Genomic DNA, 55698 nt, shown 5'->3' on the forward strand with positions numbered 1-55698 from the left:
GCGCAATCACGTGTCCAACGTCTTCGCCAAGTTGCAGGTCACCGACCGGGCGCAGGCCATCGTGCGCGCACGTGAGGCCGGTCTCGGCGAGTAGCGGGTCGACCGTCATGCGATTGAGGGGCTCTGGCCCCTCAATCGCATGACAGATCGGGACCTCAGGCCGGTACCGGCGGCAGCGCCGCGATCGCTGCCGCGATGTCCTCGTCGGCCAGCGAGTGGTCGGTGATCGAGCCGGACAGGTACGCGTCGTAGGCGGCCAGGTCCAGGTGGCCGTGTCCGCAGAGTGCCGTCAGGATCACCTTCGCCTCGCCGGATTCCTTGCAGCGCAACGCTTCCTCCACCGCCGCGGCGATCGCGTGGGTGGGCTCGGGCGCGGGCACGATCCCCTCGGTCCGGGCGAACTGCACCCCGGCCGCGAAGCACTCGCGCTGCGGCTTCGCGGTGGCCTCGATCATCTTCGACTCGACCAGGTGGCTGATCAGCGGGCTCATCCCGTGATAGCGCAGGCCCCCCGCATGGATCGGGTCGGGGATGAAGTCATGACCGAGCGTGTGCATCTTCATCAGCGGCGTCATGCCGGCGGTGTCACCGAAGTCGTACGCGTACACGCCGCGGGTGAGTGACGGGCAGGCGGCCGGCTCGACCGCGCGGATCACCGGCACCATCCGCCCGGCCAGCTTCTCGCGCAGGAACGGGAAGGCCAGCCCGCCGAAGTTGGAGCCGCCGCCCGTGCAGCCGACGATCACGTCCGGTGTCTCACCGACCTTCGCGAGCTGCAGCAGCGCTTCCTCGCCGATCACGGTCTGGTGCAGCAGCACGTGGTTCAGCACCGAGCCGAGCGCGTAGTTCGTGTCGGCGTGCTGCGCGGCGACCTCGACGGCCTCGCTGATCGCGATACCCAACGAGCCGGTGGAATCGGGGTGCTCGGCGAGAATCTTGCGGCCCGCTTCGGTGAGGTTGGACGGCGACGGGTGGATGACGCCGCCGAACGTCTCGATCATGATCTTGCGGTACGGCTTCTGGTCGTAGGACGCGCGTACCTGCCAGATCTCGCAGTCCAGGCCGAACTGCGCGCACGCGAACGCCAGCGCCGTGCCCCACTGCCCGGCGCCGGTCTCGGTGGTCAGCCGGCGGATGCCCGCCTTCTTGTTGTAGTACGCCTGCGGCACCGCGGTGTTCGGCTTGTGCGAACCGGCCGGCGAGACGCCCTCGTACTTGTAATAGATCCGCGCCGGGGTGTCGAGCGCACGCTCCAGCCGGTGCGCGCGGAACAGCGGCGAGGGCCGCCACAGCCGGTAGACGTCCAGCACCGCGCCCGGGATGTCCAGGTACCGCTCGGTGCTCACTTCCTGGCCGATCAGTTCCATCGGGAACAGCGGCGCCAGGTCGTCCGGCCCGATCGGCTGCAACGTGCCGGGATGCAGCACGGGCGGTGGTGGCGTCGGCAGGTCGGCGAGCAGGTTGTACCACTGGGTGGGCTGCTCGGACTCGTCCAGCAGGATCTTGGTCTTCTCGGCTGCCATGGCGCCACTATCTCGCTCCCGACGGTCCGTGACCAGGGGTTGCTAGCCTCGTGACCGGTTGTTCCCGTCACCCGCAGGAGGCCCCGGCATGCCCGCGATCGTTCTGGTCGGCGCCCAGTGGGGCGACGAAGGCAAGGGCAAGGCGACCGACCTGCTCGGCAGCCGCGTCGAGGCCGTGGTCAAGTTCAACGGCGGCAACAACGCCGGTCACACGATCGTGGTCAAGGGCGAGAAGTACGCGCTGCACCTGCTGCCGTCCGGGATCCTGACGCCGGGCTGCGCGCCGGTGATCGGCAACGGGGTGGTGATCGACCTCGGCGTGCTGTTCGAGGAACTCGACGGCCTGCAGGCGCGCGGCGTGGACACGTCCGCGCTGGTGGTCAGCGGGTCCGCGCACGTCATCCCGTCGTACAACCGCACGCTGGACAAGGTGACCGAGCGGTTCCTCGGCAGCGCGCGCATCGGCACGACAGGCCGCGGCATCGGGCCCACCTACGCGGACAAGATGGCGCGCATCGGCATCCGCGTGCAGGACCTGTTCGACGAGGACGTGCTACGCGCCAAGGTGAGCGGCGCGCTCAACCTGAAGAACCAGGTCCTGGTCAAGATCTACAACCGCAAGGCCGTCGACGTCGAGGCCGTGGTGAGTGAACTGCGCGGGTACGCCGAGCGATTGCGCCCGATGGTCGCGGACACCGCGCTGCTGCTGGACCGGATGCTGAGCGAGGGCAAGACCGTCGTGCTGGAGGCCGGCCAGGCGACCCTGCTGGACGTCGACCACGGCACCTACCCGTTCGTGACCTCGTCCAACGCCACCGCCGGCGGTGCCTGCACGGGCAGCGGCATCCCGCCGACCCGGATCAGCCGGGTGATCGCGGTCGTCAAGGCGTACACCACCCGCGTCGGTGAGGGACCGTTCCCGACCGAGTTGCTGGACGAGGCGGGCGAGCGGCTGCGCCAGGCCGGCGCCGAGTTCGGCACCACCACCGGCCGGCCGCGCCGCTGCGGCTGGTTCGACGCCCCGGTCGCCCGGTACGCGGCGCGCATCAACGGGGTCACCGACTTCGTGCTCACCAAGCTGGACGTGCTCACCGGGCTGGACGAGGTGCCGGTGTGCGTCGCCTATGAGATCGACGGGGTGCGCTGCGAGGAGCTGCCGACGAACCAGGCCGAGTTCGCGCGCGCCGTCCCGGTCTACGAGAGCCTGCCGGGCTGGACCGAGGACATCTCGGCGGCGCGCACGCTGGACGACCTGCCGCGCAACGCCCGTGACTACGTGGCCGCGCTGGAGAAGATGATCAACGCGCCGATCTCCGCGATCGGGGTGGGCCCGGGCCGGGACGAGACGATCGCGGTGCGCGACCTGGTCTGACCCGATCGTGCAACGTTCCGCGCCCTCGCGCCACAGTGGGTTGCACAATCGGCTCATGCGTGCTGTCGCCGTGGTCGCGGTACTGCTGCTCGCGGGCTGCACGTCAAGCGGCGGTGATCCCCGGGGGAGCGCGCCGGTCACCGCGCCGTCCGCCGGTCCGGTCACGACGACGAGGACGCCGCCGCCGACCTCATCTGCGGGCAGCGCGACGGGCAGCGCGACGGGCAGCGCGACGGGCGGGCCGACGGGAACCGCGACGCTGCCAGCGGACTGGCCCATGTACCACGGCGACCCGGCCCGCACCGGCGTGGCGGCGTCGATGCCCACCGCGTCCGGGCCCCTGCACCGGATCGCCACCCTCGAACTGGACGGCCAGGTCTACGCCTCGCCGATCGTGGTCGGTGGCACCACGATCGTGGCGACCGAGAACAACACCGTCTACGCGTTCGACGGGCACTACAGGCAGGTGTGGAAGCGGCACCTGGGCTCGCCGTCGCCGGCGTCCGAGCGGCCGTGCGGCAACATCGATCCGCTCGGCATAACGGGCACGCCGGTGTACGACGCGGGAACCGGGCGCATCTTCGTGGCGCCTGAGTTCTCCGGCAGCCCGCCGCGGCACGAACTCCTCGCGCTCGATGCCCGGACCGGCTCGATCACCTGGCGCCGTAGCCTCGACCTCCCCGGCGTGGATGCCAGCGCGATGCAGGAGCGCGGCGCCCTGGCGCTGACCGGCGGACGGGTCTGGGTGCCGTTCGGCGGGCTGGCCGGCGATTGTGGCGCGTACAAGGGTCGCGTGATCGGCTACCGCGTCGACGGCACCGGCGCGCCCGTTGCGTACACCGTGCCGACCGCGCGCGAAGCGGGCATCTGGACGCCGCCCGGGCCCGTCGTCGACGCGGCCGGGAACCTCTACGTCTCGGTCGGCAACGGCGAGTCCGGTGTGGGCGATCGCTACGACCACAGCGACTCGGTGCTCAAGCTCTCGCCGGACGCGCGGCTGATCGACTCGTTCTCGCCACGCTCGTGGGCGACTAACAACGAGGGCGACCTCGACCTCGGCTCGCAGGCGCCGGCCCTGGTCGGGCCGTGGGTGTTCATCGCCGGCAAGTCCGGCACCGCCTATGTGCTGCGCCGCGATCACCTCGGCGGGATCGGCGGCGAGGTGAGCAGCGCCGGCGTGTGCCGCTCCTTCGGCGGGACAGCGGTGGTCGGCGACGTCGTGTACGTGCCGTGCCTCGACGGCGTCCGGGCGGTGCGCGTCGACGGATCAGGGCGCATCCACGTGCTGTGGCACGCCGACGGCGCGATCTCGGGTTCGCCGGTCGTCGGCGGAGCAAGGGTTTGGGCGCTCGACCCGAACGGCGGCGTGCTGCACGCACTGGACCCGGCCACCGGACGCTCGCGCGCCGCCGTCCGGGTCGGCGCGACGAGCCGGTTCGCCACCCCCGCCATCAGTGGCAGTCACCTGATCGTGCCCACCCTGACCGGCATCACCGTCGTGTCCGCCGGTCAGTAGGCTCGGCGCTCGTGCGCGTCCTCGTCGTCGGCTCCGGTGCACGGGAGCACGCCCTGTGCCTGGCCCTCGCCGCCGACCCGGCGGTCACCGCGCTGGTGTGCGCGCCGGGCAACGCAGGTACCGCGGCCGTGGCCGAGCAGCGCGGCGTCGACCCGCTCGACGGCGCCGCAGTCGCGCGCCTTGCCGCCGACGTCGCCGCCGACCTGGTGGTGATCGGGCCGGAGGCGCCGCTCGTCGCCGGGGTGGCCGACGCGGTGCGGGCGGCCGGCATCGCCTGCTTCGGCCCGTCCGGCCAGGCCGCGCAACTGGAGGGCAGCAAGGCGTTCGCCAAGGCCGTGATGGCCGCCGCCGGCGTCCCCACCGCCGCCGCCCGGGTCTGCGCCGGCGAAGCGGACGCAACCGCCGCGCTCGAGGAGTTCGGCCCGCCCTACGTGGTCAAGGACGACGGGCTGGCTGCCGGCAAGGGTGTCGTCGTCACCGCCGATCGCGAGGCGGCGCTGGCGCATGCCCGCGCCTGCCGTGGCACCGTGGTGATCGAGGAGTTCCTGGACGGCCCGGAGGTCTCACTGTTCTGCCTGACCGACGGGACGAGCGTCGTCCCGTTGCTGCCCGCGCAGGACTTCAAGCGCATCGGCGACGGCGACACCGGGCCGAACACCGGCGGGATGGGCGCGTACGCACCGCTCGACTGGCTGCCTGCGGGGTTCACCGACAGCATCGTCGACACGGTCGCGACGCCCACCGTCGCCGAACTGCGCCGGCGCGGCACCCCGTTCACCGGGCTGCTCTACATCGGCCTGGCGATCACCGGGCGCGGCCCGCGCGTGGTCGAGTTCAACGCCCGGTTCGGCGATCCGGAGACGCAGGTCGTGCTCGCCCTGCTGGAGACGCCGCTCGCCGGGCTGCTGCACGCCACCGCCACCGGCACGCTGGCCGCGCACCCGCCGCTGCAGTGGAAGGACGGCGCCGCGGTGACCGTCGTCGTCGCCGCAGCCAACTACCCCGGCACCCCGCGTACCGGTGACGTGATCACCGGCGCCGATCAGCCCGGGGTGATCCACGCCGGCACCCGACGCCGGGACGACGGGGCGGTGCTGTCCGCCGGCGGCCGCGTGCTGTCCGCGACCGCGACGGGCGCGACCCTGGCCGAGGCGCGCGCGGCCGCGTACGCGCTCGTCGCGCGCATTGACCTGCCGGGCGGGCAGTACCGCACCGACATCGCCGCCCGCGCCGCCGGCTCGTAGCCGCCGGGACGCTTGCCAACGCGTCCGGCTGCGCTGAAGCTGAACGCATGCGCACGCGGGCGGGCGACGCCGAGCCGGGCGTCCGGTTCGTGCTGGTCAGCGAGGGTCCGGAGCCGGACGAGGACCTGATCGACCGGCCGGACGATCGCCTGCTGCGCACCCCGGCGCGGCGCCGCGCGGCAGTCGCGCTCGCGGTGCTGCTCGTCGGTGGCGGCCTGGTGGTGCGCGCGGCCACGTCGCACGAGCAGGTGCCGAAGGCGCAGCCGGCCGAGACGGTGCGCGTGCCGACCCGGCTGCCGCAACCGGACGTCGGCGGGCTGGAAACCCGATTCCCGATGGAGCCCGCCGCCGAGCCGGTCAACCCGCTCTGCCCGACCACCCCGGTCGACTGCCTGGTGAACAGCGAACTGCCCGCCGCGTTCCTGACCGCGGTGCGCGATCACCTGCAGGTGGCGCTTCCGCTCGTGCAGAACGAGGTCGTCATCGGCGCCGGCCAGCTCTGGTACCGGCAGTTGCGAGCGGCGGGTGCCGGCAAGACCACCATCGAGGTCCAGGTGTCGACCGCGTCCGGAGCGCTGACCTCGCTCGCCACCGTCGAGCACGGGCCGGCCGGCCAGATCGCCACGGTCGTGTACCCGACCGCCACCTCCGGGCTGCAGGTGACGGTGCGGATGACCGGGCCGGCGAGCTGGGCACCGCAGCTCACCACGATGGAGGCGCTCGCCGCCGACCCGCGCCTGGTCGAGCGGCCGGGCAGCGGCTGATCCGCTCGCCGATCGCACCGCGAAGGCGCACCCTGGACGCGTGGATCCCGACGAGCACGAGGAGTTGCTGGAACAGCGGCCGCGTCTCGTGCTGCTGCGCACCCGCGGCCGGCGGTGGACCGCGGCCGCGCTCGCCGCGCTCGCGGCAGGTGCCCTGCTCGTCGCGCACCTGACCGGCGAGGACGTGGCGCCACGGCCGGACGCGGCGTCGCTGTCGCCGCGCCCCGCGCCCACCATCGAGCACTCCCGCGCCGCCCAGTTCACCTACGACCCCACGGTGTGCTCGAACGCGCCGCTGTGCAACGTCAGCAGTGCGCTGCCCGCCGCGCTGCTGACCGCGATCCGCCAGCACGTGCCCGGCGCGCGGCCGGTGCGCTCGCACACGGTGGGCACGTTCTTGCAGGCGCCGTCGCGCAACGGGCTGTGGTACCGGCAGCTGGACCTCACCGCCGGGACCGTGCGGATCCAGATCATCGTGCAGCGCTCGGCGCCGCGTCCGGAGTCCGCGCCCACCGACACCCAGGTGCGCGGCGCCGAGAGCTCGATCGGCTTCACCCGGATCCTCACCGGCATCTTCGCCGTCTCGGTCGAGTTCATCGGGCCGGCCGGGTACGCGCCGCCGATGCCCGCCATCCGCGCCCTCGCCGCCGACCCCCGGCTGCTCGTCACCAGCTGAGACAATGGCCGGGTGAAGCCCGTCATCTCGAACGTCCTCGCCGGCCGGTACGCCTCGTCCGGCATGGCCACGATCTGGTCGCCGGCGCACAAGGTCGTGCTCGAGCGGCAGCTCTGGCTGGCGGTGCTGCGCGCGCAGGCCGAGCTCGGGGTCGCCGTGCCGGCCGGCGCGATCGAGGCGTACCAGGCGGTGGTCGATCGGGGGACGGCCGCGGTCGACCTCGACTCGATCGCAGCGCGCGAGCGGGTGACCCGGCATGACGTCAAGGCGCGGATCGAGGAGTTCAACGAACTGGCCGGGGCCGGCGAACAGATCCACAAGGGCATGACGAGCCGCGACCTCACCGAGAACGTCGAGCAGCTGCAGGTGCGCTCGTCGCTCGCGGTGGTCCGCACCAAGACGCTCGCCGTGCTGTCGCGCCTGGCCCGCCGCGCCGCCGAGTACGACACGCTGGTGCTGGCCGGCCGCTCGCACAACGTCGCCGCCCAGGCCACCACGCTGGGTAAGCGGTTCGCGTCGGCGGCCGACGAGTTGCTGATCGCGCTCGCCCGGCTGGACGAGCTGAGCGCGCGGTATCCGCTGCGTGGCGTCAAGGGCCCGGTCGGCACCGCGCAGGACATGCTGGACCTGCTCGCCGGAGACCCCGCGAAGCTCGCCCGGCTCGAGGCCGCGGTGGCCGAGCATCTGGGCTTCACGCGCACGCTGACCAGCGTCGGGCAGGTCTACCCGCGCTCGCTCGACTTCGACGTGCTGAGCGGGCTCGTCCAGCTTGCGGCCGCCCCGTCCTCGCTGGCCAAGACGATCCGGCTGATGGCGGGCAACGAGTTGGTGACCGAAGGCTTCGCGCCGGGCCAGGTCGGCTCGTCGGCGATGCCGCACAAGATGAACACCCGCAGCGCTGAGCGGATCAACGGCTTCATGGTGATCCTGCGCGGCTACGCGTCGATGGCCGGCGAACTGGCCGGTGACCAGTGGAACGAGGGCGACGTCTCGTGCTCGGTCGTGCGGCGGGTGGCGCTGCCGGACGCATTCTTCGCACTCGACGGCCTGCTGGAGACGACGCTGACCGTGCTGGACGAGTTCGGCGCGTTCCCGGCGGTGATCGAGCGCGAGCTGGACCGCTACCTGCCGTTCCTCGCGACGACCAAGGTCTTGATGGCCGCGGTGCGGCGCGGGGTAGGGCGCGAACACGCGCACGAGGCGATCAAGGAGAACGCGGTGGCCGTCGCCCTCGAGCTGCGCGAGAAGGGCACCGACCGTAACGAGCTGTTCGATCGGCTGGCCGCCGACTCCCGGCTCGGGCTGTCGGCGGCCGAGCTGCGCGGCCTGCTGGCCGAGCCGCTCTCATTCACCGGCGCGGCGCGCGAGCAGGTCGCGGCGGTGGTGGCGAGCGTCGAGGCGGCCGTGGCGAGCGAGCCGGGTGCCGCGCTGTACACGCCCGAGCCGATCCTGTAGTTATCGCGCCGTGCTGGTACGGCGGCGCGCTGCGGCGCACCATCGAGTGATGTTCGAGCCGCCGCGCGACGCCGGTGACGACGTCCTGGAGGTCGGGCCGCGGCGCCATTGGCCGCGCTGGGTGCCCGCGGTCGCCGCGTTCGCGGTGGCCGGGGCCGTCATGGCGCTGCTCGTCGGACGCGACGGCGGGCAGCACCGCGCGGCGCCGCGGCCCACGGATTCGGCCCGCGGGCAGCCGGTGACCCGGTCGATCGGCGGCGCCGCGAACGAGGCGCTCGCGGTGTCCGGGCACTACCTGTACCGGTTCTTCAGCGGCGCCCTGTACCGCTCGGACATCACCGATCCGCTGGACCCGGTGCCGGCCGGCGTCACGTCTGTCGGCGGGTTCGACCTGACCCTGCAGGGCGTCGAGTTCGGCCTGGTGCTGGACCCGGCACACCGCCAGCTCTTCGTGATCAGCCTGAACGCGGCGCCGGCCACCATCGTGCGCATCGACCTGGACACCATGGCCGAGGCCGGGCGGCTGGTCTGGCCCACCGCCGTCGCCGCCGCCGCCGTCCTCGACGGGCACCTGTTCCTCGCCGCCACCAACTCGGTCGTCGACATCCCGCCCGGTGGCACCGATTCGCGCCCGATCCCGGCGCTGCTGGGCCAGTACTCCGACCTGAGCGCCGACCTGGCACGGCACCGGCTGGTGCTCTTCGGTCGCGAGGGCAAGGCGATGCGAGTGGTGACCTACCGGCCGGCCGACGGGCGGTCCACTCGCGCCGCGGCCCCGTTCGCCAAGGGCTGGCTGGCCGTGGCCGGCGACGCGATCTGGGCGGGGGGCTATGCCAACTCCGGCGCCGTCCTCGCCCGGCTGGACCCGAGCACGCTCAAGCCGGTCGCGTTCAGCGCGCTCACCCCGCAGCTCGGCCCGGGGGCGATCCCGGTCGCCAGTGGCGGGCGGGACGTCTGGGTGCGCAGCGGATCGGGCGGTGACGGGCTGTGGTGCGTGGACGGGCGCACCGGCGACTCGCTGCAGTACTGGCAGTACGAGGGCGCGGTCGCGTCCGAGGTCGGCGCGGCGTACGTCGCGACGAGCAGCGGTCCGCTGCCGTTACGGCTGGGGTCCTGCGCCGGCTGATCCGCCCAGCACCGCCTGCGTTTGCGTCACCTGCGCGACGAGCCTGCCGTCGGCGTCGCGCAGCTCGGTGAGCACGGCGATCGTGCTGCGGCCGACGTGCATCGGCCGGGCCGTGGCAGTGACCGTGCCGGCGCGGACGCCGCGCAGGAACACCGTGTTCGAGCTCGTCGTCGACGTGCTCGCGCCCGACGGCAGGTTGAGGAACGCGCACACCGCGCCGATGCTGTCGGCGAAGGCCATCAGCGCGCCGCCGTGCAGCGCGCCGCCCGCCGTCGTCCGCTCCGGCGCCCAGTCCAGGGTGCCGATCACCTCGCCCGTGCCGGCCGAGCTGACCTGCACGCCGATCGCCTGCGCGAACGGCATCATCGCCACGTAGTCGGGCATCGCTCACCCTCCGGTCGGCCGGCGCCCGGCAATCCGGTCCGGGCGGCCGATGTTCCAGTAACCCTTCACGAAGATCGCCTCGTGGGCCAGGCCGCGTGCCTCCAGCAGCGCCCGCAGCGCCACCATGGAGCGGGTCTCGCCCAGCAGGTAGCCGTGCCCCGGCCCGTCCGGCAGGGTCAACGACTCGACCACCGGCAGCAGCTGGTCCGGCGTGCCCGGCGCCGCCGCACCGCGGTGCACCCAGTGGCTGTCCGCCGTGACCGGCAGTTCGTCGGCCGCGTCCTGCACCTCGAGCACCGCGAGCGCCGGCTCGGCTGCGGGCAGTGCCTCGCAGATGGCCGCGATGGCCGGCAGCGCCGACTCGTCGCCCACCAGCAGGTGCCAGGCGGCCGGGCGCAGCTCGAGCTTGCCACGCGGGCCCTGGAAGCTGACCGGATCGCCCGGCGCCGCGGTCCGGCCCCACTGCGAGCCCGGCCAGTCGCCGTGCAGCAACACGTCCAGGTCGAGCTCACCGGCCTCGGGGCGGGCCGCGCGGATCGTGTAGCGGCGCTTGACCCGCCGGCCGGACGCGTCCACCAGGTGCAGCTCGACATCCTGGGCCGGGCGCAGCTCCACGCCGAGCATCGCCTCGGACCGCACGGTGACCCGGCGCATCCGCGGCGTGAGGTCGCGACCCGCGAGCACCTGCCCGTGGTGGATCGGCGAGCGGCGGATCGGCGTGGTCACGAAAGGCGACCCTACCCACGCCGCGACCACCCGCCGCACGCCGTCGCGATGCCACCGAATAGCGTCGACGTCGGTACACGAGGAGTTCGAGCCCTTCGAGGAGTGCGATGTCCATCAAGTTGACCAAGGTTGCGTACACGACGTCCGCCGAGGCCCACGGCGGCCGCGCCGGGCACGTCAAGAGCGCCGACGGGATCATCGATCTCGACCTGGCCCAGCCCGGCACGTCCAGCGAGCCGAAGGCGAACCCGGAGACCCTGTTCGCGGCCGGCTACTCGGCCTGCTTCCAGGGCGCGCTGGCGAACCGGGCCAAGACGCAGGGCATCGACACCGCCGACTCCACCGTCACCGCCGAGGTCTCCTTCGGCCCGTCCGAGGACGGCGGCTTCGGCCTGGCGGTCGAGCTCAAGGTGAACATCCCGGGCGTCGACGCCGCCAAGGCCCGGGAGCTCGTCGAGCTGGCGCACGAGTTCTGCCCGTACTCGAAGGCGACCCGCGGCAACATCGACGTCACGCTGACGGTGGTCTGACCGCGGCGCAGCCATGAGCACCGCTTGCGCCACACCGTGGCGGCGTTCATCGACGGCAGGTCGGGCCGCACACACGTGGCGGAGCATGATGGGCGCGTGGCAATCAGCGTCTTCGACCTGTTCTCGATCGGCATCGGGCCGTCGTCGTCGCACACGGTCGGCCCGATGCGCGCCGCCCGGCGGTTCGCGGTAGGGCTCGCCGACGACGGCCTGCTGGCCGACACCGCGCGCGTACGGGTCGAGCTGTTCGGCTCATTGGGCGCGACCGGCTTCGGCCACGGCAGCGACCGCGCGGTGATCCTGGGCCTGACCGGCCAGATGCCGGAGACTGTCGACACGGCCACGGTCGCGGAGCAGGTGGCGGCGGTGCGCTCGTGCGGCCGGGTCGAGCTGCTCGGCAAGCACGCGGTGGCCCTGGCGGCCGATGACCTGGTGCTGCACCGCCGGCAGAGCCTGCCGTTCCACCCGAACGGGATGCGCTACTTCGCCTACGACGCCGGGGGTGCGCTGCTACGCGAGCGCACCTACTACTCCGTCGGCGGCGGCTTCGTCGTGGACGAGGACGCGGCCGGCGCGGACCGGATCAAGGCCGACGACACCGCGTTGCGGCACCCGTTCAGCACCGGCGCCGAGCTGCTCGAGCGGTGTCGCGAGACGGGGCTGCCGATCAGCGGCGTGATGCTGGCGAACGAGACATCGTGGCGACCGGAAGCCCATGTCCGGGCCGGCCTGCTCGACATCTGGACGGTGATGCAGCAGTGCGTCGCCAACGGCTGGACGAACGAGGGGACGCTGCCCGGCGGGCTGCACGTGCCACGGCGCGCCCCCGAGCTGTACCGCAGCCTGTGCGCCGAGCCGTACGCGACCGACCCGCTGCGCGTGATGGACTGGGTGAACCTGTTCGCGCTGGCGGTGAACGAGGAGAACGCGGCCGGGGGCCGGGTGGTGACCGCGCCGACGAACGGGGCGGCCGGCGTGCTGCCTGCGGTGTTGCACTACTACGTGCGGTTCGTGCCCGGGGCCTCGGACGACGGGGTGGTCCGGTTTCTGCTCACCGCGGGCGCGATCGGCGTGCTGTACAAGGAGAACGCGTCGATCTCCGGCGCCGAGGTCGGCTGTCAAGGCGAGGTCGGCTCGGCCTGCTCGATGGCCGCCGGCGCGCTGTGCGAGGTGCTCGGCGGCACGCCGGAGCAGGCGGAGAACGCTGCCGAGATCGGGATGGAGCACAACCTGGGGCTGACCTGCGATCCCGTCGGCGGGCTGGTGCAGGTGCCGTGCATCGAGCGCAACGCGATGGGCGCGGTGAAGGCGATCAACGCCGCCCGGATCGCGCTGCGCGGCACCGGCGAGCACATCGTCTCGCTGGACAAGGTGATCAAGACGATGCGCGAGACCGGCGCCGACATGAAGGTCAAGTACAAGGAGACGGCGCGCGGGGGGCTAGCCGTGAACGTCATCGAGTGCTGAGGGGGACCCATGGGCCGTCGTCGTGGACCCGCAGGCGTGTTCCAGAAGGTGACCGGCAGGCTGCGGATCAGGCGGCTGCTGCGGCAGAGGGTGCCCGCAGGCGCGCCCGTGCCGGGGGCCCGGCCACGTCGTCGAGACGGTGGCCCGGACGAGCCGGGCGGCGGTGCGGCGGGCGTCCGCGAGCCGCGTCGTCCGCTGCCGACGTCCGGTGCCGGCGCGGCTGCGGTACCACCGGAGTAGCCCGCCTTCCCCCACGCTGTAGCGACAACGCGCCCGCTCCCCCCACCGCGTTACCCGATCCGGGGCGCGATTCTGGTAACTGCAGGGGGGAAGCGGGCGCGGGCTGGATCAGGCTGCGACGGCCTCGAGCGGCGGCTCGGCCGGCAGTTCGTCCTTCTTCAGGTTGATCAGCACCAGCGAGGCGATCAGCGCGACGACCCCGAAGATCGCGCCCATCAGGAAGCCCTCGCCGGACGCGTGTGCCAGCAGGTGGTGCCCGAAGTCCTTGTACGGGCCGCCGAAGAAGTCGCCGGCGGGGCCACGCTGCGCCGGCGGCAGGCCGGCGACGAACTTCTTGATGTCTGCCTGCTGCAGGCCACCGCTACCCGCCTCCGCGATGCGATGCGCAACCGGCCCGCGCAGGGCCGCGGGCAGCGTCCCGATGGCGTCCTGCAGCGTGCCCTTGTGCGAGCTGCCGTAGTTGCGCGCCGCGGTGCCGAACACTGTGGTCATGATCGACAGGCCGAGCGCGCCGCCGACCTGCTGCCCGACGTTGAGCAGCGCCGAGGCCAGGCCCGCGTCGGTGTTGTTGACCTTGGAGACCGCGGTGGACGTCAGCGGCACGAACAGGCAGCCCATCGCGACGGCCAGCACCAGCATGCCGGGCAGCAGTTTGCCGGCGTAGCTGGAGTCGGCGTCCACGGTGGACAGCCACAGCAGCGAGATGGTGAGCAGGCCGGTGCCGGTGACCATCATCGGCTTCGGACCGGTGCGCAGCAGCAGCTTGGCCACGATCTGCGAGCTGATGCCGATGGTGAAGGCCACGGGCAGGAAGGCCACGCCGGTCTTCAGCGGCCCGTAGTCGCGCACCAGCTGGACGAAGAAGGTGATGAAGTAGAACATGCCGAACATCGCCGCGCCGACGACCAGCATCACCAGGTACGTGCCGGCGCGGTTGCGCTCCTCGAAGATGCGCATCGGCATCATCGGCTCGGCAGCCCCGAACGCCTCGTACAGGACGAAGCCGACGAGCAGCGCTGCCGCCAGCATGAACACGACGACGCTCTCGGTCTCGCCCCAGCCGCTGTGCGCGACGTGGATGAAGCCGTAGACCAGCGAGGTCATGCCGGCGATCGAGAGCAGGCCACCGATGATGTCGAACCGGCCGGACAGCCGTTCGGACTGGTGCAGGTAGGTGAAGGCACCGAGCATCAGCACGATGCCGATCGGGACGTTGACGAACAGCACCCAGCGCCAGCTGAAGTAGTTGGTGAGCACGCCGCCGAGCAGCAGCCCGAGGGCCGCACCGGCACCGGACACCGCGGCGTACACGCCGATGGCGCGGGTGCGCGCCTTGCCCTCCTCGAACTCGGTGGTGATCAGCGAGAGCGCGGTGGGCGAGGAGATCGCGCCGCCGAGGCCCTGGATCACGCGGCCGAACAGCAGCATCGCGAAGTTGGGGGCGATTCCGGCGAGGAAGCTGCCGAGGGTGAACATGCCCAGGCCGACGATGAACATCCGTCGCCTGCCGAGGATGTCGCCGGCCCGTCCGCCCAGCAGCAGCAGGCCGCCGAAGGCGAGCGTGTAGGCGTTCAGCGCCCAGGTCATGTCGGTCTGGCTCTTGTCGAAGTACTCGCCCATCGACGGGAGCGCGATGTTCACGATCGTGCCGTCGAGCACGACCATCATCTGCGCGCCGGCGATGATCAGCAGTACCAGCGCGGGATGCGCGTGGCGGCGTGCTCCGCGGGTGCCTTTGGTTAGACGCCCGGCGGTTGCTGTCTCGGTCACCGAGGTTTCCTACTTCCTTGATTGAAGACGGTTGCGTTCACTATCGGGTAAGGTTAGAGGAGGACAACTAAGAAACGCAAGCGTTCTTTAGAGTACGTCCTGCTGTCGAACATATTTAGGTGAAGGGTCTGACAACGGACATGACGGCGACACCGGCGGTGGTGCAGCGCAGGCGCGGCGCGGCGCTCGAGGACGCGATCCGGGCGGCCGCCTATGCCGAGCTCAGCGAGGTCGGCTATCTCGCCTTCTCCGTCGAGGCGGTGGCCGAGCGGGCCCGCACCGGCAAGGCGAGCATCTACCGGCGCTGGCCCACCAAGCAGGAGCTGGTGCTGGACTCGCTGTGCTCCGCGCTGCCCACCCCGAGCATGTGCGGCCTGGAGCTTGAGCTCACCGACGACGTCAGCACCGTCGACGCACTGCGTCAGGTGGCCAGGGCGATCGCGGGCATCATGAGCAGCCCGGCCGGAGATGCGATGCGCGCGGTGAAGTGCGAGGCGTTCAGCGACCCCGAGCTGGCCCGCACCGTGGACGAGCGGTTCCAGGCGCCACGGCGTGCTGCCCTGATCGCCTTGCTGCAGCGCGGTGTGGAGCGCGGCGAGGTCCGCCCGGAAGCGGCCACCGAGCTGGTGGCCGACGTGCTGCCCGCGATGCTCGCGCACCGGGTGATCCTGATGCGCGAGCAGGTCACCGAGCAGGACATCATGTCGATCATCGACGAGGTCGTGATCCCGCTGGTCTCGGTGCGCTGAGCGCCCACCGCCGCGCTGTGGAACGGGTCCCGGCGACCTTGTAGGCTGTGCGCCCGGTGGCCGTTGCAGTTCTGCTCGGCCGCAGGAGGCTTCGCCTAGTCTGGTCTATGGCGCCGCACTGCTAATGCGGTTTGGGTTAACCGCCCATCCCGGGTTCGAATCCCGGAGCCTCCGCGGGGATCGTCCCGTGGTCCGCGCGGTGGCGCGTACCCGGTAGACTGTCCCGTCGGTGCCGATAGTCGGTGACCACCAGCGCCCGTAGCTCAACGGATAGAGCACTTGACTACGGATCAAGAGGTTGCAGGTTCGAGTCCTGCCGGGCGCGCACAAGCATCCAGCTGGCTCGGCATCGTGCGGACCACCGATGATCAAAGTCGGGTTGTGGCTGCGGAACGACCACAACCCGACTTTGATCAAGGGCATGCCGAAGACCGGCGCCACACGATAGGAACAATTCGTTCGGCCGGCTCACGTTTCGGGCGCGGCGCTCGTCTACCTGGTGACACGGTCCACGCCGATCACCAGGAGTCAGCATGCCCATCGCCCTTGTCACCGGAGCCAACCGTGGCCTCGGGTTCGCCACCGCTCGCGCGCTCGCCCGGCACGGCATGTGCGTTCTGCTGGGTGGTCGCGACCCGATCCGGACCGAGGCCGCCGCGGCCGAACTGCGCACCGAGGGTCTGCAGGTCGGCGCGCTCCCGCTGGACGTCACGGACCCGGACAGCGTCGCGGCGGCGGCCGCCCACGCCACGGATCGCCACGGCCGGCTGGACGTGCTCGTCAACAACGCCGGTGTGCTGCCGGAGGCGACCGACACCCGCGACCACGCCTTCGCCGACGCGGCCATGTTCCGGCGCACGTACGAGACGAACGTGTTCGGCACCGTGGCCGTCACCGATGCGTTCCTGCCGTTGCTGCACCGCAGCGTGATGGGGCGCATCGTGAACGTGTCCTCGACGATGGGATCGCTGCAGGACCAGTGCGATCCGAAATCGCCGTATTACGGCATGATCCTGCCGGCGTACCAGAGCTCGAAGGCGGCCCTGAACGCCGTGACCGTCGCGCTCGCCAAGAAGCTCGCGGGTACGCCGATCACGGTCACGTCCGTGTGCCCGGGCTGGGTGCAGACCGATCTGGCGCCGGGGAACCGGGAGCGGGCCCCGCTGACGCCCGACGAGGCCGCGCGCATCGTCGTCACCGCCGCCACGCTGGCAGCGGACGCGCCCAGCGGAACGTTCATCGACAGCGCCGGCGTCGTGGCCTGGTAGGTCCCGGCTACTCCCCGGTGCTGCCGTCCACCGACTCGCGTAGCAGGTCGGCATGCCCGTTGTGCCGTGCGTACTCCTCGATCAGGTGCACCAGGATCCAGCGCAGGCTCGGCGACCGGCCGTCCGGCCAGCGGCGCTCGGCCAACCGGTCCAGCCCGCCGTCGGCCAGCGCTTCGCCCACCAGGGCCCGCGCTCGCTCGACGGTGTCGCGCCAGAGCGCGCGCAGCTGATCGGGGCTGTCCCGCGCCGCGGAGTGCCAATCCCAGTCACGGTCGGCGGCCCAGTCCACCGCGTCCCAGGGTGGTGCCGCCGCGTGCCCGTGCAGCCAGCGCGAGCACCAGTGGTCCTCGACGTACGCGAGATGCTTGAGCAGCCCGCCGAGCGTCATCGACGAGGCGCCCACCGTCGCCGCCAGCGCGGCGGCGTCGAGCCGTGAGCACTTCCAGTCGAGCGTCGCGCGTTGGTAGTCCAGGAAGCCCAGCAGGGTTCCGGTCTCGTCCGCGGCGAGTGGCGGTTCGGGACGCCCCTGCTCGTCGACGGTGGTCACGGTGGCCAACCTATCGCTGCGGAAAGGGTCCGACGGTCCAGTCGTGCAGGTTGACCTGGTCGTGCCGGCGGGCGAACTCGTCGATCTCCTCCTGGGTCGGCGTACGGCCGTCCGCGCGCGCCTGCAGCAGCCCGGTGAAGTAGTCCTCGCGCGGGATGCCCGGTGTGAACAGGATCAGGAACCGGGCGCCGACGTCCTGGGCCACGGACCGGAATCCGTGCACGCCGTGGCGCGGCACGTAGACCAGGTCGCCGGCGCTGGCCGTCGTCCACTCGTGGCCGTCCAGCACGGCGAGTTCGCCGTCGAGCACGTAGAACGTCTCGCTGAAGCCGGCGTGGTAGTGCGGGCCGGGTCCGCCGCCACCGGGTGCGAGGCGGTACTCGAACAGCCCGAAGTCGTTGCGGGTCTGTGCCGAGGTGGCGACGAACCGCGTGCTCGCGGACGGGTCGCCGCCTGCGAACGGTTGCTCGGCGCTGCGGACGACGGTGGCGCGCAGGCTCTCGAACAAGCTCATCGGCCCAGGCTCTCACCGGCGTCCGACACCCGTGCCGGCCGGCCCTGCTCGTCGGCCTCTGTGGCACGGGGCTGCTGCAACGGCTGCTCGACCGGGTCACGCCTGGTGACCTGCTACGCGCCTGACCGCCCGATCACGACGGTGGCATCGAGCGGTTCGTACCGGACGACGTCAGCGGTCAGGCCGGCGTCGCGCATCAGCGCGCGAGTATCGGACGACTGCCGCTCGCTGGTCTCGACCAACAGCGCCCCGCCGGGGGCCAGCCAGCCCGGCGCGCCGGCGATCACCCGGCGCTGCACGTCGAGCCCGTCCGCCCCGCCGTCGAGCGCCGCCCGTGGCTCGTGCAGCCGCGCCTCCGGTGGCAGCAGGCCGATCGTTCCGGTCGGGATGTACGGCGCGTTGACGACGAGCAGGTCGACCCGGCCGCGCAGCCCGCGCGGCAGCGGCGCGTACAGATCACCCAGGTAGGCGTGCCCGCCGGGCAGGTTCCGTTCGGCGCAGCGCACCGCCGCCGGCTCGATGTCCACGGCGTGCACCTGGACACCGGCAACCGCGGCCGCCACCGCCGACCCGATCGCGCCGGATCCGCAGCACAGGTCCAGCACCACCGCACCCGGAGCGGCCAGGGCGATCGCGCGCCGGGCCAGGAACTCGGTGCGCCGGCGCGGCACGAACACGCCCGCCTCGACCACCACGCGCCGGCCGAGGAACTCCGCCCAGCCCAGCAGGTGCTCCAGCGGCTCGCCGGCCACCCGCCGCGCCACCAGCGCCTCGACGCGGTCCGGTCCGGCCACCGCCAGCAGCCGTGCCTCGTCTTCGGCGAACACGCAGCCCGCGGCGCGCAACCTGGACACGAGCGCGTCCGGAACCGTCGTCATCGCAGCCCAAGCTACTGCCGGTGGCCACTAGATTCGACGCGGTGAGTACCCCCGAGCCCATCTGGACACCCGACACCTCGGTCGCGGCGGACAGCGCCGTCGAACGCTTCCGGGCCTTCGTGAACGACCGGCACCACCTCGCGCTCGCCGACTACCCCGAACTGCACCGCTGGTCGGTCGAGCAGCTGGAGCAGTTCTGGTCGGCTGTCTGGGACTTCTTCGGCGTGCGGTCGGATGCGCCGCCGACCGTCGCGATCGGCGAGATCACCATGCCGGGCGCGGACTGGTTCCCCGGCACGCGGCTCAACTACGTGGCACAGATCCTGCGGCATCCCCGCACGGCCGAACCCGCGATCATCGACATCGCCGAGGACGGCACCGAGTCGGCGGTGAGCTGGACCGAACTGCACCGACGGGTGGGCGCGCTCGCGGCGACGCTGCGCGAGTTAGGGGTCGGTGTCGGTGACCGCGTCGTCGGCTACCTGCCGAACACGTCGGCCGCGATCGTCGGCCTGCTCGCCACCGCCTCGCTCGGCGCGATCTGGTCCGTCTGCGGCCAGGACTACGCGGCCAAGGGTGCCGCCGACCGGTTCGCCCAGCTCGAACCGTCCGTGCTGTTCACCGCGGACGGCTACCAGCACAACGGCACCCGCCACGACCGGCGGGCCGAGGCGCGCGACCTCGTCGGCCGGCTGGCGACGCTAACCGCCGTGATCACGGTCGACAACCTCGGGCTCGGCCCGCTCGACGCGGGCGCGCTCCGCGTGCTCGACTATGTGGCCGCGACGTCCGGTGATGCCGCCGTCGAACCGGAACCGGTGCCGTTCGACCATCCACTGTGGGTGCTGTTCACGTCGGGGACGACAGGCGCACCGAAGGGCATCGTGCACGGGCACGGCGGCGTGCTGCTCGAGCACCTGGTCATGCTCGCGCTGCAGTGCGACCTGTCCGAGCGGGACGTCTTCTTCTGGTACACCACGACCAACTGGATGATGTGGAACATGGTCGTGTCCGGCCTGCTCGTGGGCGCGACGGTCGTCGCCTACGACGGCAGCCCGCTCGCGCCGGACGCCGACCGGCTGTGGCGCGTAGTCGAACGACATCGGGTGAGCGTGTTCGGCACCAGCCCGGGTCATCTGCTCGCCTGCGAGAAGGCCGGATTGCACCCGGCCGCCGAGCACGCGCTGTCCGCGCTGCGGCTGCTCGGCTGCACCGGGGCCGCGCTGCCGGTGTCGGCGTACCACTGGGTGCACGAGCAGGTCGGTGCGCGGGTGCAGCTCGGCTCCACGTCCGGCGGCACCGACCTGGTCGCCGGGTTCGTCGGCTCCGCGCCCACCGTGCCGGTGTGGCCGGGGGAGATCTCGGCGATCAACCTCGGGGTCGCACTCCAGGCGTGGGACGCCGACGGGCGCCCGGTGGTCGGAGAGGTCGGCGAACTCGTGGTCACCAAGCCGATCCCGTCGATGCCGCTGTACTTCTGGAACGACCCGGGCGGAGCGCGCTACCACGACGCGTACTTCGCCACCTACCCCGGCGTGTGGCGGCACGGCGACTGGATCACGGTCACCGAGCGCGGCAGCGTGATCGTGCACGGCCGCTCGGACGCGACGCTGAACCGCAACGGGGTGCGGCTCGGCAGCGCGGACATCTACGACGCGGTCGAGCAGATCCCGCAGATCGCCGAAGCGCTGGTGCTCGGCGTCGAGGAGGGCGACGGCGGCTACTGGATGCCGCTGTTCGTCGTGCTGGCGCCCGGCGCGGAACTGGACGACGCGCTGCGCGAGCGGATCAGGACCGCGATCCGCACCAATGCCTCGCCGCGGCACGTGCCGGACGAGGTGATCGCGGTGCGGGCGATCCCGCACACCCGCACCGGCAAGAAGATCGAGGTGCCGGTGAAGCGGCTGCTGCAAGGCGCGACCGCGGATCAGGCGCTCAGCCTGGCCGCCGTCGACGACCCGTCACTGATCGAGCTGTTCGCCGGGATCGGCCGCGCACACCGCGCACACCGCGCCCAGCCCGGCTGAGCCGACCGCTGAGCCGACCGGGACGCCGGCCGCGCGGTGGCGCGGTGGCGCAAGATGGAACCTTCGCGAGCGAGAGGGGACGTCGATGAACGGACCGGTGCCGGTCAGCCTGCCTGGTCTGCCGGAGCGCGTGGACATCTACGAGGTGGGTGCCCGCGACGGGTTGCAGAACGAGGCGACCAGCGTGCCGGCCACGGTCAAGGCAGAGTTCATCGAGCGGCTCGCCGACGCCGGTCTCACCACCATCGAGGCGACCAGCTTCGTGCACCCGAAGTGGGTGCCGCAGCTCGCCGACGCCGAGGAACTGCTCGGCTCGCTGCCGCGGCGCGACGGCGTTCGCTACCCGGTGCTGGTGCCGAACGAACGCGGCCTCGACCGGGCGCTCGCCATGGGGCTGCGTGAGATCGCGATCTTCGCCAGCGCGACCGAGACGTTCGCGCAGCGCAACCTCAACCGCACGCTGGAGAGCCAGTTCGAGATGTTCGAGCCGGTCATGCGCCGTGCGCTGGACGCCGGCATGACGGTGCGCGGCTACGTCTCGATGTGCTTCGGCGACCCGTGGGAGGGTGCCGTGCCGATCGAGCAGGTCGTACGGGTCGGCACCCGGCTGCTCGAGCTCGGCTGCGCGCAGCTGTCCCTGGGCGACACGATCGGGGTGGCGACCGCCGGGCAGGTGCGCGCGCTGCTGGGCGCGTTCACTGCGGCCGGGACGGACATCGGCAGCCTCGCCGTGCACTTTCACGACACCTACGGCCAGGCCCTGGCGAACACCCTGGCCGCGCTGCAGGCGGGCGTGACGACCGTCGATGCGTCCGCCGGCGGGCTCGGTGGCTGCCCGTACGCCAAGAACGCCACCGGCAACCTGGCGACCGAGAACCTGGTATGGATGCTGGACGGCCTGGGCGTGCAGACCGGGGTCGACCTGGGCCGGCTGGTCGAGACGAGCGTGTGGATGGCCGGGCACCTGGGCCGTCCCAGCCCGTCCGGCGTGGTGCGGGCGCTGACGTCCTGACGCCGTCGGTATCGCCGGGGGCTCGGGTTGGTCCTGGCGCATAGCGGCTTCGTGTCACTGAAGCCTCAGCCCGTGAGCCACTGGCGCTCGCACTCGCTATGGTGCCGACCATGGCAGCGATTCGGGCCGTGCTCCTCGACTGGCGCGGCACGCTCGTCGTCGCACCGACATACCGCGGTCTCATCCGGTCGGCTCTTGGGCGAATAGGACGAGACGTGTCAGACGAAGCTGTCGATAAGGTGATGGCCAAGCTGCGCCGGGTCGACCGGGCTGCGGTCGAAGACTCGGCAACCGACGCCGACGCAGACCGACACCGCGCAGCCTATGAAGAATGGTTCGCTGCAAGCCGATCGATGCTGACCTGGCGCAGTCGTTGTACGCCACCGAGTCCGATCCTGACGGTAACGCGTACGCGGACGACGTCGAGCTCCTGCTCACGACACTGCACAGGGCCGGCATTCGAGTCGCGATCGTGAGCGACATCCACTTCGACATCAGGCCAAGCTTCGCTGCACGGGGCTGGATCGACCTTGTGGACGCATGGGTCTTGTCGTTCGAAGTCGGCGCAGCGAAGCCGGACCCGACCGTCTTTGCCGCTGCTCTCAGCGCCCTCGACGTCGATGCTTCGGTGACCCTGATGGTCGGCGATCGCGCTGGTTTCGACGGCGCGGCGGAGCAATTGGGGATCACGACACTTCTCCTTCCACCGCTGCGTGAGCCGGGCGACTGCCGACTCCATCGTGTGCTCGATCTCGCGATCCCAGGCTGGCGACGCTCGCCTGCGAACCGCACTGACGACTCGCCTCTCCGGCCCGCGAAACTCTAGGACTGTCTTACGAATTGTGTTACGTTCGAGCTATGGCGCAGACGATCACCTTCCGGACCGATGCGGACGCCGAGCGGGCTCTTGCTGTACTCACTGCCGACGGCACGGCGGTATCGGCGGCGGTGCGGTCGGCGCTCATCGACGCGGCCCGTGCCCGCGCTCAGCACAGCGTGCGCGCGGAGGCCGAGGCCCTTGCCGCTGACCCGGAGGACCGGGCTGAAGCAGCCCAGGTGCTGCGGGACATGGAGACGCTGCGTGCGTGGTGACGTCCATCGGCTCAGGGCGCCACGAGCGAGCCGCGGCCACGAGCAATGTGGCCCGCGCTACGCCGTCGTCGTTCAGTCCGACGTCCTACCGCTGTCGACACTGCTGGTCGCCCCGACCTCGACTTCGGCACGGGCCGCGAGCTTTCGCCCGGAAATAGTGCTCGAGGGAACGACCACCCGCGTGCTGGTCGAACAGAGCGCCGCCGTGGACCCCAGCCGCCTCGGAGAGCACGTCGGACAGCTCAGCTTCGACGAACTCAGACAGGTCGACGCTGCCCTGCGACTCGTCTTCGAGCTGTAGCGAGGGCGGCCGCGGGCCCGATACGTCCGTCTCAGACGAGCTGGCGGCGGTCCGACGGCGGGGGAGGCGTCACGTCGTCGCGGTCGTCCTGCCCGCCACCGCCCTCGCGGCACCACGGGCACCACGGCTGCAGCCGCCGGTGCGAGGAATAGGCGAGGATCAGGTAGATCATCGACGACTGCACGATCGCCCAGCCGATCCGTCCGATCGTCCCGGTCAGGAAGTTCGACCCGATCAGCACGGCCAGGTACGGCACGAGGAAGGCGGGCTTGCCGCCGGAGTGCGCGAGCCAGAACCGCGTCTTGTAGTGGGCCGCCAGCTCCGACGGGTTGAGCGGCATCGCCGCCATGCACAGCTCGCACAGCCGCCGGTCGTGCTGGCGCATGAGCAGCCAGCTCATCAGCACGAACGCGAGCAGCGCGATCGGCATGGTGAGCGCCAGTGCGCTCTGCGGTGGGTAGAGCCCGAGCAGGATGACACCCAGGATGGACGCCGACAGCAGCGCCGGGCTGTGGTGCCCGATCCGTCCGGCCAGTCGAGCACTCCACGGATGCGCGGCGTAATCCCCCATGACCCGATCCTTCCCCCGAACCTCGATCATCACCCCGATCGAAGCGAAGCTCAACCTACACTTCTGCGCCCGGGATCTTGTTGCACCCGCGACGCGACAGGCGCGGCGGGCGCAACGAGGTCGACGAGAGTGCGCTCACAGCACCCGGCGTCCGCGAATCCGCCAGCTCACCAGCCCGGCGCCGGCCAGGACCAGCCCGGCCAGCAGCAGGGCGATCGGCGCAGCCGGCGTGCCGTGGGCGCCGAGCCCGGCCGGCACGGCGGTCGGCACAGCGGCCGGCCCTGCAGTCGCCGCGTCCACGCCGTGTGAGGGTGCCGCCGCCGGAGACGCCGCACTCGGTCCGGCGGCCGCGTTGGCCAGGGCGAGTGTCAGGATCCCGTCGCGCTCGGCGCCTGCGGCCACGGTGACTTCCAGCGCTCGCACGATCGTCTGGCCGGCCACCACCGCGGTGCCCTGCTTCGGCGTGGCCGCCAGGGGATCGGTGAACGCGGCGCCCTTGGGGCCGGCCGGGCCGTTCGGCTGCACGTTCACGCCAACGTCCAGTAGCCGGTCCAGCAACGTCGCGATCGGCGCGAGCGGGTTCGCGCCGGCTGCACCGGTGAGCGCGGCGGCAAGGCCGCTGGCGGTGTCCTCGAGTGTCTTCTTGCCGCCGATCAGCGTGTCCAGCAGCGTCTGCAGCGGCGCGGCCAGTGGGCCGAGCGCGTTCAGGGCACCCGAGCATTGCTGGTACTTCGCCACCATCGGGTCGACGAGCCCGTCGACCACGCCCTGGATGCCCTTGGCCAGCCCGTTCGGATCGGCCAGGTAGCCGAGCAGGTAGCCGAGCACGTCGGTGTTCGCAGGCAGCGCGTTCAAGTTCAGCCCGAGCACGTCCAGCAGCCGGGCCAGCGACACGGTGATCGTCGCCGTGGCCGGGTCGAGCACGACCGCGCCCTTCTCCAAGCTGATCCGGGACGGGACGGCGCCGGACGTCAGGTCGCACCCGGTCAGCGTGCCGGTCACCGCGCCGGCGGCGGTCGCGACCTGCCGCAGCACGGTCGTCGTGCTGCGCAGGACCCCGCCGAGCAACTGCCCCAACGCCGGCGAGCCGAGTTCCAGGTCGAGGCCGGCGATCTGGTAGGCGGTCGTGCCCGGCTTGCCATGGCCGGCCGGGGTCTGGGCGAGCGCGGACACCGCGCCGGTCGTCAGCGTGATGCCGCCGAGGGCGTCGGCGCTGCCGCCGCCGGGCAGCGCGACGGCGTTGCCGCCGAGGCCCGACGCGGTCAACTCGATCCGCGCGTCGGCAGGGTAGGCGGCGTTGTCGCCGCCGATCGACACCCCGCCGGAGTTGCGCACCGCGCCGGCGGCGCCGTACGAGTAGCCGTCCTTCTTGGCGACGGCGACCTGGTTGACGGCACCCAGCCGGACCCCGAGCAGTTGCGGTAGCTGCACGGCGCCGGTCAGCGGCAGGCGCACCGAGTCCAGGACGGTGGCGTCGAGCGGGTTCTGCGCACTCGTCGACCCCGGGACGCGGGCCCGCGCGTACTCCAGCGCGGCGACCCGGTCCAGCGGCGCGCCGCCCAGCGTCGCGTCGAGGAAGTTGCCGACGGACTGCGCGTCGGGCGTCGCCGCGGTCGCGCCGGCGTCCGGCGCGGCGAGGGCGACGAGCGCCAGGGCCACCGTGACCGTGCCGGCGAGCGCCCGGAGCGAAGGCCTGCGAGGCGGTCGGACGGTGGGCACGGTGGGGACGGTGGGCTGGAACGTGGGGGACATGCGGGGCCCTCTCGCTGGTGGAGTCGCCACGCAGCGAGGCGGCCGATGCCCGCTGCGTTAGCACGCGCTTCACGCGTACCTAGATCACAACGAGCGGGTCCGCCGGGGGTTGCGCGCCGATCGACGCTGCCGCGACGGTCAGGCGCTGCGCGTCGTCGGCGCCCCCAGATCGAGGCGGCGCAGTGCCGCCGGGGCGCTCTGCGGGACGACCGGATGGTGCGGCGCCACCGGCTCCAGCCGGGTGTACCGGCTGCCGAGCGGCGGCCGCCGGTCGGCCTCGCCCTTGTTCGGCCACAGCGCCATCGCCCGCTCGGCCTGGGCGGTGATCGACAGCGACGGGTTGACGCCGAGGTTCGCGGTCAGCGCCGAGCCGTCGACGACGTGCAGGCCGGGGTAGCCGTAGAGCCGCTGGTACGGGTCGATGACACCGCTCTGCGGCGAGTCGCCGATCGCGCAGCCGCCGATGAAGTGCGCCGTCATCGGGATGTTCATCAGATCACCCCACGTGCCACCGGCCATGCCGCCGACGCTCTCGGCGAGCTGCGCCGCGGCCCGGTTGGCCGCGGGGATCCAGGTCGGGTTGGGCTCGCCCACGCCCTGCCGGCTGCTGAGCCGGCCTGACTTCTTGCGGAACACGGTGATCGAGTTGTTCAGCGACTGCATCACCAGCAAGATGATCACCCGCTCGGACCACTTGCGCGGCACGAGCATGCGCAGCTGCGCCGGCCGTCGCAACAGGGCGAGTGCCAGCTGGGTCCAGCGTTCGCGGCGGGTGCCGCCGTCGGTCATCACCGTGTTCAGCAGGCCCATCGCGTTGCTGCCCTTGCCGTAGCGCACCGGCTCGATGTGCGTCGCCTCGTCCGGGTGCCACGACGAGGTGATCGCCACGCCCTGGGTGTAGTCGTGCGCGGGCTTGGCCATCCGCACGCCCAGCAGGGACTCGGAGTTGGTGCGCGAGAGCTCGCCCAGGCGCGGCGAGATGTCCGGCAAGGTGGTGGCGCGCAGTTCGTGCAGCAGCTTCTGGGTGTTGTAGGTTCCGGCGCTGAACACCACCTGGTCCGCGGTGAAGGTCTGCCTGGTCCGTCCGGCCAGCCACGCGCCGGTGCGGACCGCGGTGACGGCGTAGCCGCCGTGTTCGCCGCGCAGCGGGCGCACACCGGTCACGGTCGTCAGCGGATGCACGACCGCGCCGGCGTGTTCGGCCAGCGCCAGGTAGTTCGTGGTCAGGGTGTTCTTCGCGCCGTGCCGGCAGCCGGTCATGCACTCGCCACACTGGATGCACCCGGTGCGTTCCGGGCCGACGCCGCCGAAGAACGGATCGGGCACCGTCGTGCCGGGCTCCTGCGCTCCGTCGCGACCGAAGAACACGCCGACGGGCGTGCGGTGGAACGTCTCGCCCTTGCCGAACTGGTCGGCCAGCCGCTGCATCTCGTGATCGCTCGGCGTCATCGTCGGGTTGGTGACCACGCCCAGCATGCGCTTGGCCTGCTCGTAGTGGGGTGCCAGCTCGGCGCGCCAGTCGGTGATGTGCGCCCACTGCGGGTCGTCGTAGAACGGCTGCAGCGGCTCGTAGAGGGTGTTCGCGTAGTTCAGCGAGCCGCCGCCCACGCCGGCCCCGGCGAGGATCACGCAGTCCTTGAGCAGGTGGATGCGCTGCAGGCCGGTGCAGCCCAGCCGTGGTGCCCACAGGAACCGGCGCAGATGCCAGGAGTTCTTGGGCAGGGTCTCGGACGTGAACCGTTGCCCGGCTTCCAGGACGCCGACCCGGTAGCCCTTCTCGGTGAGGCGCAACGCGGTGACGCTGCCGCCGAACCCGGAACCGATCACCAGCACGTCGTAGTCCGTCATCGGCCGTCCTCACCTATTGACCGCAAATCAATAGGCGCAGTCTAGGCCATGCGCGCCGCCGCGACCACCGCCGGCAACACGGCGGTCAGGGCCGTTGGCCGGTGACGATGAAGCTGGTGCGCCGCGCCACCGCCACCGCGTGATCGGCGTACCGCTCGTAGTAGCGGCCGAGCAGGGTCACGTCGATCGCCGCCTCGGTACCCGACGCCCAGTTCGGCGAGAGCACCAGCGTGAACAGCTTGCGTCGCAGCGCGTCCATCGAGTCGTCCTCGGCCTCGATCGCCTGGGCCAGCGCGACGTCGCGACCGTCGACGACGTCGGCCACCTTGTGCACCAACGACAGCGCGACGGCGCCCATCTGCGAGATCACGTCGCGGGACTGGTCGGGCACCGCGGCCTCGGGGTAACGCAGCCGGGCGATCTTCGCGACGTGGTGCGCGAGGTCGCCCATCCGCTCCAGGTCACCGGCCAGGTGGATCGTGCTGATCAGCACACGCAGATCCGTCGCCACCGGCTGCTGCTGCGCGATGAGTTGGAAGCAGCGGTCCTCCAGCTCGACGCGCAGCGCGTCCACCCGCCTGTCGCCGGTCATGATCTGCTCGGCCAGCGCGAGGTTCGCGTCCAGCAGCGCCTGCGTGGCGTCATCCATCGCGACGGCCACCAGCTTGGCCATCTCGATCACCTGCTTGCCGATGTCGTCCAGTTCGTCGTGGTAGATGTCGCGCATGGTTACCTTTCCGGAGGTGGTGCCGTGTCAGCCGAAGCGGCCGGAGATGTAGTCCTCGGTGCGCCGGTCGGACGGGTTGGAGAAGATCGTCTGGGTGTCGTCCATCTCGACCAGTTGGCCGGGCCGGCCGATGCCGGCGAGGTTGAAGAACGCGGTGCGCTCGGACACCCGCGCCGCCTGCTGCATGTTGTGCGTGACGATCACGATCGTGTACTTCGTCTTGAGCTGCTGAATGAGGTCCTCGATCGCCAGCGTGGAGATGGGGTCGAGCGCCGAGCAGGGCTCGTCCATCAGCAGCACCGCGGGCTCGACGGCGATCGCTCGCGCGATACACAGCCGCTGCTGCTGACCGCCGGACAGTCCCGAGCCGGGCTTGGCCAGCCGGTCCTTGACCTCCTCCCACAGGTTCGCGCCACGCAGTGAACGCTCGACCACGGTGTCGAGGTCGGCCTTCTTCGTCCGGCCGTTCTGCAGCTTCAGCCCGGCCACCACGTTGTCGTAGATCGACATGGTCGGGAACGGGTTCGGCCGCTGGAACACCATGCCGACGGTGCGGCGCACGTCGACCGGGTCCACCCGGTTGTCGTAGATGTCCTCGCCGTCCAGCAGTACCGTGCCCTCGACCCGCGCGCCGGCGATCACCTCGTGCATGCGGTTGAGCGTGCGCAGCACGGTCGACTTGCCGCAGCCGGACGGCCCGATGAAGGCGGTCACCGAGCGCGGCGCAATCGTGAGATTCACCTCGCTGACGGCGAGGAACTTGCCGTAATAGATGTTCAGGTCGTGCGCCTCGATGCTCTGTGCCATGGCGTTCCCTACTCGGCAGTCTTGGTGAATCGCCCGAGGAAGCGGGCGAACATGTTCAGCGCGAGCACGATGATGATCAGCGTGAGCGCGGTGCCCCACATCCGGTCCGGGGCGTAGTTGGCGACGGCGCCGGCGACCCTGTTGCCGTTCACGTCCAGGTGGTACGCGCTCGTACCCGTGGCGTGGTTCAGGTTGGTGAACTGGTCATTGATCATCGTCGGCAACGAGCCCTGGAACCCGTTGAACAGATCGGTGTTCAGGCTGTTGGAGTAGCCCACCAGGATCAGCAGCGGTGCGGTCTCGCCGGCCACGCGCGCAATGCCCAGCACGACGCCGGTCACCAGGCCGGTGAACGCCGTGGGCAGCACGACGTGCACGATCGTCTTCCACTTGGGCACGCCGAGCGCGTACGAGGCCTCGCGCAGCTCGTCCGGCACCAGCTTGAGCATCTCCTCGGTGGTGCGCACGATCACCGGCACCATCAGGATCACCAGGGCGAGCGAGACCAGCCAGCCCGAGCGCACCTGGTGGAACGTCGAGATGAACAGCGCGTAGATGAACAGCGCCGCAACGATCGACGGGATCCCGGTCAGGATGTCGACCATGAACGTCGTCACCCGTGCGAACGCGCCGCGCCCGTACTCGACCAGGTAGATCCCTACGCACAACGCGATCGGTACCGAGATCGCCGTGCAGAGCGCGACCTGCTCGAGCGTGCCGACGAGTGCGTGCAACATGCCGCCGCCGGGGTCGCCAGGTGTCTTGCTGCGCTGCGTCTGGGTCCACCACGACGCCGACGCGACCTGGCGCCAGCCCTTGCTGATCACGGTCCACAGCAGCCAGGCCAGCGGGACCATCGCGATCAGGAAACAGGCCGTGACCGCGGCGGTCGCGGTCGCGTTCTTCACCTTGCGTACGGCCAGGGTGCTCATGTTCGCTCCCGGACGATCCAGCGGGCGGCAGCGTTCACCACGAAGGTCAGCACGAACAGCACCAAGCCTGCGGCGATGTACGCGCCGGTCGAGGCCGGGTTGTTGAACTCGCTGGAGTTGTTGGCGATCTTCGACGCGAACGTCTCGCCGCCGCTGAACAGGGACGGCGAGAACACGCTGACCTTGGACAGGATCAGGTAGACGGCGAGGGTCTCGCCGAGCGCGCGACCGAGGCCGAGCATCGCGCCACTGACGACGCCGGCCCGGCCGTAGGGCAGCACCGCCAACCGGATCATCTCCCACTTCGTCGCGCCGAGTGCCCACGCCGCCTCGATGTTCTGCCGCGGCGTTCGCGCGTAGACGTCCCTGCTGATCGCGGAGATGATCGGCAAGATCATCACCGCCAGTACCACGCCGCCGTCGAACAGGCTGCCGGTCGGCACGTTCTTGTCCTTGAACAACCCGAATCCGCCGAGGTGGTACAGCGCGTCCTGAACGCCGGTCAGCTGAGGTGCCAGCACCCGGGCGCCCCAGATGCCGTAGATGATCGACGGGATCGCCGCGAGCAGGTCGATCGCGTGCGCGGTCGGCCGGGCCAGGCGGCGCGGGGCGTAGTGCGTGATGAACAGCGCGATACCCACCGCGATCGGCACCGCGATCACCATCGCGACGAGCGAGATGACGACGGTCGTGTAGAGCAGGGCGGCGACGCCGAAGCGCAGGTTCCCGGCGGTGGGCGCCCACTCCGTCGAGGTGAGGAAGTTGACCTTGTCGGCGCGGATCGACGGGACGGACCGGGCCAGCAGGAACACCGCGACGAGCACGACGAGCACGACCACGAACGCGGCGGAACCGCCCGTCAGCAGGCGGAAGAGACGCTCGCCCAGGCCGCTCGTGCGGGTCCGTCGCGCAAGGCCGCCGGGCACCAGCTCGCTCTCGGTCTCGGTGTCCGGGGCGACGGTGGTCTCCTCGAGCGGCATGGTGGTGCTGGTGGGCACCTGCGTCGAGTCGCCCACCAGCACCTCCTCCTTCGCCATGGATGCGGTCAGCGGATCGTCGCGACCGCGGCCTGTACCTTGGCCTGCAGTTCGCTCGGCAGCGGCGCGTAGCCGAGCTGGGCCAGCCCGTTCTGACCGCCGCCGGAGGCGTAGCTGAGGAAGGACTTCACGAACGCGCCCGCGGTCGGGTCGCTGTACTTGCTGCACGCGATCTCGTACGTGACCAGGATCAGCGGGTACGCCCCGGGCGTCTTGGTCGCGTAGTCGATCTGCAGGCTCAGGTCGTTGCCGGTGCCCACTACCTTGGCGGCACCGGCGGCCGTGCTGGCCGTCTCCTTGGACAGTTCGACCGGCCCGCCGCCGTTGTCGATCTGGGCGGTGGACAGCCCGCTCGCGACGGCGAAGGAGTACTCGTCGTACCCGATCCCGCCCTCGGTCGCGGCGATCGCGTCGGCGACGCCCTGCGACTTCGCCTTGCCCTGCCCCGCGAAGCCGGCCTTCGAGCTGTCCTTGTCCGGCTTGGCGGTGAAGATGCCGGGCGCCGTCGCCGCCAGGTACTTCTCGAAGTTCTGAGTCGTACCCGAGGAGTCCGAGCGGTAGAAGACCGAGATCTTCGTGCTCGGCAGCGTCACGCCCGGGTTGAGCGCCGAGATCGCCGGGTCGTTCCAGGTGGTGACCTTGCCCAGGAAGATCTTGGCGATCAGCTCACCGTTGACGATCAGCTTGTCGACGCCCTTGAGCTTGTAGGCGATGGCCACCGGGCCGACCACCATCGGCAGGTCGAGTGGTGTGCTCGCGCAGCGCTGCTGCGCCGCCGCGACCTCACCCTTGCCCGGGTCGAGCGCGGAGTCCGAGCCGGCGAAGTCGACCTGGCCGGCGGTGAAGGCGGTGATCCCCGCGCCCGATCCGGTCGGGTTGTAGTTGACGGTGGCCCCGCTGCAGGCGCTCTGGTAGTCCTTGATCCACTGGTTGATCGCGTTCGTCTGCGCCGTCGAGCCTTCGGCGTTCAACGTGCCGCTCGGGCAGTCCTGGCCGGACGGGGTCGACGACGCGGACGTCCGGGCGCCCGTGTTCGCCGGCGGGTTGTCGTTGCTGCCGCCGTTCGCGCTGCTACTGCACGCCGCGAGCGCGATCGCCCCGGCGAGCAGTCCTGTTGCCACGCCGGTTCGGTTCAGCTTCACGTGGTGTCTCCTTCATCCATTTCCTGGTGTCAGGCCGGACGTTAGGAGCGCGAGATGGCGCGACGGGGCGGCATGGATGAACCTCGGATGAACGCCGGAGTTCGTGCGGGTTACCGAGTGGCGCGCCACTGCCTGTCGACGTCGTGACGGGCGAATCCGTACCGCTCGTAGAGGCGCATCGCGGCGGTGTTGGACTCGTCGACGTACAGCAGCACCTGCGGGCAGCCGCGCTCGGCCAGGTGCCGCAGCCCGATCACCAGCAGCGCCGCGCCCAGGCCGGAGCCCTGCCCGGCGGGCGCGACGCCGAGCACGTACACCTCACCGAGACCGTCGGCGTGCACCTTCGTCCAGTGGAACCCGACCAGTTCGTCGCCGCGCCAGGCGAGGAAGAAGCCGGCCGGGTCGAACCACGGTTCCCGCTCGCGTGCCGTGAGGTCGGGCCGGCGCCAGCCGCCCTGCTCGGCGTGCGCAGCGAACGCTGCGGCGTTCACGCGCAGCCAGGCGTCCTCGTCCGTCCCCACCCGGAACGGGCGGACCCGGACGTCCGGCGGCAGCGCGTGCTCCGGGACGGCTACCTCGGCGGGTCGACGCAGCTGGTGCAGGACCCGGACCGGTTCGTAGCTCCGTGCGGCCACCGCCGCGGCGAGCGCGCTGTGTGTGCCGTGCGTCCAGACGAGCAGCTCGCCGTCGGTGGCGCCCTCCGCCGCCGTCAGCAGGGCGTCCATCGCGCGCGGTTCGGCGGCGACCTCGAGCGCGCCGGCGGTGAGCTGCGCGTACCCGGCGAGCGCCGTGCCGTCGCGGGCCAGCAGGTGCCGCACGCCCGGCTCGGCCAGTTGGGTCAGCGCCTGGTCGGACAGCGCGGGCGCACCCGCGGCGTCCGAGATCCGATCGGCGAGAGCGTGCACGGCCGCGCGGTCGTCGGGGCCGAGGCTGCTCGCTGCGCTGACGTCGACTGCCACGTGCCGACGCTAGCGGCCCGGGTCCGCCGCCGGATCGCGGCTGGCCGACTCGTGACCGGCGCGACCGGACGGTTCGGGCGGGCGGACGAACTTGTAGCCGACGTTGCGCACGGTGCCGATCATCGCGTCGTGCTCGGGTCCGAGCTTGGCGCGCAGCCGGCGAACGTGCACGTCGACGGTGCGCGTGCCGCCGAAGTAGTCATAGCCCCAGACCTCCTGGACGAGGTGCGAGCGGCTGAACACCCGGCCGGGGTGCTGGGCGAGGAACTTCAGCAGCTCGAACTCCTTGTAGGTCAGGTCGAGCGGGGTACCGGACAGCCGTGCGCTGTAGGTGCTCTCGTCGATCGTCAGTTCGCCGATGTCGACCTGATCCGGCGTCGGGTTCTCCCGCAGGGTGGTGCGTTCCACGGCCAGCCGCAGCCGGGCGTCCAGCTCGGCGGGACCGGCGGTGTCCAGCACGAAGTCATCGACGGCCCACTCGGCGGACACCGCGATCAGGCCGCCCTCGGTCAGCACCGCGATCACCGGCACGGCGAGCTCGGCGGCGGCGAGCACCCGGGTGAACGTGCGGGCAGCAGCGAGATCGCGGCGGGCGTCGAGCAGGATCACGTCCCCGGCGTTGCGGTCGACGAGCGCGGCGGCGTCCAACGGCAGGACGCTCACCCGGTGCGGCAGCAGGCCGAGGGCGGGCAGTACTTCGGTGGTCGGCTGGCTGGCGGTGGTGAGCAGGCTGAGGTCCACGCACGCCTCCGGTGGGCAGAGGAGGTGGGCCGCGCTGCCCGGACGAACTTGTTGCACGAGACAATACCGGTCGTGCCCGTACCGCAGCGTGTCAGCCTCACCACCAGCGACGGCCTCACCCTGCTCGCGCGGCACTGGGACGCGGGCCTGCGCGATGTCGGCTGCGTGGTCGCGCACGGATTCACCGGCTCGTCGGGCAATGCGCCGGTACGCGCGATCTGTGCCGGGCTCAGTGCCCGCGGGTTCGGCGTGCTTGCCCCGGACCTGCGTGGGCACGGCCAGTCGCAGGGCCGGTGCACCGCCGGTGCCGACGAACCGCTCGACATCGCTGCCGCCGCTGCCTGGTTGCGCGAGCACGGCTACGCGCAGGTCGCCGTGCTCGGCTGGTCGATGGGCGGCTCGGCCGTGCTGCGGTACGCCGGGCTGGGCGGTGCCGCCGACGCGGTGGTGGCGGTCAGCTCACCGGGCACCTGGTTCGAGCGTGGCACCCGGCCGATGCGACTGGTGCACTGGCTGTGCGAGACGCGTTCCGGACGCGCCAGCGCGCGGCTGCTGCGCGGCACCCGCATCGCCCCGGGAGGCTGGGCGCAGGTGCCCGAGGCGCCGGAGGAAGTGGTGGGGGCGATCGCTCCTACGCCGCTGCTGATCGTGCACGGCGACAGCGACCGCTACTTCCCGGCCACGCACGTCGACGCCCTTGCCGCGCAGGCACCGGCCGCCGACATCTGGATCGAGCCAGGCATGGGTCACGCGGAGACCGCCACGACCCCCGACCTGCTCGACCGGATCGGTGCCTGGCTGGCGGCGGCCACGTCCAGGTCCGCGCTCCCGCAGCCGGCGGTCTGCGACGATGAGGCACGTGACTGACAGCGACGAGCCGGTGCCGGCCGAGGGCGTCGAGCGCGTCCAGGCCGGCTCGCTCGTGCTCGCCGCGGTCGTCGGCGTCGGGCTGGCGGTAGCTGCCCGCACCAACGCGCTCGCCCTGTTGATCGCCGTCGCCGTCACCCAAGCGCTGCTCGCCGCCGGATGGGTGTTCTGCAGCCGGATGCCCGGGCGTAAGGGCGCGCTCGTGCTCGCCGCGTTGGCCGCCGCGGGCGCGGACGTCTCGGTGTCGATCTGGCCGCACGGCAAGCTGGGTACCCTGCTCGCCGTGCTCGGCCTCGCCGTGCCGCTGCTGTTCATCCACCAGCTGATGCGCGGTGCCGCGCGCAGCCGAATCGTCCAGTCACTGAGCGGCATCGCGCTGCTCGTGCTCGCCGAGGTGGCCCTCGCCGCCCTGCTCCAGCTGCGCCACGAGTTCGGCGGCCAGACCGGCGGCCGGGTGGTGGCCGGGGTGGTGGCCGCGGCCGCCGGCGCGCTCGTCGTCGGCTACCTCGTCGACCTGATCGCGCCGCTGCCGCGCTTCGACCCCGACGTGCCGCGCGGGCTGCTCGGCGTGGTCGCCTCGGCGGGGCTGGGTGGGTCGCTCGGCTACCTGCTGCTGCAGTCCGACCGGCTCGGCACCTTCGCAAGCGGCCGGGGCGCGTTCATCGGGGCCTCGCTCGGCGCGCTGGTCGGCTTGCTCGCCGTCGCGGTCGCGTTCGCCGAGCGCGAACTGCCGGTGCGTGCCGACGGTGCCGGGCAGCGATGGCGCCCGTTCGTCGGCGTGCTGGTGCCGATCAGCGTCCTTGCCCCGGTGGCCTTCCTGCTCTGCCTGGCCATCCGCACCTGAGCGGGCCGTGCCTACCGCGCCCGAGCGGCCCGGGCCTACGCGCCGGAGCGGCTTTCGCCGATCGGCTACTGTGAGCGCCATGGGCATCTCGCTCGTTGCCGTGGGTGTCGCACTCACGTCCCGCCGCACGGTCGACCTGTGCCGTGTGGGCAGCTGCCTGTGTCGCATGCGCTGACCGGGTGACACCGGGGGCTCCGCCCCGCCGCACGCTGGCCCGTCCACCGTTGCGCCTTGCGTCTCATCCGGTTTCCCACCCCGCCGCCCGCCACCGTCGTGGCGTTCCGGCGGTGCGCCCACATCCCCATCCCGTCACATCCACTTCGAGGAGAGCAACCCATGGCCCGCGCTGACGTGCTGGTCTCGGCCGATTGGGCCGAGGAGAATCTGAACACCCCTGGTGTCGTGTTCGTCGAGGTCGACGAAGACACCTCCGCGTACGACGGCGGCCACCTCGCCGGCGCCGTGAAGCTGGACTGGAAGACCGACCTGCAGGACCAGGTCCGCCGCGACTTCGTGAACAAGGAGCAGTTCGAGGCGCTGCTCGGCGCGAAGGGCATCGGCAACGACGACACCGTCGTGCTGTACGGCGGCAACAACAACTGGTTCGCGTCCTACGCGTACTGGTACTTCAAGCTGTACGGGCACGAGAACGTCAAGCTGCTCGACGGCGGCCGCAAGAAGTGGGAACTCGACGGCCGTGAGCTGAGCAAGGACACCGTGCAGCGCCCGGCCACGAGCTACACGGCCAAGGAGCAGGACCTGTCCATCCGCGCGTTCCGCGACGAGGTCCTCGACTCGATCGGCAAGCAGAACCTGGTCGATGTGCGCTCGCCCGACGAGTTCTCCGGAAAGCTGCTCGCGCCGGCGCACCTGCCGCAGGAGCAGAGCCAGCGCGGCGGGCACATCCCGAGCGCGCTGAACGTCCCGTGGAGCAAGGCCGCGAACGAGGACGGCACGTTCAAGTCGGACGAGGAACTGCGCGCGCTCTACGCGGACCAGGGCCTGGACGAGGCCAAGGACACCATCGCGTACTGCCGTATCGGCGAGCGCTCCAGCCACACCTGGTTCGCGCTGCACGAGCTGCTCGGCCACCAGAACGTGAAGAACTACGACGGCTCGTGGACCGAGTACGGCTCGCTGGTCGGCGTCCCGATCGAGAAGGGTGCCTGACATGTGCGGTGCTCCGGCCCAGACCCCCACGCTGCCCGCGGGCGTCGACCTCGAAACCGAGACGGTGATCTACGGCGTCGTGAGCAAGGACGGCGCGCCCGTCCCGTCGGCCTATGTCCGGCTGCTCGACGCGAGCGGGGAGTTCACCGCAGAGGTGGTCACGTCCGCCACGGGTGACTTCCGGTTCTTCGCCGCGCCCGGCGACTGGACGCTGTCGGTGCTGCACAAGGACGGCAAGGTGCGCCAGCAGGTCCACGCCGCCGCGCCGGGCCTGACCGAGGCGTCGCTGCACCTCCGATAACCCGATCGTGCAACCTCCTGCGGGCGCACGCCGCGGGAGGTTGCACGACCAGGTGGCATATCCTGCCGGTATGGAAGCGACCTATCTCGTCATCCTGATCGCGACGTTCGTGGCGATCACCGTCGTGTCGCTCTACATCGTGGCCAAGCTCTACTCCGGTCAGCGGTGAGCCGGGCGGACGGCGCGGCAGCTCGGTGAACGCACCGGTCGCCGACACCGCGGATCTGCGCACCGGGGTGCCGATCCACGACGCGTTGCTCGCACTGCTGCCCCTCGTCGGGCGCTGGGAGGGTGGCGGCGATGGGGTCGTCGCCTCGACGGGCGCGCAGTTCCGGTACCGCCAGCAGCTGAGCTTCGTGCACGACGGACGGCCGTTCCTGGCCTACGAGGCCCGTTCCTGGCTGGTCGACGAGGCGGGCGAGACGATCCGGCTGGCCTGGCGTGAGTCCGGGTTCTGGCGTCCGGGCGGCGGACAGGACGATGTCGAGGCGGTGATCTCGTCCAACACCGGGCAGGCGCTGCTGTACGTCGGAGTGGCCGGCGATCAGCGCTGGGACCTGCGCTCCATCTCGGCGGTGCCGACCCCGACCGCGCGCGAGGTCGACGGCGAGCGGCGGCTGTACGCGGTGGTCGGCACCGAGCTGGTCTACGCGACCGAACTCGCCCCGGCCGGCCGGCCCTATGCGGCGCACCTGAACGCGCGGCTGGCCCGGGTCTGACCGGCGGGGAAGCTCAGTCCGGCAGCGCCATGTCGGCGTCCAGCTCGAGACCGAGCGTGCTCCCCATGTTCTCGATGATCAGCCACACCTGGGTGCTGAGCGCCTCGGTCAGCTCCGACCGCGGCACGTCGCGGTGTTCCAGCCACCAGGCCGCGCTGGCGTCGACCATCCCCACCACGCCCACCATCACCCGCTCGGCAGGAGCGGTGGCGGCCCCCAGCAGGCGCAGGTAGTGCTGCACCAGCGCGGTGAGCTCGGCGGCGAAGACCGACTTCGCGTCCGCGGTACTCGCGTCCTTGGCCGGGACGGCATACGCGTGCTGGGCGAGGAAGCGGTACAGGTTCGGGTGCTCCTCGATCCAGGCCAGGTGTGCCTCGACGGAAGCGCCGATGATCTGCCGTGGTGAGCCGCGCGTTCCCAGCGCGTGGCGGATCCGGGTGCCGAGCTCGTTCGCGACGTGTGCCGACACGGCCAGGTCGAGCGCCCGCTTGCCGTCGAAGTGCCGGTACACGTGCGTGCGCGGGACGCCGGCGTACTGCGCGATCTGGCCGGTCAGGGCATCCGGGCCGTGCTCCTCGATCGCGGTGATCGCGGCGGTGATGATCGCCAGCCGGCGCTCGCGACGGTGCGGGTCCCAGCGGGTCGATCGCCCGTCCCGCGCCCGCTCGGCCATTCCGGCAGCCTAACGACCGGCCCGACCGGCACCGCGTGAGTTGCCTGTTACAGCTTGTCTTATGAAGTTCTGCCTGGTACACCTTGTGGCAGGTAGTCCTGACGATGAGCGATCCAGGCGAGAGGTGGTCAGCCATGACCGCGGTCCAGAACCTGCAGGCCCGGACGGCCGAGCGGCTGCTCAAGTCGTCGTCCAAGAACTCCTACGACCCCCAACTCGACATCGACTGGGACGCAGAGATCCCGGACGAACTGGCGTACCTGCCGATGGAGCGGGTCTCGCTGTACGGCACCGCGCTGTGGGCCGAGATGAGCGAACGGCAGCGTCGCGAGCTGTCCAAGCTGGAGCTGATGAGCGTGGCCGGCACCGGCCTGTGGTTCGAGATCATCCTGATCCAGATGCTGGCTCGCTACGCCTACCACCAGGACCCGCAGGCCGCGCACACCCAGTACGCGCTGACCGAGATCGGTGACGAGACCCGGCACGTGATCATGTTCGCGAAGCTGATCAACCGGCTCGGCGCGCCGACCTTGCGGCCGCGGCCGTTCGTGCACAACCTGGCCCGGCTGTACAAGGCGACCGCGCGGGGCGTGTCGGTGTTCGCGCCGGTGCTGGTCGCCGAGGAGGTCACCGACCGGTTGCAGCGCGCGACGATGAACGACGAAGCGATCAACCCGCTGATCCGCATGGTCAACCGCATCCACGTGGTGGAGGAGGCGCGGCACGTGCGCTTCGCCCGCGAGGAGGTGGCGAGGCTGATGCCGGGCCTCGGCCCGGTCCGCCGATTCATCGCCACCACCGTCTCGGCGGTCTCGGCCGCGTTCGTCATCAGCTCGCTGATCAACCCGGACGTCTACGAGCGGGCCGGCCTCGACAAGCGCCGTGCCGTTCGCGAGGCGCGCCGCAACCCGCACAACCACGAGACCCGCCGCTGGATGGGCGAGAAGATCATGGCGTTCCTCGGCGAGCAGGGCCTGATCACCTGGAACGCCAAGCCGATCTACCGCCTGGTGCACCTGATCTGATCGGCCGTCAGCTGTCCCGGCCGCACAGCGCGAACCCGGCGAGCACCGCGCCCAGGGCGTACAGCCCGAAGACGCCGAGCCCGGCCCACGCCGAGAGCGCGCCCTGCTTGTGCACGAGTGTGAGGATCTGGCTGCCGGCGTTGGCCGGCAGGTACTCGATCACCGTGTTGCGCCAGCTGGTCGGGAGCAGGTCCACCAGGGCGCTCGGCGCGAACAGCACGCCGAAGAACGCGGTCAGTGCCCCGGCCGTGTGCCGGATCGCGGTGCCCAGGCCGAAGCCGAGCACGGCCACCAGGGTCAGGTAGAGGCCGGAGCCGAACACGGCGCTCAGCACGCCCGGGTCGGCGAGCGAGACGCCGGCGTGCTTGCCGGCGAGCAGCGCCTGGCCCGAGCCGAACGCCGCGAAGCACGAGATCCCGGCCAGGACGAAGGTCGAGGCGGCCACGACGAGGGCCTTGGCCGCGATCAGCGCGCGTCGCTGCGGCACCGCGCAGAAGCTGGCCCGGATCATCCCGGTGGTGTGCTCGGAACTGATCGCCATCGCCGCGATCACGCCGACCACGATCTGGACGAGGTACACGCCGCTCAGCGAGACGTTCGTTGCGTCGAAGTCGGGGTCGAGCGGGCCATGCTGGTGGGCCCAGCGCGCGCCCAGGAACACGCCCAGGCCGATGGTGCCGAGCACGATCACGGCGGCGCTGAGCCGGTTCGAGCGCAGCGTCCGCAGCTTCGTCCACTCGGACAGCAGCAGGTTGCCGAAGCCGACGCTCTGGTGCAGCGCCGGACGCGTCGCCGGCGGGACGGCCGCGGTCGGTGTGGTCATGACGCGCCGCTCTCCGACGCGAAGTCGACCGAGCCCGCGGTCAGCTCGAGGAAGGCGGCCTCGAGCGAGGCCTGCTGCGGGGACAGCTCGTGCAGCACGACTCCCGCGCGCCCGGCCAGCTCACCGACGGCCGCGCAGTCCAGGCCGGACACCTCCAACCCGCCGTCGCGATGCGGCCGCACGGTCGCGCCGGCCGCTCGCAGCCGCGGCGCGAGCACGGTGTCGTCCGGCGAGCGCACCAGCACGTAGCCGGACACGCTGGCGGCGATCACCTCGGCCACGCTCGCGTCGGCCAGCAGCCGGCCGCGGCCGACGACGATCAGGTGGTCCGCGGTCAGCGCCATCTCGCTCATCAGGTGACTGGAGACGAAGATGGTCCGCCCCTGCGCGGCCAGGGTCCGCAACAGGCTTCGGATCCAATGGATGCCCTCCGGGTCCAGGCCGTTCACCGGTTCGTCGCACAGCAGTACGGCAGGGTCACCGAGCAGCGCGGCGGCCAGCCCGAGACGCTGGCTCATGCCGAGGGAGAAGGTGCGTGCGCGCCTGCCGGCCGCCTCGCCCAGCCCGACCAGGCCGAGCACCTCGTGGACCCGGCGGCGTCCGATGCCGTTGCTCTGCGCCAGGCAGAGCAGGTGGTGGTACGCGCTGCGGCCGCCGTGCACGGCGCGCGATTCGAGCACGGCGCCGACCTCCCACAGCGGGCGGTGATGCGCCGGGTACTGACGGCCCAGCACGAGCGCCGTGCCGCGCGTCGGCCGGTCCAGGCCGAGGATCATCCGCATGGTGGTCGACTTGCCCGCACCGTTCGGGCCCAGGAACCCGGTGACATGCCCCGGCCGGACGTCGAAGCTGAGATCGTCCACCGCGCGGGTGCGCCCGTAGTCCTTGGTCAGTCCGCGTACCTCGATCATGCGAGCAGCGTGCGCGCCGGACCGGCTGGCGCGCATCGGGGCCGCACCCTGAGATCGACCCTGAATGCACCCGGACACAGGACAGCCCCCGGATCTTGTCCGCCGAGGCGGGCCGGCTGGACGGGCCGACGATCCGGGGGCCGGGTAGCTGCCTGGTAGTGCTCGCCGCCGTCGCCGGCGGACCGGGCAGAGCCATGCAGGTCCGTTGTCTTGTACAGCGGCTAGCTGGCAGCCACCTCACGTGTCCTAGAAGTATTCAACTGCGGACCACCTCCTTCCTCGTGTACCGACGAAGGTACGACGAAGATCGGACGACGGCAACGCTATTGCCGACCGAAGCCGCACAGCGTCCGGACCTCGGCGGTACGTGCGGTGTCGCGGGCCCGGACGACGCCGTCGATGCGGACGACGTCCACCGGGCCGCGGACGCTGCCGACCAGCCAGAGCGAGTCCGCGGCGAACAGGTCGGCAACCCGGGCCCGCGCCGCCTCGGTGCGCCAGCCGGCCGCAGCTGCGCGCTCGAACAGCAACTGCTGGGTGGTGCCGCCCAGGATGCCGGTGCCGTCCAGCGGGGTCGTGAACAGGGCCCGTCCCACCGCCCACACCACCGAGCTGGTCGGTGCCTCCAGCACGAAACCGTCCGCGCTGACGAAGATCACGTCCTCCGCGCCGCGCCGCACGGCCTCGCGCTGCGCCGCCATGTTCACCGCGTAGGAGAGGGCCTTCACCCCGCCGAGCAGCCACGGCGCGCGGGCGAACGCGTCGGCCGCGGTGCCGCGGTCCAGGGTCGCCACCGCGATCCCGTCCCGGCGCTGGCGCGGGTATTCGGCCGGCAGCGCGCTGACCGTGAGCAGCCCCACCGGCGTCCCGCCTGCCGGGCCGCGGGTGAGCAGCAGCTTCATCGCCCACTCGCCGGGCGTGACACAGGCGGCCAGCGCCTTGTCGACCAGCACCCGCCACTCGTCCGCGTCGAACGGAAGCTGCAGCGCCGAGGCGGATCGCCGCATCCGGGCCAGGTGCGCATCCAGCTTGTCGACCTGGCTGCGGCCGGAGCCGTCGGTGCGGACCCGGCATCCCTCGAAGCAGCCGTCGCCGCGGGTCAGGCCGGGATCGTCGGCGTGGACCACCGCGCTACGGGGATCGACGAGCCCGGTGCCGAGCAGCCCCAGTAACGTCAGCGTCACCGCGCCAGGCTACCTACCATGGACCCCGATGCATGCACCCGACGACCTGCACGCCGGCGAGCTCGATCTGGCCGGCGAACTTCGCGCGCGCGGCCTTCGGCTGACCGCCCAGCGCGAACTGGTGCTGCGCGCGGTCCGCGAACTGCGGCACGCGACCCCGGAGCAGCTCAGCGAGGCGGTCCCCGGGGTCGACGTCACCACCGTCTACCGGACCCTGGAACTGCTCGAGGAGCTCGGCCTGGTCAAGCACACGCACCTGGGCCACGGTGCGGCGTCGTACCGGCCGGCGGACGACGAGCACATCCACGTGGTCTGCCACGAGTGCGGCGCCGTGGTCGACGCGCCCCCGGACACCGTGGACGCGCTGGAGAAGCGGCTGCTCGACGAGCGCGGCTTCGTGCTGGACCGCGCCCACTTCACCGTGTTCGGCCGGTGCGGGACCTGCGCGGAACAATCCCCGGCCAAGGAGCGATGACACCTGCATGAGCATCGAAGTGGACGGCGCGGTCGCCGGCACCGGAGTGGACGTCGGCGTGCCGTGGCATTACGGCGACCCGCTGCGTGAGCAGCGTGTCCTGGCCGAGGGCGCCGGCCTGATCGACCGGTCGAATCGCGACGTCCTGACCGTCACCGGCGAGGATCGGCTGCCCTGGCTGCACACGATCTGCTCGCAGCACGTGGAGCGGCTCGCCGACGGCGACAGCACCGAGTCGCTCGTGCTGTCGCCGCACGGGCACGTCGAGCAGCACTGGGAGCTGACCGAACTGGACGCGACGGTCTGGCTGGACACCGAGCCGGGCGCCGCCGTCGTCGTGCTGGACTATCTCCAGAAGATGCGCTTCCTCAAGCGTGTCGAGCCGGTCGACGTCTCCGCCGGCTGGGCCGTGTTGACGCTGGCGGGCCCGCGCACCGCCGACGTACTTGCGGCCGCGGAGCTGCCCGTGCCGCCCGCGGGCCGCGCGGTGGCGCTGCCCGGCGAGCCCGGCGGATTCGTGCGCGGCCGGCGATGGCCGGCGGGTGCTGTCGACCTGCTGGTGCCGCGGGCCGCGCAGGCCGCCCGCTCGCACGCGTTGACCGCGGCCGGTGCCCGGCCGGTCGGGCTGTGGGCCTTCGAGGCGCTGCGGGTCGAGCAGCGCCGGCCGCGGCTCGGCTTCGAGACCGACCACCGCACCATCCCGCACGAGGTGGGCTGGATCGGCAGTGCGGTGCACCTGCAGAAGGGCTGCTACCGCGGGCAGGAGACGGTGGCCCGGGTGCAGAACCTGGGCAAGCCGCCGCGCCGGCTGGTGCTGCTGCACCTGTCCGGTGACGCCGACGAGCTGCCGCCGGCGGGTACGCCGGTGCTTTCCGGCGAGCGTGCCGTGGGGTTCCTCGGAACCGCGGTGCACCACTACGAGCTGGGCCCGATCGCGCTCGCCGTGATCAAGCGGACTATCCCGGACGACGCCGCGCTGACCGTCGCCGGCGCACCGGTCGCGGTCGACGTGGCGGCGCCGGCCGTACCCGGCGCCTGATCAGGCGCCGGGTACGTTCGCTCGGCGAACCGGGCAAGGTCACACGCCGACCGGGGTGCGCTCGGGCTCGATCACCTCGTCGGGCGGCTCCACCGAGACGCGCGGCGTGACCTTGTCCAGCCACTTCGGGAAGAACCAGTTGGCCCGCCCGAGCAGGTGCATGAGCGACGGGACGAGCACGGTGCGCAGGATGAACGCGTCCAGGAACACCGCGCTGGCCAGCCCGATGCCGAGCAGCTTGACCACGCGGTTCGGGTCGAGGACGAAGCCGAAGAACACCATGATCATGATCAGCGCGGCGGCGGTGATGATGCCGCCCGTCTCGGCCTGGCCGACCCGAACAGCTCGGCGGTTGTCGCGTGTGTGCACCCATTCCTCGTGCATCCGGCTGACGAGGAACACCTGGTAGTCCATCGACAGTCCGAAGATGATCGCGAAGAACAGCACGGGTGCCCAGGCTTCGATCGGGCCGCCCTTGCCGGCGCCTAGCGCGTCCGACAGCCAGCCCCACTGGAAGATCGCGACCACGACGCCGAACGAGGCGCCGGCGGCCAGCAGGTTCATCAGCGCCGCGGTCAGCGGGATGACGACGCTGCGGAACGCGATCATCAGCAGCAGGAACGACAGCCCGACGACGGCGCCCATGAACAGCACCATCTTGGACGCGAGCACGTGCGAGAAGTCGACGTAGATCGCCGTCTGGCCGAACACGTAGACGTGATCACCGGTGCCCTTGTACAGCGGGGGTAGCACGTCCGAGCGCAGCGAGTGCACCAGGTCGGTGGTCTTCGAGTCCTGCGGCGAGGTGCTCGACTTGAACGAGACGAGTGACAGCTCGGGCGTCAAGCCCTTCGGTGGCAGGAACACGCTGTTCGGGTTGACGTGCTCGGTGGTCTTCAGGGCGTCGGCGACCTTGGCGGCCAGGGCATGTGCCTGCGGCCCGTCGACGACCAGCGTCAGCGTCGAGTTGTACCCGGGGCCGAAGCCCTGCGCGATCAGGTCGTACCCCTTGCGGGTCGTCGTGTTCCCCGGGTCGTTGCCCTGGTCGGCGTGACCCATCCGCATCGACAGGAACGGGATCGCCAGCGTGATGATCGCGATCGCACCGACCAGCCCGAGGGCGACGCTGCGCTTGGCGACCAGGTCCGACCAGCGGGCCCAGAACCCGACCGTGTGTGCGTCCTCGAACTGACCGGCTCGCACGGCCCGGCGCTGCTTGCGCGGCAGCACCTTCAGGCCGAGGAAGCTGAGCAGCGCGGGCAGCAGGGTCAGCGACGCGACCATGGTCAGGCTCACCGCGACCGCGGTGCCGATCGCCATGCCGTAGAAGAAGCTGACGCCGAGTGCGGTCAGGCCGAGCATGGCGATGCAGACAGTGGTACCCGCGAATAGCACTGCGCGGCCGGACGTGTCGATGGCCGACGTGATCGAGTCCTGCACGCTCATGCCGCGCCGCAGGTTGCGCCGGTGCCGCGTCACGATGAACAGCGCGTAGTCGACGCCGACACCGATCACCATCAGCTCACTCAGCTGCGGTGTCACGTTGGAGACGTCCATGACGTGCGTGAGCATTCCGATCAGGCCCAACCCGCTGGTGAGCGCGGCGATCGCGCTGGCCAGCGGCAGCGCGGTGGCGCCGAACGTCCGGAACACGATGCCGAGCACGACGAGTGCGGCGATGAAGCCGAGCAGGAACGGGGGGACCCCCTGCTGCTTCTGGCCCTGCCCCTGGAACGCGTCGCCGGTGAACTCCACCTGCAGGGTGTCGCTGCGCAGCTTCACGAGCCGGTCGTAGACGCCGTCGAACAGCTTCTGGTCGTACTTGGCGGACTTCCAGGTGACGTTCGTGATGGCGATGGACTTGTCCTGCGAGAGCAGGGTCGGCTGTCCCGCGGCGGGTTGGGCCTTGCCGTTCGCGCAGGTGACGCTCTGCCACGGCGAGGTGGTGCCGACGACGTCGAGCTTGTCGGCGCACAGCCCGGCCAGCGCCTGGTCGAGGCCGGCCGGCGCGGAATCGAGGGTTCCGCTCTTGGCCTTGAGCACCACCTGGCCGGACAGGCCGTTCTGCTCCGACTGCCCGGAGTTGTCCAGCAGGTGGATGACCTTGTCGGTCTCGGTGTGCGGCAGGCTGAAGGTGTCCTTGTAGGACGCGCCACCGAGCGCGCCGGTGAGTGCCTGGGTCAAGATGATGAACGCGATCCAGCCCGCGATGATCCACCACCGTCGGCGGATTGCGAATTGGGCGATCGTCTTCATGCGTCAAACTCCGTTGTCTCGAGGCTGGATGCGCGTGTGAATGCTGCTTGTGGATCTTGCCTTGTAGATCTTGCTCCGTGGTGAGCGGCACGATGCCCGTGTTCCCTAACGCGCGACGGGTCGAGCTCAGTTCCCTGACAGCCGGACCGGTGCGCTCGTACAGCTTCACGTGCGGGCGGCCCCGGATGCCATGGGTTTTTCCCCCGAATGCACCCTGACATTTGTCCCTGACCTCAGGGGTACTGGCCACCCTGTCGACCGGCCGTGCGCATCTCAGTCTGGCGCGAGCCAGGCGAGCGCGGCGGTGACGAGCGCTTGGGTACCGGTGTCGAGGGTGGGCTGGATGACTGGGGCGAAGTTCGGCGAGTGGTTGACGGGGATGTCCTGGGAGATCCGTCCGGCCTTCGCTGCCGCGGCGTAGGTGTCGGGGTCGATGCCGCCGATTCCCCAGTAGCTGTACGGCACCTCCAGGGCATTCGGGATGTCGCTGAAGTCCTCGCTGGCCGTCTGCAGAGGCAGCGTGGTCGCCCGGTCGCCGAAGTAGTCGTCGAATGCGGCACGGACGCTCGCGGTTGTGCCGGGATCGTTGTGCGTGGGCGGGAACCGGTCGAACAGTTCGATGTCGGGGTCCTTCGGCGACTGCGAGGCCTGGCATTCGGCCGTCACGATGCGCCGTACCGCGTCGAGGATGTGGCCGCGGGTCTGGTCGTTGTAGCTTCGCACGTTCAGCTCGATGACGGCGTGGTCGCCGATGACGTTGCTCTTGCTACCGGCTTGGATGCTGCCGACCGTCAACACGGCGGGGTCGGTGGGGGCGACCTCGCGCGAAATCACCGTTTGCAGCCGGACGACGATCATCGCGGCGAGCACGGCCGGGTCGACCGATGCCTGCGGCATCGACCCGTGCGCTCCACGGCCGTACACGGTGATCCGCATGCTGTCGGCCGCGGACAGCACCGGTCCGGGCCGGGTCGCGACCAGACCCGAGGGGAAGGGCAGCACGTGCTGGGCCAGGGCGACGTCGACCTTGCCGACCAGCTCGGCGATGCCGTCGTCGACCATCCGGGCTGCGCCGTCGCCGAGTTCTTCGGCTGGCTGGAACAGTGCGATGACGGTGCCGGTCCAGCGATCCTTGGCTCGCGCGAGCAGCGCGGCCGCGCCGAGCAGGCACGTGACGTGGACGTCGTGGCCGCAAGCGTGCATCACCGGTACTTGGTTGCCGGAGCCGTCGCTGGCCGTCGCTTCGCTCGCGTAGGGAAGCCCGGTCTGCTCGCGGACCGGCAGCGCGTCCATGTCCGCGCGCAGCAGCACCGTCGGCCCGGCACCGTTGCGAAGGACTGCGACCACCCCGGTGCCGCCGACGTGCTCGTGGAGGTCGAAGCCGCACTCTCGCATCCGGGAGGCCACCGTCGCTGCCGTCTCGGTTTCCTGGCGCGAGAGCTCCGGATGCTGGTGAAGGTTGCGGTAGAAGTCCTCCTGCCAGCCGCGGACCTGCTCGAGCCCTGCCAACACCGAGGTTGCCGAGTCACCGCTCACGAATGTCTCCCCTGATCGATGCTGGTGCTGGTGCCGCTGCTCTTGCCGGTGCGTGTGTGGGGTCGGGGGTGTCCTTGTCCAGCGTGCGCCGTCGTCGGTGTGGGCGGTAGCGAGCGGGGACGATCCGCGCCGCCGGACGTGAGCAAGGTCGCTAGCTGCCCGCTTGCAATTGCTAGCAGTCTTCGGTGAGACTGGACCGGTGATAGCCGACCGGCCGCGGGAACAGGCCAAGCAGCAGGCGAAGCGCAGCAGCGCGGCCATCGGGGAGTTCATCCGCGAGCAGCGCGAACAGGCAGAGGTCTCGGTGCGCCAACTCGCGCGACTGGCCGGCGTCTCCAACCCGTATCTCTCGCAGATCGAACGCGGGTTGCGCAAGCCGAGCGCCGACATCCTGCAGCAGATCGCCAAGGGGCTGCGGATCTCGGCCGAGCAGCTGTACGTGCGTGCCGGGATCCTGGAGACCCGGATCGGCAACCCCGAGCTCGTCGCGGCGATCCTCGCCGACGAGGGGTTGGCCGAGCGGCAGAAGCAGGTGCTCATCGACATCTACACCTCGTTCCGGCGGGAGAACGAGCAGCACCAAGCACGTCAAGATCCCGTCCGATCCAAGCCCACCGATGAACAGGAGTACGCCCATGTCGATCACCCGTGACCTCCGCAGCTATGCCGACGAACTCACCGGCAAGGCGACCGTCACCGTCGCCGAACTGCGCACCCAGGCCGAGAAGGCCGTCAACCTGCAGGCCATCAAGGCTGCTGTCGAGCCCTACCTGGAGCAGGCGAAGGACTACACCCACTCGGTCACCGACCGGGCCGGCGGTCTCGTCGGCACCGTCACGTCGGACAAGCGGGTCGCCCGGCTGGTCACCACCGCCGAGGCGCTCACCGGCGCGGTCGCCGAGACCGTCCAGGTCAAGATCGTCAAGCCGGTCCGGTCGCTGACCGGCCTCGGCAACAAGCCGGCCGCCCGCCCGGCCCCACGTCCTGCCGCGCAGTCGGCAGCCAAGCCGGCAGCGAGCGCGGCTGCCTCCCGCCCGGCGGCCAAGGCCACCACCCGCAAGCCGGCGACCAAGCCCGCCGCGAAGGCCACCGGCGCCAAGCCGGCCGCCCGGAAGGCGCCGGCCAAGAAGGCCGCCGGGCACTGAGTTCGTCGGCACGCGCAAACCCTCCACTGCCCCGCCCCGGTTGCGACCGGGGCGGGGCAGCGTCGTTCCCAGGCGCCGGGGTTCTTCCGGGTTCCGTGGGGTGCAGTGGCGTGCCCGGGGTGCGGCGCCGCTTCCGGTGCGGGCAGCGACGGCCAGGTACGCTGAGGGCTAGGCACCTGTGGGCTAGGTACCCTGAGCGAGTGGACATCGTCAGCGCGCTGTACCTGTGGACCGACCGGGTCCTGTTCTGGGGCCTGGTCGCGCTGAAGGCGTGGGCGCTGGTGGACTGCATCACGCGCAAGGCCGCCGCGTTCCCCGCCGTCGACAAGCTCACCAAGCCGGCCTGGCTGACCATCCTGGTGCTCTCCGGACTGCTCGGGTCGTGGCTCTCACCGTCGCCGATCGGTCCGCTGTCGCTGATCTCCACCATCGTCGCTGCGGTGTATCTGGCGGACGTGCGCCCGGCGGTACGCGAGATCACCGGCGGCTCCGGCCGCTGAGGCAACTACACAGGTGGCGGTGGTTGCAACCACCTGCGCGCGGGGCGACCCTTGAGGTATGGCATCACTGCGGAGGTTGCGATGATCGATTCCGGCCGGCCCATGTCCGGCCTGCTGGCCGGCAACGGCACGGCGATGGTGCATGCGCTGGTCTATCACCACCCCACTCCGGACGCCCCGCCCGCCGCGCTCGCCGAGTTGGTCGATCCACTCGATGGCGTCGACGGTCAGCCCGACGACTGGCAGCTGAGCATGCGCAAGCTGCTCGCGCACCGCGACGAACACGTGCACGACGTGTGGTCGACCTTCTCCGCCTGGCGACGCACCTTCGTGGCCGACCGGGTCCTCGGTGACGTCGCCACCGTCCGCTCGTTCGTCACCTGGGCCGAGACGGTCGGGGACGTGCAGAGCCTGCATCCGCTGAACCTGCCCGCCGCCCGGGTGGAGTGGAAGAACGCACCGCGGATGGCCTGGCAGACGCAGCAGATCGCGACCGCCGCACGCGCTCGGGGTGACCTCGGCCTGGCGATCACCAACCCGCAGCGGTCGGGCATCGTGCGCGGGTTCGTGGTCGGCGACGAGCCGGTGCTGCTGCTCGAGGACCGTGGCGCGTCGGTGTCCGCCGTGCCGGACGGGTTGGAGATCGTCGACCCGAAGGCGAGCACACTGCCACGTACGCTGCTGGTGCACGGCTGGGTACTCGACACCGACGGCCTCACCGCGATCACGGACGAGGGGCCGGTCTCGATGGCCAGCCCCGCCGGTGGGCGACTGCTAGCCCTGGTCGCGCCCGGTGTGACGAACGCATCGGTCGGGCCGGCGCAACTGTGCTCGATCTTCTCCAGCTTGATGACCAGCATGCAGGACATCGCGCAGTTGGCGGCCAGCGATCACGTCCCGGTCTGGATCCGTACCGGAAACGTCGGCAGCTCGCGCTACGTAGTGCGCTGACGGCATCATGCGCTGACGGCATCGTGCGCTGACGGGATCCGGTCAGCGCAACGCCAGGCGGCGTCGCTGCTGGTGTGCGTACAGCACCGGTAGCAGCGCGATCGCGATCACGATCAGCGCCACCAGGGTGACGGTGCGCGCGGCGTCGGTACCGAAGCCGGCCGGCGCCAGCACGCACGCCGCACAACTGAGCGCGACGACCCAGTCGCGCCGGGCACCGGTGGCGGTCGGGGCCAGGCAGACGAGGCCGCCCAGCAGGTACCAGGGGTAGAGCACCGGGCCGAGCAGTGCGACGGCGAGCAGCGCGAACCCGACGGTGCGATCCAGCGAGCGTTCCCGGACGGTGGCGAGCAGGTAGGCGACCAGGGCGACCGCGGCGACCACGACGGCGATCCGGCCGCCCACAGCGAGATCGTCGAAGGAGGCCGACGGCACGATCGGCCGGACGATGTCGCTGACGATGCTCGCCGGCGCGAACGGGGTGTGCTCGCGGGTGACGACGCTCAGGTTGCGGCGCCAGCCCAGCCCGTCCCGAACGATCAGGGTAAGCGCGGCCAGGGTGACCGCGGCGATCGCCAGGTCGCGGGCGATGATCCGCCAGGCGATGTGCGCGCGGTGGCCGAGGCAGTGCGCGAGCAGCACGGCGGGGACCACCGCCAGCGCGACCGGCTTGACCGCGGCGGCGGCGCAGATGAGCACCACCGACAGCGTCCACCTGCGTTGGGCCGAGGTCACCAGCGCGGCGAGCACCAGTAGCGCGAGGGCACCGTCGAGGTGTGCGCCGGAGAGCAGGTACAGCAGCAGTGCCGGGTTGAGTGCGGTGAGCACGATCGCCGGCACCCGGTACGGTCCGGCCAGGTCGGCCGCGAGCAGGCCGATGCAGATCACGCAGGCGATCGCCAGTAGCCGCAGCACGATCACCGTGGCGACGGCGTCGCCGCCGGTGCTCGCCACCGCGAGGTGCTGCACGAGCGTCCCGAGCGGGCCGGACGTGCTCGGCGCACCGCGCCAGGTCGGGTCGATCGCATTGACGATCGCGTGGTAGCCGAGCGAGGACGGTCCGGTGCTGTAAGGGTCCTTGCCGGCCCGTTGCAGCAGACCCTGAGCCGCGTAGTTGTAGATATCGGTCGAGAGCAGCGGTGGCCCGACCGCGAACGGCACCCCCCAGGCGGCGACCAGGGACCAGGCCTGCCTGGTGTTGTGGGTGCCGCTCCGGACCACGGCGACGGCCACGATCCAGAGCAGCAGCAGGCAGCAGATCGCGCCGAACATGATGCCGCCGGCCAGGGCGTCGTTGCGGGTGCCGTCGTCCGGCAGCAGCCCGAGCCAGTGCGTCAGCGGAGTGGTCGCGCTGCCGGCACCGATCCGGCCGCCGGCAACCATTGCGGTGCCGGCCGCGACGAAGCCCGCCACCGCCAGGGAGGTGACCGGGTGCTCGACGATCTTCTTGCGCGCCAGGTCGAGCCCGTGCAGCGCCTGCTCGGCCAGGTCGTTCATGGTGCGGCCAGTATGCCCGGTCGGTCGGACGCGCCCGAACACGATCCTGACAATTCCCTGCCCTCGCGCAGACCCTCGCGGCGCAGGGTGATCGGTGTCATCGATACCGACCACAGGAGGATCCATGTATCGCAGGCTCATCGTCGCCGGCGCGGCCGCGGCGGCCATCGTCGGATCGGGCACCGCCGCGATGGCGTTGACCGGATCGATCACGCCGTCCTCGCCCGGCTCGGCCGCGAGCAGTTCATCGGCGAAGGCAGCCCCGGCCGGCTCGCTGGAGCGCAGGTTGCTGCGCCACACCGTGCACGGCCAGTTCGTGACGCGGGACAAGAGCGGCCACTTCGTCACGCACGACTACGCCCGCGGCACCGTCAGCGGCGTCTCGACGAAGCTGATCGTGGTGCACACGGCCGACGGCACGTCGCAGCGCTTCGCCGTCACGTCGGCCACGAAGGTGCGGCTGCGCTCGAACGGCAAGGGAACGGCCGGCAAGATCACCGACGTGCACATCGGCGACACCGTGCTCGTCGGTGGCGTCGGCTCCGGGACGCCGGCCGCGGGCCGCGTGCTGGATCTCGGCAAGCGCTGACGTCAGGCCTGAGGGAGGCGCACCGTGAAGCGCGCGCCTCCCTCAGCCGCGTGTCCGGCCTCCGCCGAGCCGCCGAGGCGCGCCGCCAGGCGGTGCACGATCGCCAGGCCCAGCCCGGTACCCACCTGGCGGACGCCCTGGTAGCGGCGGTGCAGCTCGGCACGCTCGAACGCGACGGCCAGGTCGTCGTCGCGCAGCCCCGGGCCTCCGTCGCGCACCTCGATCGCGACCGTGCCGGGAGCGGCCACGTAGGCAGCGAGAACGATCGGCGCGCCCGCGGGGGTGACCCGCAGCGCGTTCTCCAGCAGCCCGTCGACGATCTGGCGCACGCGGGCGGCGTCGGTCCGGCAGCGGACCGGCTCGGCCGGCACCTGCAGGGCGAACGCGATGCCGACCTGCGCGCAGCGCTGCTGCCACACGTGCCCGGCCGCCACGGCCAGCTCGACGAGGTCGACGTCGGCCGGCTCGACCCGGAAGTCCTGTGCGTCCAGCCGGGCCAGGTCGAGCAGGTCGGTGACCAGCCGGGCAAGCCGTTGCCCCTCGGCAAGCATGACGGCACCGGCCTGCGCGGTCTGGTCGGCGGGTACCAGGCCGTTGGCGAGCGACTCGGCGTAGCCGGTGATCGCCGTCAGCGGCGTGCGCAGGTCGTGCGAGACAGACATCAGGAACTCGCGCTGGCGGGCCTCGGAGCGGGTGAGCGCCGACGCGAGCGTATTGACCGCGTCGGCCACGTCGGCGACCTCGGCCGGCCCGGACGGGTTCACCGTGACGTCCCGCCGGCCGGCCGCCAGCGCGTGCGCGGCCTCGGCGGTGCGCCGCAGCGGGCGGGCCATGCGGCGCGCGACGAGGGTGCCGATCACGGCCGCGACCGCGACGCCGACGAGGATCGCGATCAGGGTGCGGCGGATCGCGCGGCCGCCCGCCGCGGTGGCGTCGCCGTGCCGCTGCACGAGCACCACCCCACCGCCGCCCGTGGTGGGCCGCGCCTCGACGTACGCGCCGGTACCGAGGATGCGGGTGCTCGCCGAGATGGACCTCCCGGCGCGCACCGCCGCGACCTGGTCGGGCGTCAACGCGGCCCGGACCAGCGCGGCGTCGGCATTGACCGGGCCGGTGGCCGGGAGGCGGCCGAAGCGCACGTTGACGGCCGCCAGGGTGCGCTTGGTGCGCTGCGTGGCACGCGGCGTGTCGGCGCTGTTCGCCGCCGCGTCGGCGAGCCGGGCCAGCGTGTGCCGTGCCGCGGCGCCCTCGGCGTTGCGGATCAGGCCCACGGCCAGCAGACCGGCCAGCAGCCCGGTCACCACCGCGATCGCGATGCCGAGTGCGGCGATGCGGGCGGCCAGGCTGCCGCGGCGCCGGTTCACCCGCCGTCCCGGTCGACCGCGTAGCCCACGCCGCGCACGGTCCGGATCGGGCTGGCAGCGCCGAGCTTGCCGCGCAGTTGCGCGATGTGCACGTCGACGGTCCGGGTGCCGCCGACCGGGCTGTAGCCCCAGACGTCGCTGATCAGCTGCTCGCGTGCGAAGACGCGGCCCGGCCGCCGCATCAGGTAGGCGAGCAGGTCGAACTCGGTCGCGGTGAGCGCGACCTGCGTTCCGGCGGCGTGGACGCGGCGCTGCTCCAGGTCGAGGACGAGCTCGCCGATCCGCAGCGGCGCGGTGGCGCCGGCGGTGCCGCGCGTGCGCCGCAGCACGCTCGTCACGCGCGCGACGAGCTCGCGCGGGGAGAACGGCTTGGTCACGTAGTCGTCCGCGCCGAGCTCGAGGCCGACGATGCGATCCACCTCGTCGTCGCGTGCGGTGGCGAACAGCACCGGCGTCCAGTCGTTCTCGCTGCGCAGCCGCCGGCACACCTCGATGCCGTCCATGCCGGGCAGCCCGACGTCGAGCACGATGGCCGCCGGGCGCAGCGTGCGAGCCGCCGCGAGGCCGCCGTCGCCGGTGTGCTCGACATGCACGCCGTAGCCCGCGGCGCTCAGGTTCAGCCGGATCACGTCGGCAATGGCGGACTCGTCTTCGATGACCAGGACGAGGCCGCGCTGGCCGGCGTCGGCAGACACGAGCCGAACTGTAGTGCCGAGCGGGTCACGTGCGGGTGCACGCCGCGTTCGGGAATCGTCAGCGCGGCTCCCCCCACGGCGTGACGAGATCGCCACGGCTTCCCCCCTGCCGTTACGAAATTCAGGGCGCGATTCTGGTCAGCCGGTGGGGGAAGCGGCGGCGTGAGGTGCTCGGCGCGGCGGCACTCGCCCGCACGGCCGGTGCCCGGCGGCGACGCAGACCGCCTCGTCGTGGACGTAACCGGCTGCGCGTCATCTGCGCTGCCCCCGCGACGGCGGGGTGCGCAACCAGCGCACCAGGCCGCCGGTGTCGGACGGCCGCCAGCCGTGGCTCTCGGGCAGGTGCCAGTCGCGCCAGCGGGCCAGCAGGCACAGTACGGCACCGACGATCGTGGCGCTGATCAGACCCGCGTTGGGCGAGTGCAGTCGCGAGAGCGCCACCATCACACCGCTGGCCGCGAGCGCGCAGGTGGCGTACAGCGTGTTGCCGCCGAAGATCCCCGGGACGCGGCGCAAGATCACGTCCCGCACGAAACCGCCACCGACCGCGGTGATCGTGCCGAGCAGGATCGCGGGCAGCCAGCCCAGCCCGACGGCCAGCGTCTTCTGCGCGCCGGCAGCTGCCCAGCAGCCGAGTGCGACCGCGTCGACCAGCGGGAACAGCCGGTCCCACAGCCGTCCTTCGATGCGGACGGAGAACGCGATCAGCGCCCCGGCGAGCGCAGTGAGGATGTAGGCGTAGTCGGTCAAGGCGATCGGCGTGCCGTGCTGCAGCAGGGTATCGCGGATCATCCCGCCGCCGAGCCCGGACAGGATCGCCAGCGTCGCGAAGCCCACCGGGTCGAACCGCTCGGCACGCGCGATCGTCCCGCCGAGCACGGCGTTGGCGAACACGCCGGTCAGGTCCAGCGCCCGGAACAGGTCGGGAAGGTTCGCCGCGTCGGCCACCGGTACATCGTGCTACATCGGCTACGTTCGGCTGATGAAGCAGACCGCTGACGTCATCGTGGTCGGCGCCGGGCTGGCCGGGCTGGTGGCCACCTACGAGCTGACCAGGGCCGGCCGCCGCGTGCTGCTGCTGGAGCAGGAGAACGAGAACAACCTCGGCGGGCAGGCGTTCTGGTCGCTGGGCGGGCTGTTCATGGTGGACACGCCGGAGCAACGGCGGATGGGCATCAAGGATTCGCACGAGCTCGCGATGCAGGACTGGCTGGGCTCGGCGGGCTTCGACCGTGAGCGCGAGGACCACTGGCCACGGCAGTGGGCACGCGCCTACGTCGACTTCGCGGCAGGCGAGAAGCGCCGGTACCTGCACCAGTTGGGCCTGCGCGTCATGCCCACCGTCGGCTGGGCCGAACGCGGCGACGGCACCGCGACCGGGCACGGCAACTCGGTGCCGCGCTTTCACCTCACCTGGGGTACCGGGCCCGAGGTGGT

Annotated in this window: 58 protein-coding genes and 2 tRNA genes (2 of these 60 cut by a window edge); 33 read left to right on the forward strand and 27 right to left on the reverse strand. The window is 71.4% G+C overall.

Going from position 1 to position 55698, the window contains the following annotated elements:
• Positions 1–94 carry the 3' portion of a response regulator gene (locus tag M6B22_RS12985; RefSeq protein WP_269441978.1) on the forward strand. The gene continues 554 nt to the left of window position 1, outside the view, so 94 of the gene's 648 nt are visible here — the last part of the coding sequence; its start codon lies off the left edge, out of view; the stop codon is at positions 92–94.
• Between the two features lie 61 nt (positions 95–155).
• Here the strand turns inward: M6B22_RS12985 and M6B22_RS12990 are convergent, their stop codons facing one another.
• A complete protein-coding gene (locus M6B22_RS12990; RefSeq protein ID WP_269441979.1) occupies positions 156–1523 on the reverse strand; it encodes a TrpB-like pyridoxal phosphate-dependent enzyme in 1368 nt (455 codons plus the stop codon).
• Positions 1524–1611: 88 nt separating this feature from the next.
• Here M6B22_RS12990 and M6B22_RS12995 point away from each other — a divergent pair, with 88 nt between their 5' ends.
• From M6B22_RS12995 to M6B22_RS13025, 7 genes are all read left to right on the forward strand, one after another.
• Positions 1612–2895: an adenylosuccinate synthase gene (locus tag M6B22_RS12995; RefSeq protein WP_269441980.1), complete on the forward strand. Its 1284-nt coding sequence runs from the start codon at positions 1612–1614 to the stop codon at positions 2893–2895.
• A 55-nt stretch (positions 2896–2950) separates the two neighbouring features.
• On the forward strand, positions 2951–4411 hold the full coding sequence (locus M6B22_RS13000; RefSeq protein WP_269441981.1) for an outer membrane protein assembly factor BamB family protein: 1461 nt from the start codon (positions 2951–2953) through the stop codon (positions 4409–4411).
• An 11-nt stretch (positions 4412–4422) separates the two neighbouring features.
• On the forward strand, positions 4423–5655 hold the full coding sequence (gene purD / locus M6B22_RS13005) for a phosphoribosylamine--glycine ligase (protein WP_269441982.1): 1233 nt from the start codon (positions 4423–4425) through the stop codon (positions 5653–5655).
• 47 nt (positions 5656–5702) lie between these two features.
• Positions 5703–6419, forward strand: a complete 717-nt coding sequence (locus tag M6B22_RS13010; protein ID WP_269441983.1) for a hypothetical protein — start codon at positions 5703–5705, stop codon at positions 6417–6419.
• Between the two features lie 40 nt (positions 6420–6459).
• Complete coding sequence (locus M6B22_RS13015) at positions 6460–7095, forward strand: hypothetical protein (RefSeq protein WP_269441984.1); 636 nt, start codon at positions 6460–6462, stop codon at positions 7093–7095.
• Between the two features lie 63 nt (positions 7096–7158).
• Positions 7159–8550, forward strand: a complete 1392-nt coding sequence (gene purB, locus M6B22_RS13020; protein ID WP_331459813.1) for an adenylosuccinate lyase — start codon at positions 7159–7161, stop codon at positions 8548–8550.
• A 49-nt stretch (positions 8551–8599) separates the two neighbouring features.
• A complete protein-coding gene (locus tag M6B22_RS13025; RefSeq protein ID WP_269441986.1) occupies positions 8600–9676 on the forward strand; it encodes a hypothetical protein in 1077 nt (358 codons plus the stop codon).
• Here the strand turns inward: M6B22_RS13025 and M6B22_RS13030 are convergent.
• Positions 9650–10060 carry a PaaI family thioesterase gene (locus tag M6B22_RS13030; RefSeq protein ID WP_269441987.1) on the reverse strand — a complete coding sequence of 137 codons (411 nt, stop codon included), beginning with the start codon at positions 10058–10060 and terminating at the stop codon, positions 9650–9652. The genes M6B22_RS13025 and M6B22_RS13030 overlap by 27 nt on opposite strands.
• Positions 10061–10063: 3 nt before the next feature.
• Complete coding sequence (locus tag M6B22_RS13035) at positions 10064–10786, reverse strand: siderophore-interacting protein (RefSeq protein ID WP_269441988.1); 723 nt, start codon at positions 10784–10786, stop codon at positions 10064–10066.
• 107 nt (positions 10787–10893) lie between these two features.
• Between M6B22_RS13035 and M6B22_RS13040 the strand changes: the two genes are divergently transcribed.
• Positions 10894–11316 carry an organic hydroperoxide resistance protein gene (locus M6B22_RS13040; protein ID WP_269441989.1) on the forward strand — a complete coding sequence of 141 codons (423 nt, stop codon included), beginning with the start codon at positions 10894–10896 and terminating at the stop codon, positions 11314–11316.
• A 96-nt stretch (positions 11317–11412) separates the two neighbouring features.
• Entirely contained in the window at positions 11413–12783 is a 1371-nt protein-coding gene (locus M6B22_RS13045) for an L-serine ammonia-lyase (RefSeq protein ID WP_269441990.1), read from the forward strand.
• Between the two features lie 348 nt (positions 12784–13131).
• Here M6B22_RS13045 and M6B22_RS13050 read toward each other — a convergent pair whose 3' ends face one another.
• Positions 13132–14793, reverse strand: a complete 1662-nt coding sequence (locus M6B22_RS13050; RefSeq protein ID WP_269441991.1) for an MFS transporter — start codon at positions 14791–14793, stop codon at positions 13132–13134.
• Between the two features lie 119 nt (positions 14794–14912).
• Here M6B22_RS13050 and M6B22_RS13055 point away from each other — a divergent pair, with 119 nt between their 5' ends.
• From M6B22_RS13055 to M6B22_RS13070, 4 genes are all read left to right on the forward strand, one after another.
• Entirely contained in the window at positions 14913–15542 is a 630-nt protein-coding gene (locus M6B22_RS13055; RefSeq protein ID WP_269441992.1) for a TetR/AcrR family transcriptional regulator, read from the forward strand.
• A gap of 84 nt (positions 15543–15626) precedes the next feature.
• A tRNA-Ser gene (locus M6B22_RS13060) sits at positions 15627–15716 on the forward strand.
• A 78-nt stretch (positions 15717–15794) separates the two neighbouring features.
• A tRNA-Arg gene (locus tag M6B22_RS13065) sits at positions 15795–15867 on the forward strand.
• 208 nt (positions 15868–16075) lie between these two features.
• On the forward strand, positions 16076–16810 hold the full coding sequence (locus tag M6B22_RS13070; RefSeq protein WP_269441993.1) for an SDR family oxidoreductase: 735 nt from the start codon (positions 16076–16078) through the stop codon (positions 16808–16810).
• Between the two features lie 7 nt (positions 16811–16817).
• Here the strand turns inward: M6B22_RS13070 and M6B22_RS13075 are convergent, their stop codons facing one another.
• The 3 genes from M6B22_RS13075 to M6B22_RS13085 form a co-directional block, all read right to left on the reverse strand.
• Positions 16818–17357 carry a DinB family protein gene (locus M6B22_RS13075; protein ID WP_269441994.1) on the reverse strand — a complete coding sequence of 180 codons (540 nt, stop codon included), beginning with the start codon at positions 17355–17357 and terminating at the stop codon, positions 16818–16820.
• 10 nt (positions 17358–17367) lie between these two features.
• Complete coding sequence (locus tag M6B22_RS13080; RefSeq protein WP_269441995.1) at positions 17368–17871, reverse strand: cupin domain-containing protein; 504 nt, start codon at positions 17869–17871, stop codon at positions 17368–17370.
• A 113-nt stretch (positions 17872–17984) separates the two neighbouring features.
• Positions 17985–18749, reverse strand: a complete 765-nt coding sequence (locus M6B22_RS13085) for a putative protein N(5)-glutamine methyltransferase (RefSeq protein WP_269441996.1) — start codon at positions 18747–18749, stop codon at positions 17985–17987.
• Between the two features lie 41 nt (positions 18750–18790).
• On the opposite strand from M6B22_RS13085, the gene M6B22_RS13090 reads away from it, so the two are divergent.
• The 5 genes from M6B22_RS13090 (at position 18791) to M6B22_RS13110 (ending at position 23181) form a co-directional block, all read left to right on the forward strand.
• Positions 18791–20776, forward strand: a complete 1986-nt coding sequence (locus tag M6B22_RS13090; protein ID WP_269441997.1) for an acetoacetate--CoA ligase — start codon at positions 18791–18793, stop codon at positions 20774–20776.
• A gap of 85 nt (positions 20777–20861) precedes the next feature.
• On the forward strand, positions 20862–21788 hold the full coding sequence (locus M6B22_RS13095) for a hydroxymethylglutaryl-CoA lyase (RefSeq protein ID WP_269441998.1): 927 nt from the start codon (positions 20862–20864) through the stop codon (positions 21786–21788).
• Between the two features lie 331 nt (positions 21789–22119).
• Positions 22120–22614 (forward strand): HAD family hydrolase, encoded by a 495-nt coding sequence (locus tag M6B22_RS13100; protein WP_269441999.1) that lies wholly within the window; start codon positions 22120–22122, stop codon positions 22612–22614.
• A 32-nt stretch (positions 22615–22646) separates the two neighbouring features.
• Entirely contained in the window at positions 22647–22880 is a 234-nt protein-coding gene (locus M6B22_RS13105) for a hypothetical protein (protein WP_269442000.1), read from the forward strand.
• Positions 22870–23181 carry a type II toxin-antitoxin system PemK/MazF family toxin gene (locus M6B22_RS13110; protein WP_269442001.1) on the forward strand — a complete coding sequence of 104 codons (312 nt, stop codon included), beginning with the start codon at positions 22870–22872 and terminating at the stop codon, positions 23179–23181. The genes M6B22_RS13105 and M6B22_RS13110 overlap by 11 nt, the downstream gene beginning before the upstream one ends.
• A gap of 31 nt (positions 23182–23212) precedes the next feature.
• Here M6B22_RS13110 and M6B22_RS13115 read toward each other — a convergent pair whose 3' ends face one another.
• The 10 genes from M6B22_RS13115 to M6B22_RS13160 all read right to left on the reverse strand — a co-directional run bounded on the left by M6B22_RS13115 (position 23213) and on the right by M6B22_RS13160 (position 33697).
• On the reverse strand, positions 23213–23752 hold the full coding sequence (locus M6B22_RS13115; protein ID WP_269442002.1) for a hypothetical protein: 540 nt from the start codon (positions 23750–23752) through the stop codon (positions 23213–23215).
• Positions 23753–23887: 135 nt separating this feature from the next.
• The gene (locus M6B22_RS13120) at positions 23888–25504 is read right to left on the reverse strand and encodes a choice-of-anchor G family protein (RefSeq protein ID WP_269442003.1); all 1617 of its coding nucleotides are present in this window, start codon (positions 25502–25504) and stop codon (positions 23888–23890) included.
• 138 nt (positions 25505–25642) lie between these two features.
• Positions 25643–27352, reverse strand: a complete 1710-nt coding sequence (locus tag M6B22_RS13125; protein ID WP_269442004.1) for an FAD-dependent oxidoreductase — start codon at positions 27350–27352, stop codon at positions 25643–25645.
• 85 nt (positions 27353–27437) lie between these two features.
• Positions 27438–28079 carry a phosphate signaling complex protein PhoU gene (gene phoU, locus M6B22_RS13130; RefSeq protein ID WP_269442005.1) on the reverse strand — a complete coding sequence of 214 codons (642 nt, stop codon included), beginning with the start codon at positions 28077–28079 and terminating at the stop codon, positions 27438–27440.
• A gap of 27 nt (positions 28080–28106) precedes the next feature.
• Positions 28107–28886: a phosphate ABC transporter ATP-binding protein PstB gene (gene pstB / locus M6B22_RS13135; RefSeq protein ID WP_269442006.1), complete on the reverse strand. Its 780-nt coding sequence runs from the start codon at positions 28884–28886 to the stop codon at positions 28107–28109.
• An 8-nt stretch (positions 28887–28894) separates the two neighbouring features.
• Positions 28895–29818, reverse strand: coding sequence for a phosphate ABC transporter permease PstA (gene pstA / locus M6B22_RS13140; protein WP_269442007.1), 924 nt, complete (start codon positions 29816–29818; stop codon positions 28895–28897).
• Positions 29815–30855: a phosphate ABC transporter permease subunit PstC gene (gene pstC / locus M6B22_RS13145; RefSeq protein WP_269442008.1), complete on the reverse strand. Its 1041-nt coding sequence runs from the start codon at positions 30853–30855 to the stop codon at positions 29815–29817. The genes pstA and pstC overlap by 4 nt, the downstream gene beginning before the upstream one ends.
• Before the next feature lie 8 nt (positions 30856–30863).
• Positions 30864–31997 carry a phosphate ABC transporter substrate-binding protein PstS gene (gene pstS / locus M6B22_RS13150; protein ID WP_269442009.1) on the reverse strand — a complete coding sequence of 378 codons (1134 nt, stop codon included), beginning with the start codon at positions 31995–31997 and terminating at the stop codon, positions 30864–30866.
• Positions 31998–32107: 110 nt separating this feature from the next.
• Complete coding sequence (mshD, locus tag M6B22_RS13155; protein WP_269442010.1) at positions 32108–32956, reverse strand: mycothiol synthase; 849 nt, start codon at positions 32954–32956, stop codon at positions 32108–32110.
• Between the two features lie 9 nt (positions 32957–32965).
• Positions 32966–33697, reverse strand: a complete 732-nt coding sequence (locus tag M6B22_RS13160) for a response regulator transcription factor (RefSeq protein ID WP_269442011.1) — start codon at positions 33695–33697, stop codon at positions 32966–32968.
• A gap of 72 nt (positions 33698–33769) precedes the next feature.
• Between M6B22_RS13160 and M6B22_RS13165 the strand changes: the two genes are divergently transcribed.
• From M6B22_RS13165 to M6B22_RS13185, 5 genes are all read left to right on the forward strand, one after another.
• Positions 33770–34564 carry an alpha/beta hydrolase family protein gene (locus tag M6B22_RS13165; RefSeq protein ID WP_269442012.1) on the forward strand — a complete coding sequence of 265 codons (795 nt, stop codon included), beginning with the start codon at positions 33770–33772 and terminating at the stop codon, positions 34562–34564.
• The gene (locus tag M6B22_RS13170; protein WP_269442013.1) at positions 34557–35408 is read left to right on the forward strand and encodes a hypothetical protein; all 852 of its coding nucleotides are present in this window, start codon (positions 34557–34559) and stop codon (positions 35406–35408) included. Before M6B22_RS13165 ends, M6B22_RS13170 begins: the two co-directional genes overlap by 8 nt.
• 336 nt (positions 35409–35744) lie before the next feature.
• Complete coding sequence (locus M6B22_RS13175) at positions 35745–36578, forward strand: sulfurtransferase (protein ID WP_269442014.1); 834 nt, start codon at positions 35745–35747, stop codon at positions 36576–36578.
• A gap of 1 nt (position 36579) precedes the next feature.
• Positions 36580–36879 (forward strand): DUF1416 domain-containing protein, encoded by a 300-nt coding sequence (locus M6B22_RS13180; protein WP_269442015.1) that lies wholly within the window; start codon positions 36580–36582, stop codon positions 36877–36879.
• Positions 36880–37073: 194 nt separating this feature from the next.
• Entirely contained in the window at positions 37074–37598 is a 525-nt protein-coding gene (locus M6B22_RS13185; RefSeq protein WP_269442016.1) for an FABP family protein, read from the forward strand.
• A gap of 13 nt (positions 37599–37611) precedes the next feature.
• On the opposite strand, the gene M6B22_RS13190 is transcribed toward M6B22_RS13185, so the two are convergent.
• On the reverse strand, positions 37612–38271 hold the full coding sequence (locus tag M6B22_RS13190; RefSeq protein ID WP_269442017.1) for a TetR/AcrR family transcriptional regulator: 660 nt from the start codon (positions 38269–38271) through the stop codon (positions 37612–37614).
• A 134-nt stretch (positions 38272–38405) separates the two neighbouring features.
• Here M6B22_RS13190 and M6B22_RS13195 point away from each other — a divergent pair, with 134 nt between their 5' ends.
• Positions 38406–39296: an AurF N-oxygenase family protein gene (locus M6B22_RS13195; protein WP_269442018.1), complete on the forward strand. Its 891-nt coding sequence runs from the start codon at positions 38406–38408 to the stop codon at positions 39294–39296.
• A gap of 7 nt (positions 39297–39303) precedes the next feature.
• Here M6B22_RS13195 and M6B22_RS13200 read toward each other — a convergent pair whose 3' ends face one another.
• The 3 genes from M6B22_RS13200 to M6B22_RS13210 form a co-directional block, all read right to left on the reverse strand.
• Complete coding sequence (locus M6B22_RS13200) at positions 39304–40119, reverse strand: ABC transporter permease (RefSeq protein ID WP_269442020.1); 816 nt, start codon at positions 40117–40119, stop codon at positions 39304–39306.
• Positions 40116–41030 carry an ABC transporter ATP-binding protein gene (locus tag M6B22_RS13205; RefSeq protein ID WP_269442021.1) on the reverse strand — a complete coding sequence of 305 codons (915 nt, stop codon included), beginning with the start codon at positions 41028–41030 and terminating at the stop codon, positions 40116–40118. The genes M6B22_RS13200 and M6B22_RS13205 overlap by 4 nt, the downstream gene beginning before the upstream one ends.
• 323 nt (positions 41031–41353) lie before the next feature.
• Positions 41354–42214, reverse strand: a complete 861-nt coding sequence (locus M6B22_RS13210; RefSeq protein ID WP_269442022.1) for an aminotransferase class IV — start codon at positions 42212–42214, stop codon at positions 41354–41356.
• A gap of 28 nt (positions 42215–42242) precedes the next feature.
• Here M6B22_RS13210 and M6B22_RS13215 point away from each other — a divergent pair, with 28 nt between their 5' ends.
• Together M6B22_RS13215 and ygfZ are read left to right on the forward strand one after the other, a co-directional pair.
• Entirely contained in the window at positions 42243–42689 is a 447-nt protein-coding gene (locus M6B22_RS13215; protein ID WP_269442023.1) for a Fur family transcriptional regulator, read from the forward strand.
• 7 nt (positions 42690–42696) lie between these two features.
• Positions 42697–43728 carry a CAF17-like 4Fe-4S cluster assembly/insertion protein YgfZ gene (ygfZ, locus tag M6B22_RS13220; RefSeq protein WP_269442024.1) on the forward strand — a complete coding sequence of 344 codons (1032 nt, stop codon included), beginning with the start codon at positions 42697–42699 and terminating at the stop codon, positions 43726–43728.
• A 39-nt stretch (positions 43729–43767) separates the two neighbouring features.
• Here ygfZ and M6B22_RS13225 read toward each other — a convergent pair whose 3' ends face one another.
• A complete protein-coding gene (locus M6B22_RS13225) occupies positions 43768–45984 on the reverse strand; it encodes an MMPL family transporter (protein WP_269442025.1) in 2217 nt (738 codons plus the stop codon).
• A 273-nt stretch (positions 45985–46257) separates the two neighbouring features.
• A complete protein-coding gene (locus tag M6B22_RS13230; protein WP_407935700.1) occupies positions 46258–47496 on the reverse strand; it encodes an amidohydrolase in 1239 nt (412 codons plus the stop codon).
• A 226-nt stretch (positions 47497–47722) separates the two neighbouring features.
• Between M6B22_RS13230 and M6B22_RS13235 the strand changes: the two genes are divergently transcribed.
• The 4 genes from M6B22_RS13235 to M6B22_RS13250 all read left to right on the forward strand — a co-directional run bounded on the left by M6B22_RS13235 (position 47723) and on the right by M6B22_RS13250 (position 50116).
• Positions 47723–48172, forward strand: a complete 450-nt coding sequence (locus M6B22_RS13235) for a helix-turn-helix domain-containing protein (RefSeq protein ID WP_407935701.1) — start codon at positions 47723–47725, stop codon at positions 48170–48172.
• The gene (locus M6B22_RS13240) at positions 48156–48665 is read left to right on the forward strand and encodes a hypothetical protein (RefSeq protein WP_269442028.1); all 510 of its coding nucleotides are present in this window, start codon (positions 48156–48158) and stop codon (positions 48663–48665) included. The genes M6B22_RS13235 and M6B22_RS13240 overlap by 17 nt, the downstream gene beginning before the upstream one ends.
• A 200-nt stretch (positions 48666–48865) precedes the next feature.
• A complete protein-coding gene (locus M6B22_RS13245; protein WP_269442029.1) occupies positions 48866–49165 on the forward strand; it encodes a DUF2516 family protein in 300 nt (99 codons plus the stop codon).
• A gap of 81 nt (positions 49166–49246) precedes the next feature.
• Positions 49247–50116: a hypothetical protein gene (locus tag M6B22_RS13250; protein WP_269442030.1), complete on the forward strand. Its 870-nt coding sequence runs from the start codon at positions 49247–49249 to the stop codon at positions 50114–50116.
• Between the two features lie 42 nt (positions 50117–50158).
• Here the strand turns inward: M6B22_RS13250 and mptB are convergent, their stop codons facing one another.
• Positions 50159–51613 (reverse strand): polyprenol phosphomannose-dependent alpha 1,6 mannosyltransferase MptB, encoded by a 1455-nt coding sequence (gene mptB, locus M6B22_RS13255; RefSeq protein WP_269442031.1) that lies wholly within the window; start codon positions 51611–51613, stop codon positions 50159–50161.
• A 124-nt stretch (positions 51614–51737) separates the two neighbouring features.
• Between mptB and M6B22_RS13260 the strand changes: the two genes are divergently transcribed.
• On the forward strand, positions 51738–52202 hold the full coding sequence (locus M6B22_RS13260; RefSeq protein ID WP_269442032.1) for a hypothetical protein: 465 nt from the start codon (positions 51738–51740) through the stop codon (positions 52200–52202).
• A gap of 2 nt (positions 52203–52204) precedes the next feature.
• Here M6B22_RS13260 and M6B22_RS13265 read toward each other — a convergent pair whose 3' ends face one another.
• The 3 genes from M6B22_RS13265 to M6B22_RS13275 form a co-directional block, all read right to left on the reverse strand.
• On the reverse strand, positions 52205–53566 hold the full coding sequence (locus M6B22_RS13265) for a sensor histidine kinase (RefSeq protein ID WP_269442033.1): 1362 nt from the start codon (positions 53564–53566) through the stop codon (positions 52205–52207).
• A complete protein-coding gene (locus M6B22_RS13270; protein ID WP_269442034.1) occupies positions 53563–54261 on the reverse strand; it encodes a response regulator transcription factor in 699 nt (232 codons plus the stop codon). The genes M6B22_RS13265 and M6B22_RS13270 overlap by 4 nt, the downstream gene beginning before the upstream one ends.
• Positions 54262–54513: 252 nt before the next feature.
• Positions 54514–55209, reverse strand: a complete 696-nt coding sequence (locus M6B22_RS13275; RefSeq protein WP_269442035.1) for a trimeric intracellular cation channel family protein — start codon at positions 55207–55209, stop codon at positions 54514–54516.
• Between the two features lie 34 nt (positions 55210–55243).
• On the opposite strand from M6B22_RS13275, the gene M6B22_RS13280 reads away from it, so the two are divergent.
• Positions 55244–55698, forward strand: the 5' end (the start) of a protein-coding gene (locus tag M6B22_RS13280) for an FAD-binding dehydrogenase (RefSeq protein ID WP_269442036.1). 1207 nt of this gene lie beyond the right edge of the window; the window shows 455 of its 1662 coding nt (coding positions 1–455); it begins with the start codon at positions 55244–55246; its stop codon lies off the right edge, out of view.

Source organism: Jatrophihabitans cynanchi (assembly GCF_027247405.1).
Taxonomy (GTDB): domain Bacteria; phylum Actinomycetota; class Actinomycetes; order Mycobacteriales; family Jatrophihabitantaceae; genus Jatrophihabitans_B; species Jatrophihabitans_B cynanchi.

Coding starts and splice junctions, on each gene's coding strand:
- ygfZ (WP_269442024.1), top strand. CDS start 42,697: ATGAGCATCGAAGTGGACGGCGCGGTCGCCGGCACCGGAGTGGACGTC.
- M6B22_RS13085 (WP_269441996.1), bottom strand. CDS start 18,749: ATGACGACGGTTCCGGACGCGCTCGTGTCCAGGTTGCGCGCCGCGGGC.
- M6B22_RS12990 (WP_269441979.1), bottom strand. CDS start 1,523: ATGGCAGCCGAGAAGACCAAGATCCTGCTGGACGAGTCCGAGCAGCCC.
- M6B22_RS13175 (WP_269442014.1), top strand. CDS start 35,745: ATGGCCCGCGCTGACGTGCTGGTCTCGGCCGATTGGGCCGAGGAGAAT.
- M6B22_RS13190 (WP_269442017.1), bottom strand. CDS start 38,271: ATGGCCGAGCGGGCGCGGGACGGGCGATCGACCCGCTGGGACCCGCAC.
- M6B22_RS13240 (WP_269442028.1), top strand. CDS start 48,156: ATGTCGATCACCCGTGACCTCCGCAGCTATGCCGACGAACTCACCGGC.
- M6B22_RS13040 (WP_269441989.1), top strand. CDS start 10,894: ATGTCCATCAAGTTGACCAAGGTTGCGTACACGACGTCCGCCGAGGCC.
- M6B22_RS12995 (WP_269441980.1), top strand. CDS start 1,612: ATGCCCGCGATCGTTCTGGTCGGCGCCCAGTGGGGCGACGAAGGCAAG.
- M6B22_RS13025 (WP_269441986.1), top strand. CDS start 8,600: ATGTTCGAGCCGCCGCGCGACGCCGGTGACGACGTCCTGGAGGTCGGG.
- M6B22_RS13030 (WP_269441987.1), bottom strand. CDS start 10,060: ATGCCCGACTACGTGGCGATGATGCCGTTCGCGCAGGCGATCGGCGTG.
- M6B22_RS13225 (WP_269442025.1), bottom strand. CDS start 45,984: ATGAAGACGATCGCCCAATTCGCAATCCGCCGACGGTGGTGGATCATC.
- M6B22_RS13215 (WP_269442023.1), top strand. CDS start 42,243: ATGCATGCACCCGACGACCTGCACGCCGGCGAGCTCGATCTGGCCGGC.
- purB (WP_331459813.1), top strand. CDS start 7,159: ATGGCCACGATCTGGTCGCCGGCGCACAAGGTCGTGCTCGAGCGGCAG.
- M6B22_RS13105 (WP_269442000.1), top strand. CDS start 22,647: ATGGCGCAGACGATCACCTTCCGGACCGATGCGGACGCCGAGCGGGCT.
- M6B22_RS13250 (WP_269442030.1), top strand. CDS start 49,247: ATGATCGATTCCGGCCGGCCCATGTCCGGCCTGCTGGCCGGCAACGGC.
- M6B22_RS13195 (WP_269442018.1), top strand. CDS start 38,406: ATGACCGCGGTCCAGAACCTGCAGGCCCGGACGGCCGAGCGGCTGCTC.
- M6B22_RS13120 (WP_269442003.1), bottom strand. CDS start 25,504: ATGTCCCCCACGTTCCAGCCCACCGTCCCCACCGTGCCCACCGTCCGA.
- M6B22_RS13095 (WP_269441998.1), top strand. CDS start 20,862: ATGAACGGACCGGTGCCGGTCAGCCTGCCTGGTCTGCCGGAGCGCGTG.
- M6B22_RS13080 (WP_269441995.1), bottom strand. CDS start 17,871: ATGAGCTTGTTCGAGAGCCTGCGCGCCACCGTCGTCCGCAGCGCCGAG.
- M6B22_RS13070 (WP_269441993.1), top strand. CDS start 16,076: ATGCCCATCGCCCTTGTCACCGGAGCCAACCGTGGCCTCGGGTTCGCC.
- M6B22_RS13010 (WP_269441983.1), top strand. CDS start 5,703: ATGCGCACGCGGGCGGGCGACGCCGAGCCGGGCGTCCGGTTCGTGCTG.
- pstB (WP_269442006.1), bottom strand. CDS start 28,886: ATGGCACAGAGCATCGAGGCGCACGACCTGAACATCTATTACGGCAAG.
- mptB (WP_269442031.1), bottom strand. CDS start 51,613: ATGAACGACCTGGCCGAGCAGGCGCTGCACGGGCTCGACCTGGCGCGC.
- phoU (WP_269442005.1), bottom strand. CDS start 28,079: ATGCGCGACATCTACCACGACGAACTGGACGACATCGGCAAGCAGGTG.
- M6B22_RS13200 (WP_269442020.1), bottom strand. CDS start 40,119: ATGACCACACCGACCGCGGCCGTCCCGCCGGCGACGCGTCCGGCGCTG.
- M6B22_RS13180 (WP_269442015.1), top strand. CDS start 36,580: ATGTGCGGTGCTCCGGCCCAGACCCCCACGCTGCCCGCGGGCGTCGAC.
- M6B22_RS13205 (WP_269442021.1), bottom strand. CDS start 41,030: ATGATCGAGGTACGCGGACTGACCAAGGACTACGGGCGCACCCGCGCG.
- pstA (WP_269442007.1), bottom strand. CDS start 29,818: ATGAGCACCCTGGCCGTACGCAAGGTGAAGAACGCGACCGCGACCGCC.
- pstC (WP_269442008.1), bottom strand. CDS start 30,855: ATGGCGAAGGAGGAGGTGCTGGTGGGCGACTCGACGCAGGTGCCCACC.
- M6B22_RS13260 (WP_269442032.1), top strand. CDS start 51,738: ATGTATCGCAGGCTCATCGTCGCCGGCGCGGCCGCGGCGGCCATCGTC.
- M6B22_RS13000 (WP_269441981.1), top strand. CDS start 2,951: ATGCGTGCTGTCGCCGTGGTCGCGGTACTGCTGCTCGCGGGCTGCACG.
- M6B22_RS13125 (WP_269442004.1), bottom strand. CDS start 27,352: ATGACGGACTACGACGTGCTGGTGATCGGTTCCGGGTTCGGCGGCAGC.
- M6B22_RS13100 (WP_269441999.1), top strand. CDS start 22,120: ATGGTTCGCTGCAAGCCGATCGATGCTGACCTGGCGCAGTCGTTGTAC.
- M6B22_RS13115 (WP_269442002.1), bottom strand. CDS start 23,752: ATGGGGGATTACGCCGCGCATCCGTGGAGTGCTCGACTGGCCGGACGG.